This is a genomic window from Butyrivibrio sp. (genome assembly GCF_015056685.1).
Lineage (GTDB): Bacteria > Bacillota > Clostridia > Lachnospirales > Lachnospiraceae > Butyrivibrio.
In genome coordinates, this window is the sequence record NZ_SVFW01000005.1 from 1 (window position 1) to 57,671 (window position 57,671).

Annotated in this window: 46 protein-coding genes (1 of these 46 running past the window's edge); 9 read left to right on the forward strand and 37 right to left on the reverse strand. The window is 40.5% G+C overall.

Annotation, left to right across the window (positions count from 1 at the left end; genetic code table 11):
* The first annotated feature begins 265 nt into the window (after positions 1 to 265).
* Positions 266 to 1,564: an IS4 family transposase gene (locus E7303_RS02645; RefSeq protein WP_292143712.1), complete on the forward strand. Its 1,299-nt coding sequence runs from the start codon at positions 266 to 268 to the stop codon at positions 1,562 to 1,564.
* Positions 1,565 to 3,313: 1,749 nt separating this feature from the next.
* Here the strand turns inward: E7303_RS02645 and E7303_RS02650 are convergent.
* The 5 genes from E7303_RS02650 to E7303_RS02670 all read right to left on the reverse strand — a co-directional run bounded on the left by E7303_RS02650 (position 3,314) and on the right by E7303_RS02670 (position 9,311).
* Complete coding sequence (locus tag E7303_RS02650) at positions 3,314 to 3,679, reverse strand: DUF1667 domain-containing protein (RefSeq protein WP_292143713.1); 366 nt, start codon at positions 3,677 to 3,679, stop codon at positions 3,314 to 3,316.
* Between the two features lie 48 nt (positions 3,680 to 3,727).
* Positions 3,728 to 4,996: an NAD(P)/FAD-dependent oxidoreductase gene (locus E7303_RS02655; RefSeq protein WP_292143714.1), complete on the reverse strand. Its 1,269-nt coding sequence runs from the start codon at positions 4,994 to 4,996 to the stop codon at positions 3,728 to 3,730.
* Positions 4,993 to 6,441, reverse strand: coding sequence for an NAD(P)/FAD-dependent oxidoreductase (locus tag E7303_RS02660; RefSeq protein ID WP_292143715.1), 1,449 nt, complete (start codon positions 6,439 to 6,441; stop codon positions 4,993 to 4,995). The genes E7303_RS02655 and E7303_RS02660 overlap by 4 nt, the downstream gene beginning before the upstream one ends.
* Positions 6,442 to 6,458: 17 nt before the next feature.
* Positions 6,459 to 7,958, reverse strand: a complete 1,500-nt coding sequence (glpK, locus tag E7303_RS02665; protein WP_292143716.1) for a glycerol kinase GlpK — start codon at positions 7,956 to 7,958, stop codon at positions 6,459 to 6,461.
* Positions 7,959 to 8,132: 174 nt separating this feature from the next.
* Positions 8,133 to 9,311 (reverse strand): hypothetical protein, encoded by a 1,179-nt coding sequence (locus E7303_RS02670; RefSeq protein ID WP_292143717.1) that lies wholly within the window; start codon positions 9,309 to 9,311, stop codon positions 8,133 to 8,135.
* A gap of 142 nt (positions 9,312 to 9,453) precedes the next feature.
* On the opposite strand from E7303_RS02670, the gene E7303_RS02675 reads away from it, so the two are divergent.
* The gene (locus E7303_RS02675; protein ID WP_022774861.1) at positions 9,454 to 9,624 is read left to right on the forward strand and encodes a hypothetical protein; all 171 of its coding nucleotides are present in this window, start codon (positions 9,454 to 9,456) and stop codon (positions 9,622 to 9,624) included.
* Between the two features lie 25 nt (positions 9,625 to 9,649).
* Here the strand turns inward: E7303_RS02675 and E7303_RS02680 are convergent, their stop codons facing one another.
* The 8 genes from E7303_RS02680 to E7303_RS02715 all read right to left on the reverse strand — a co-directional run bounded on the left by E7303_RS02680 (position 9,650) and on the right by E7303_RS02715 (position 19,843).
* On the reverse strand, positions 9,650 to 11,077 hold the full coding sequence (locus E7303_RS02680) for an alpha-L-fucosidase (protein ID WP_292143718.1): 1,428 nt from the start codon (positions 11,075 to 11,077) through the stop codon (positions 9,650 to 9,652).
* Positions 11,074 to 12,306 (reverse strand): pectin acetylesterase-family hydrolase, encoded by a 1,233-nt coding sequence (locus E7303_RS02685; RefSeq protein WP_292143719.1) that lies wholly within the window; start codon positions 12,304 to 12,306, stop codon positions 11,074 to 11,076. Before E7303_RS02685 ends, E7303_RS02680 begins: the two co-directional genes overlap by 4 nt.
* 66 nt (positions 12,307 to 12,372) lie before the next feature.
* Entirely contained in the window at positions 12,373 to 13,038 is a 666-nt protein-coding gene (locus tag E7303_RS02690) for a DUF6320 domain-containing protein (protein ID WP_292143720.1), read from the reverse strand.
* The gene (locus E7303_RS02695) at positions 13,038 to 14,309 is read right to left on the reverse strand and encodes a hypothetical protein (RefSeq protein WP_292143721.1); all 1,272 of its coding nucleotides are present in this window, start codon (positions 14,307 to 14,309) and stop codon (positions 13,038 to 13,040) included. The genes E7303_RS02690 and E7303_RS02695 overlap by 1 nt, the downstream gene beginning before the upstream one ends.
* Positions 14,310 to 14,335: 26 nt before the next feature.
* Complete coding sequence (locus tag E7303_RS02700; protein WP_330601605.1) at positions 14,336 to 16,990, reverse strand: right-handed parallel beta-helix repeat-containing protein; 2,655 nt, start codon at positions 16,988 to 16,990, stop codon at positions 14,336 to 14,338.
* Between the two features lie 528 nt (positions 16,991 to 17,518).
* Positions 17,519 to 18,664, reverse strand: coding sequence for a GGDEF domain-containing protein (locus E7303_RS02705; protein WP_292143722.1), 1,146 nt, complete (start codon positions 18,662 to 18,664; stop codon positions 17,519 to 17,521).
* A 105-nt stretch (positions 18,665 to 18,769) separates the two neighbouring features.
* Complete coding sequence (locus E7303_RS02710) at positions 18,770 to 19,042, reverse strand: hypothetical protein (RefSeq protein WP_292143723.1); 273 nt, start codon at positions 19,040 to 19,042, stop codon at positions 18,770 to 18,772.
* Positions 19,043 to 19,144: 102 nt separating this feature from the next.
* Positions 19,145 to 19,843 carry a YggS family pyridoxal phosphate-dependent enzyme gene (locus E7303_RS02715; protein ID WP_292143724.1) on the reverse strand — a complete coding sequence of 233 codons (699 nt, stop codon included), beginning with the start codon at positions 19,841 to 19,843 and terminating at the stop codon, positions 19,145 to 19,147.
* 125 nt (positions 19,844 to 19,968) lie between these two features.
* Here E7303_RS02715 and E7303_RS02720 point away from each other — a divergent pair, with 125 nt between their 5' ends.
* The gene (locus tag E7303_RS02720; protein WP_292143725.1) at positions 19,969 to 20,850 is read left to right on the forward strand and encodes a PilZ domain-containing protein; all 882 of its coding nucleotides are present in this window, start codon (positions 19,969 to 19,971) and stop codon (positions 20,848 to 20,850) included.
* Between the two features lie 63 nt (positions 20,851 to 20,913).
* Here E7303_RS02720 and rho read toward each other — a convergent pair whose 3' ends face one another.
* From rho to E7303_RS02745, 5 genes are all read right to left on the reverse strand, one after another.
* On the reverse strand, positions 20,914 to 22,428 hold the full coding sequence (gene rho / locus E7303_RS02725) for a transcription termination factor Rho (protein WP_292143726.1): 1,515 nt from the start codon (positions 22,426 to 22,428) through the stop codon (positions 20,914 to 20,916).
* A 259-nt stretch (positions 22,429 to 22,687) separates the two neighbouring features.
* The gene (gene hflC / locus E7303_RS02730) at positions 22,688 to 23,569 is read right to left on the reverse strand and encodes a protease modulator HflC (protein WP_292143727.1); all 882 of its coding nucleotides are present in this window, start codon (positions 23,567 to 23,569) and stop codon (positions 22,688 to 22,690) included.
* A 14-nt stretch (positions 23,570 to 23,583) separates the two neighbouring features.
* Positions 23,584 to 24,516 (reverse strand): FtsH protease activity modulator HflK, encoded by a 933-nt coding sequence (gene hflK / locus E7303_RS02735; RefSeq protein ID WP_292143728.1) that lies wholly within the window; start codon positions 24,514 to 24,516, stop codon positions 23,584 to 23,586.
* Positions 24,517 to 24,617: 101 nt separating this feature from the next.
* Positions 24,618 to 25,967: an NCS2 family permease gene (locus E7303_RS02740; RefSeq protein WP_330601606.1), complete on the reverse strand. Its 1,350-nt coding sequence runs from the start codon at positions 25,965 to 25,967 to the stop codon at positions 24,618 to 24,620.
* 56 nt (positions 25,968 to 26,023) lie between these two features.
* A complete protein-coding gene (locus tag E7303_RS02745; RefSeq protein ID WP_292143729.1) occupies positions 26,024 to 26,656 on the reverse strand; it encodes a CPBP family intramembrane glutamic endopeptidase in 633 nt (210 codons plus the stop codon).
* 156 nt (positions 26,657 to 26,812) lie between these two features.
* Here E7303_RS02745 and E7303_RS02750 point away from each other — a divergent pair, with 156 nt between their 5' ends.
* Positions 26,813 to 28,831 carry an ABC-F family ATP-binding cassette domain-containing protein gene (locus E7303_RS02750; protein ID WP_292143730.1) on the forward strand — a complete coding sequence of 673 codons (2,019 nt, stop codon included), beginning with the start codon at positions 26,813 to 26,815 and terminating at the stop codon, positions 28,829 to 28,831.
* Between the two features lie 45 nt (positions 28,832 to 28,876).
* Here the strand turns inward: E7303_RS02750 and E7303_RS02755 are convergent, their stop codons facing one another.
* From E7303_RS02755 to E7303_RS02795, 9 genes are all read right to left on the reverse strand, one after another.
* The gene (locus E7303_RS02755; protein ID WP_292143731.1) at positions 28,877 to 29,428 is read right to left on the reverse strand and encodes a flavin reductase family protein; all 552 of its coding nucleotides are present in this window, start codon (positions 29,426 to 29,428) and stop codon (positions 28,877 to 28,879) included.
* 22 nt (positions 29,429 to 29,450) lie between these two features.
* Positions 29,451 to 29,729, reverse strand: coding sequence for a hypothetical protein (locus tag E7303_RS02760; protein WP_292143732.1), 279 nt, complete (start codon positions 29,727 to 29,729; stop codon positions 29,451 to 29,453).
* Between the two features lie 152 nt (positions 29,730 to 29,881).
* On the reverse strand, positions 29,882 to 31,087 hold the full coding sequence (locus tag E7303_RS02765; protein ID WP_292143733.1) for an NADP-dependent isocitrate dehydrogenase: 1,206 nt from the start codon (positions 31,085 to 31,087) through the stop codon (positions 29,882 to 29,884).
* Positions 31,088 to 31,116: 29 nt separating this feature from the next.
* A complete protein-coding gene (locus tag E7303_RS02770) occupies positions 31,117 to 31,800 on the reverse strand; it encodes a GntR family transcriptional regulator (protein WP_022774889.1) in 684 nt (227 codons plus the stop codon).
* 14 nt (positions 31,801 to 31,814) lie between these two features.
* Positions 31,815 to 33,248, reverse strand: coding sequence for a 2-isopropylmalate synthase (locus E7303_RS02775; RefSeq protein ID WP_292143734.1), 1,434 nt, complete (start codon positions 33,246 to 33,248; stop codon positions 31,815 to 31,817).
* A 114-nt stretch (positions 33,249 to 33,362) separates the two neighbouring features.
* A complete protein-coding gene (locus tag E7303_RS02780; RefSeq protein ID WP_292143735.1) occupies positions 33,363 to 35,303 on the reverse strand; it encodes an EAL domain-containing protein in 1,941 nt (646 codons plus the stop codon).
* Positions 35,304 to 35,414: 111 nt separating this feature from the next.
* Positions 35,415 to 36,251 carry a carbohydrate ABC transporter permease gene (locus E7303_RS02785; RefSeq protein ID WP_022774893.1) on the reverse strand — a complete coding sequence of 279 codons (837 nt, stop codon included), beginning with the start codon at positions 36,249 to 36,251 and terminating at the stop codon, positions 35,415 to 35,417.
* Positions 36,252 to 36,268: 17 nt separating this feature from the next.
* Entirely contained in the window at positions 36,269 to 37,192 is a 924-nt protein-coding gene (locus E7303_RS02790; RefSeq protein ID WP_292143736.1) for a carbohydrate ABC transporter permease, read from the reverse strand.
* A 79-nt stretch (positions 37,193 to 37,271) separates the two neighbouring features.
* Positions 37,272 to 38,645: an ABC transporter substrate-binding protein gene (locus tag E7303_RS02795; protein ID WP_292143737.1), complete on the reverse strand. Its 1,374-nt coding sequence runs from the start codon at positions 38,643 to 38,645 to the stop codon at positions 37,272 to 37,274.
* 178 nt (positions 38,646 to 38,823) lie between these two features.
* On the opposite strand from E7303_RS02795, the gene E7303_RS02800 reads away from it, so the two are divergent.
* Together E7303_RS02800 and E7303_RS02805 are read left to right on the forward strand one after the other, a co-directional pair.
* Positions 38,824 to 40,554, forward strand: a complete 1,731-nt coding sequence (locus E7303_RS02800) for a sensor histidine kinase (RefSeq protein ID WP_292143738.1) — start codon at positions 38,824 to 38,826, stop codon at positions 40,552 to 40,554.
* 19 nt (positions 40,555 to 40,573) lie between these two features.
* On the forward strand, positions 40,574 to 41,866 hold the full coding sequence (locus E7303_RS02805) for a response regulator (protein ID WP_292143739.1): 1,293 nt from the start codon (positions 40,574 to 40,576) through the stop codon (positions 41,864 to 41,866).
* Between the two features lie 53 nt (positions 41,867 to 41,919).
* Here the strand turns inward: E7303_RS02805 and E7303_RS02810 are convergent, their stop codons facing one another.
* Positions 41,920 to 44,010: an elongation factor G gene (locus E7303_RS02810; RefSeq protein ID WP_292143740.1), complete on the reverse strand. Its 2,091-nt coding sequence runs from the start codon at positions 44,008 to 44,010 to the stop codon at positions 41,920 to 41,922.
* 292 nt (positions 44,011 to 44,302) lie between these two features.
* Between E7303_RS02810 and E7303_RS02815 the strand changes: the two genes are divergently transcribed.
* Both E7303_RS02815 and aroA read left to right on the forward strand, forming a co-directional pair.
* On the forward strand, positions 44,303 to 45,400 hold the full coding sequence (locus tag E7303_RS02815) for a prephenate dehydrogenase (protein ID WP_103870347.1): 1,098 nt from the start codon (positions 44,303 to 44,305) through the stop codon (positions 45,398 to 45,400).
* A gap of 17 nt (positions 45,401 to 45,417) precedes the next feature.
* Positions 45,418 to 46,749, forward strand: a complete 1,332-nt coding sequence (gene aroA, locus E7303_RS02820) for a 3-phosphoshikimate 1-carboxyvinyltransferase (RefSeq protein ID WP_292143741.1) — start codon at positions 45,418 to 45,420, stop codon at positions 46,747 to 46,749.
* A gap of 31 nt (positions 46,750 to 46,780) precedes the next feature.
* Here the strand turns inward: aroA and E7303_RS02825 are convergent, their stop codons facing one another.
* The 6 genes from E7303_RS02825 to E7303_RS02850 all read right to left on the reverse strand — a co-directional run bounded on the left by E7303_RS02825 (position 46,781) and on the right by E7303_RS02850 (position 52,715).
* Entirely contained in the window at positions 46,781 to 47,770 is a 990-nt protein-coding gene (locus tag E7303_RS02825) for a helix-turn-helix transcriptional regulator (RefSeq protein ID WP_292143742.1), read from the reverse strand.
* A 22-nt stretch (positions 47,771 to 47,792) separates the two neighbouring features.
* A complete protein-coding gene (locus E7303_RS02830) occupies positions 47,793 to 50,570 on the reverse strand; it encodes an FAD-dependent oxidoreductase (RefSeq protein ID WP_292143809.1) in 2,778 nt (925 codons plus the stop codon).
* Between the two features lie 226 nt (positions 50,571 to 50,796).
* Positions 50,797 to 51,144 (reverse strand): DUF1622 domain-containing protein, encoded by a 348-nt coding sequence (locus E7303_RS02835; protein WP_292143743.1) that lies wholly within the window; start codon positions 51,142 to 51,144, stop codon positions 50,797 to 50,799.
* 138 nt (positions 51,145 to 51,282) lie between these two features.
* Complete coding sequence (locus tag E7303_RS02840; RefSeq protein WP_292143744.1) at positions 51,283 to 51,849, reverse strand: chromate transporter; 567 nt, start codon at positions 51,847 to 51,849, stop codon at positions 51,283 to 51,285.
* A complete protein-coding gene (locus tag E7303_RS02845; protein WP_330601608.1) occupies positions 51,846 to 52,403 on the reverse strand; it encodes a chromate transporter in 558 nt (185 codons plus the stop codon). Before E7303_RS02845 ends, E7303_RS02840 begins: the two co-directional genes overlap by 4 nt.
* A gap of 63 nt (positions 52,404 to 52,466) precedes the next feature.
* The gene (locus E7303_RS02850; protein ID WP_022774913.1) at positions 52,467 to 52,715 is read right to left on the reverse strand and encodes a GlsB/YeaQ/YmgE family stress response membrane protein; all 249 of its coding nucleotides are present in this window, start codon (positions 52,713 to 52,715) and stop codon (positions 52,467 to 52,469) included.
* A 222-nt stretch (positions 52,716 to 52,937) separates the two neighbouring features.
* Between E7303_RS02850 and trxA the strand changes: the two genes are divergently transcribed.
* Positions 52,938 to 53,255, forward strand: coding sequence for a thioredoxin (trxA, locus tag E7303_RS02855; protein WP_292143746.1), 318 nt, complete (start codon positions 52,938 to 52,940; stop codon positions 53,253 to 53,255).
* 67 nt (positions 53,256 to 53,322) lie between these two features.
* Here trxA and E7303_RS02860 read toward each other — a convergent pair whose 3' ends face one another.
* From E7303_RS02860 to E7303_RS02870, 3 genes are all read right to left on the reverse strand, one after another.
* Positions 53,323 to 55,707 carry a hypothetical protein gene (locus E7303_RS02860; protein WP_292143747.1) on the reverse strand — a complete coding sequence of 795 codons (2,385 nt, stop codon included), beginning with the start codon at positions 55,705 to 55,707 and terminating at the stop codon, positions 53,323 to 53,325.
* An 84-nt stretch (positions 55,708 to 55,791) separates the two neighbouring features.
* Positions 55,792 to 57,045, reverse strand: a complete 1,254-nt coding sequence (locus E7303_RS02865; RefSeq protein WP_292143748.1) for a sensor histidine kinase — start codon at positions 57,043 to 57,045, stop codon at positions 55,792 to 55,794.
* On the reverse strand, positions 57,042 to 57,671 hold the 3' portion of the coding sequence (locus E7303_RS02870; protein WP_292143749.1) for a response regulator transcription factor. It continues 66 nt past the right edge of the window; only the last 630 of its 696 coding nucleotides appear in the window; its start codon lies beyond the right edge, outside the window; it ends in the stop codon at positions 57,042 to 57,044. Before E7303_RS02870 ends, E7303_RS02865 begins: the two co-directional genes overlap by 4 nt.

The window sequence follows — 57,671 nt, forward strand, 5'->3', positions numbered from 1 at the left end:
GGATATATTTTGCTTGGATTTATCATGTTTATAATAATATACTGTTATCAAGATTTCTACTATCTAAATGACATTGGGACGGTTCCAATGTCATTTAGATAAGGAATTCACATCCCAATATTAAATTTTCAACTACATATTTTGCAGAAATCAGAGGTGAAATATCCTCTGATTTTTTTGCATTTTTCTACAAAAAATGCTTGACAAGTCAGCCAAAAAATGTTGCCGCGCCTTGATTATAAGACATTTTTACGGAGGTGCTGACATGTGCATTGTTTCTACTGATCAAGTAAAAGATATCCTGCTTTCTTCCATTAGTTCACTGCTTGATCAACGAGATTTATTTCTTGTAAATCCTAGTTCGGACTTTACACGAACTAAGAAGATTACCTTTGAACAAGCGATGCTTTTTCCGCTTGTCGCTGCTTCTGGAGATATTTCTTCTGAATTGCTTGATTATTTCGGTGAAGACAAACTTCCTTCGGCATCTTCTATGATACAGCGAAGAAATCAAATTAAGCCGGAAGCCTTCATTGAATTGTTTAAAAGATTCTCAATCAAAGAGCTACTTAACAAGCATTTTTATGGTTATCAGCTTGTTTCATGCGATGGATCTAGAATCAATCTCCCTTATAATTCTTTAGATGATTATAGCTTTATTAATTGCATAAAGGACAGAAAAGGAATTAATCAGGTTCATTTGAACGCTCTATATGATGTTCTGAATGATGTTTTTATCGATGCTGAGATTCAGTCAGTTCATACCCTTAACGAAAAAAGAGCTTTTTGTGACTTACTTGATAAATATGCAGGATCCGACAGCAAACGCATATACATTGCAGATAGAGGGTATGTATCATATAACGTTCTTGCTCACCTGATTCATAATCAGCAACTGTTTCTTATCAGGATGTCAGATGCCTTTGCCGATGGCATTTGTGCTGATGACAAATGGATTTCTAATGAATATGCAGATATAGAAATAACTATCAACATAGGGCGTCGTAATTCTAAGTTCTTTCGTACTCTTGAGAATTATCACTACGTGGCTACAAATAGAACCTATGATTATATTGCACCAAACAGCAGTGACACTGATACTCTCAAGCTACGTATACTCAAGTTTCCTATATCTGAAAACTCATATGAATACATAGTTACCAACCTACCAAAGCGTACATTTTCTTTAAAAAAAATAAAGGAACTATATCACCTACGCTGGAATGAGGAAACAGCTTTCCGTTTTCTCAAATACGCTGGAAACTTGGTACATATACATTCACTAAAAAAGATGTTTCTTATTCAGGAAATATATGCAAAGTTGACTCTGTATAATTTCTCTTCATATGTAGCAGCTACGACAGAAGATATAAAAAAACAAACAGCTAAATATACGTATGTAAAAAATCATACTCAAGTGCAAAAAATCTGTCTAAAGTTTTTGAGGGGGACAATTAAAGATGTAAAAAGAATAATATCAAAATACTTAGTACCTGTCAGACCGGGCCGAAGTTTCGAGAGAAAACTTCGGCGACAGTCCGCAGATACATTAGCTTACCGATAAATCACTAAAACAGAATACCCTGAATAGTAGGCGGCCCCTGATGACCGCCTGTTTGCCTTTTTCAAAAATATAAAATTTTGACCGTAAACCCGAGAACTGGATATATTTTGTTTGGATTTATCATCCTTACTATAATAATTTATCTTTCAGGTTTTGGCTATCTAAATGACATTGGGACGGTTCTTTTGACTTATTAAAAGCAAGTCACTCAACCATCCATTTAACTTCTTAGAAAAGTATAGGTTGTAGCTGCGTACGCCACCATTGACTGAGCCTGAGGAAAACGCCGTCTATACCTCGCCGACGGTGAGGATGATGGGAACAGTAGATCTTATCTCACCGTCGGATTCAGCATTGTAGCGTTTCCCTCAGAACCCGTCAATGGCAAGCACCTACGGTGTGGCTGGGTACAAGCGCCTCAGGCTCTGACTCCGAGAACAGTAGGGGGTGGCTACTTTCAATAATGTGTAGGGCTATATTCTCATTTTACTGTGACAATTTATTATGATACGCCCTGCTATTACAGAATTCATGACCTAATCAGTGAATTTCATAAGTCTAGGTCATGTTTTTTGTCATGATATCGCCCCGCGATTACAGAATCCATGACCTAATCAACGGATTTTCATAAATCTAGGTCATGTTTTTTATCATGGAATCGCTCTGCTATTACAGAATCCATGACCTAATCAGTGGATTTCATAAGTCTAGGTCATGTTTTTTGTCATGATATCGCACCGCGATTACAGAATCCATGACCTAATCAACAGATTTCATAAGCCTAGGTCATGTTTAGATAGCTCGTCCACCCGGCTTTGGGCATATAGCATGATATCGAGCTTGCAGCCACCCCTCATCATAGCTTTTATCGCAGGCATTTGGGCATATACGGCGATTATCCGTCCGCAGCCACCATTTTAACGGGTGGCTCGAGTCTTGAAATCGGCCTATATGCCCAGTTGACCTTCATGAGGGGTGGCTGGCCTCGCAAAAAGTTGCTATAAGGACAAATTAGTAAAAATCTTAGGTGGCTGGAAGCTCTAAAAAGCGCTATATGCCCAAAGCAATTTCTATTGGTTGCCGATTCAAATTGGATAAATGTGAGATTAACTGAGATGTGGGATAAAACCTGGAATTCTATTGAAGTTATCCTACATTTTCAGCCTTTGAGCACTGCGCTTGAATGAAAAGTAGGATAAGCGCGATAAAAACCACCGAATTATCCCACAAATCAGCAGAATTGTTAACAAAAATGATAAGAATAGTGGGATAAAAAGCGCTAAAATCAAGCAGTTATCCTACATCCTCTCCTACATCAGTTCCTATCTCCAGATTGTCACAGTGAAATGAGCATATAGCCCTACACATTATTGAAAGTAGCCGCCCCTACTGTTCTCGGAGTCAGAGCCTGAGGCAATAGTCCCTAGCCACACCGAAGGTGCTTGCCATTGACGGGTTCTGAGGGAAACGCTACAATGCTGAATCCGACGGTGCGAGAAAATCTACTGTTCCCATCATCCTCACCGTCGGCTCGCTGACCAGGGCGTTTTCCTCAGGTTCAGTCAATGGTGGCGTACGGAGCCAAGCATTTACCAATTTCTTAAGCTTATACATAGAATAACAGGGGGCAATGTCTGCCCCCTGTCTACTCCCTAGCTTCTACCTTACTTACGCATATACAAAAAGAGAGGATTCTGATGTTTGCAATTAGCATACATCAGAATCCTCTCCCTAATCTACAGCCTTATATCAAACCGCTGCTATTTCTCTTGTTGCAATAACATCAACACCAGTTCCTGCAACGTTTTTCACAAGTACATCTCCAATATGCGCAGGTGCACTAACAACGGCCGCATCTATATCCTTCATGACTTCAAATATCTTGTCCTTTGGAATATCGCTTGCAGTTTTTACTGATACTCTCGCTTTATCTCCACCGGTTATTCTGATGGTGCTTGTAACAATCCTGGTGGGATTAACAACTTCTTTTCTTGCATATATATCGCCCTTTGGGCAGGTATTGCCGGCAACTTCCAAAACCTCTCCGTTTTCCATAGATACAGTCAGCTGGCAGCCCATAGGACATCCTATACAGGTAAGTTCTCTTTTTTCCATTTCCAATACCTCTATTTCCCTGTTCTAATTAAATAAGCTCTTATATGCTTACTCGTTCTCAATCTTAACCGTTATCTTCTTAAGTCCGCTATGTTCCTGAATCTGACTCTTTCTCAAAATGATCTGTTCCATTTCACCGGGAGCCATGATCCTCTTCTGGTTATGCATGATGCGTTCATCATCAAAGTAAACACTGACAAAAGAGTTCTTGTAAACATCACCGACTCTGAATCTTACTGTCAAAAGATCATCCATACGTTCAGGGTTGATTGAACTTGGAACTGTATATCTCGCGCCCTCTGTCGCAGTGATCTCAATTGTCTCTGCACCACTTTCATCCTTGCAGCCATCATTTATGTACTTAACAGCGTTCTGGCCTGCTCTTTTTGCTTCTTCTGAAACATAGTCAACAAGGTCATGAACGTGAAGAACATTGCCGCAGGCAAATACGCCTGGGATGTTGGTCTCAAGTGATTCATTTACGACAGGACCTGACGTAACAGGGCTCATCTTTACTCCTGCTGCTCTTGAAAGCTCATTCTCAGGGATAAGTCCGCAGGATAAAAGAAGTGTATCGCAAGTGTATCTCTCTTCTGTACCCTTGATTGGCTTTCTATCCGGGCCAACCTCTGCGATAGTTACGGCTGTCACATGGTCTTTTCCCTCGATGTCAACTACAGTATGTGAGAGCTTAAGAGGAATTCCATAGTCATCAAGACACTGAACTATATTTCTCTTAAGTCCGCCTGAGTAAGGCATAAGCTCAGCTACAACCTTTACCTTTGCACCTTCAAGTGTCATTCGGCGAGCCATGATAAGTCCGATGTCGCCTGATCCAAGGATAACAACCTCTCTTCCTGGCATATATCCTTCAATATTTACAAGTCTCTGAGCTGTTCCTGCAGAAAAGATACCTGCCGGTCTGTAACCCGGAATATTGAGGGCACCTCTTGGCCTTTCTCTGCATCCCATGGCAAGGATAACTGCCTTGGCTGCTATTTGGAAGCACCCGTCATCTTTATTTATTGCAGTTACAACCTTATCTGCTGAAATATCCATAACCATGGTATTAAGCTTATACTCAATACCAAGATCCAAAGCCTTTTTGATAAATCTATAAGCATACTCAGGGCCTGTGAGCTCTTCCTTGAAAGTATGAAGGCCAAAACCATTGTGGATGCACTGATTTAAGATTCCACCAAGTTCATGGTCTCTCTCAAGGATAAGTATGCTGTCATTCCCTGCCTCTTTTGCTGCTACTGCGGCTGCAAGTCCTGCAGGACCGCCGCCTACAATTACTATGTCTACTGTCTTCATGATAAACTTGCCTCCCCTTTTGTTCTTTCAAGGACAATGTACGATTTGCCACCACTCTTGGTTATCTTCTCGTAAGGGAGTCCCAATTCTCTATTGATTATTTCCATTGTTCTTGGGCTGCAGAAGCCTGCCTGACATCTTCCCATTCCTGCTCTTGTTCTGCGCTTTACTCCATCAAGTGAGCGTGCGCCGAGAGGTCTGTGGATAGCCTCAAGGATTTCTCCTTCTGTTATGGATTCGCATCTGCATACGATTGTTCCATAAGCAGGGTTCTTTTTGATGAGTTCATTCATCTCTTCAACAGAAAGTCCCTCTGTCTTTGTGATTCCTTTTCTTGTTCCAATCCAGTTCTCTTTTTCAGTTAAAGAGAGCTTTTCTTTTACCATTTCTCCAACCATCTTTCCAATAGCAGGAGAAGCTGAAAGTCCAGGAGACTCGATACCTGCAACATCGATAAAGCCAGGTGCATCCTTAACTTCCTCGATCACAAACTCATGTCTTTCAAGATGAGCACGAAGTCCTGCAAAAGAAGTAATGACATTCCTCATAGGGAGATTCTTTACATTTTCACTTGCCTTTGAAACAACTTCTTCAAGTCCCTGTGCTGTTGTATTGTTGCCCTCTTTGTTCTCAAGGTCGATTGCTGTAGGGCCAACAAGGAGATTGCCGTGAACAGTAGGTGTAACGAGTACTCCCTTACCATATTTAGTAGGCTGAGGGAAAATAGTGTGTGACACATATCCTCCAACCTGCTTATCAAGAAGGCAGTAATCTCCGCGTCTCTCAATAATATGCATCTTGTCGCTGCTGACCATGTTGTGGATCTCATCAGCGTGAACACCTGCGGCATTTATAACCATACGGGTCACATATTCACCATTGTTTGTTCTTAAATGCCAAAGGCCATCCTCGCCTTTTTTGATATCTTCAACTTCAGTGTTGAATCTAAACTCAACTCCGTTTACATTGGCATTTTCAGCCATAGCGATCGTAAGCTCAAATGGGCAGATGATTCCGCCTGTAGGAGCAAACAAAGCGCCCTCTACATTATCTGAAAGATTAGGCTCCATCTCTAAAGCTTCTTCTTTTGAAAGGATCTTAAGACCCTTAACTCCATTTTTCACACCTCTCTCATAGAGAGTCTTAAGGCCATCAAGTTCCTCCTTGTGAACGCACACAACCATGGAACCGTTTCTCTTAAATGGGATATCAAGATCCTTTGAAAGCTGATCCATCATCTCATTTCCTTCAACGTTGAGCTTGGCCATAAGAGAGCCTTCTTCAGCGTCAAATCCGGCATGAACTATGGCAGAATTAGCCTTTGATGTGCCTTCGCAGACATCTTCGCATTTTTCAAGCACACATACGTTAGCCTTGTATTTTGATACTTCTCTGGCAATGGCGCTTCCTGAAACCCCTGCGCCTATTATTAGACAATCGTACATATTTACCATCTCCTAAATTAGTTTTTTGCCCAACCGCGTGTTGAAGCAACAGCCTGTTTCCAGCCCGCAAGCTCTTTTTCTCTCTCTTCCTTATCCATTGAGCTTTTGAACTCTTTGTCTACAGACCAGTTATTTATAACATCCTCTTTATTTTTCCAGTATCCAACTGCAAGACCTGCAAGATACGCTGCTCCCATAGCTGTAGTTTCAACGCAGCTTGGCCTTACAACATCTGTATCTATAATGTCTGACTGGAACTGAAGCAGGAAATTGTTCTTGGAAGCTCCGCCGTCAACTCGAAGACTTGTGAGCTTATTTCCTGTATCAAGCTCCATGGCTGCAAGTACATCTGCAGTCTGGAAAGCCAAAGACTCAACTGTCGCCCTTATAATGTGGTACTTATTTACGCCTCGTGTAAGTCCTACGATCGCGCCTCTTGCGTAAGGGTCCCAGTATGGAGCACCAAGTCCTGTAAATGCAGGAACCACGTAGCATCCGTTTGTATCTTTAACTCTTGTTGCAAAATATTCTGAATCCGGTGCAGAATCAATTGCTCTGAGCTCGTCCCTAAGCCACTGGATTGCTGCTCCTGCAACATAGACTGAACCTTCCAACGCATATGTGACTTTTCCATCGATGCCCCATGCAATTGTTGTCAAAAGATCATTCTTGGAATAAACAGGCTTATCTCCTGTATTCATGAGCATAAAGCAGCCGGTTCCATAAGTGTTTTTGGCATCGCCCTTGTTGAAACATGTCTGTCCAAAAAGCGCCGCCTGCTGGTCACCTGCAGCTCCTGCGATCCTTATAGGTCCTCCAAAGAACTCAGAATCTGTTTCGCCATAGATGCAGCTTGAAGGCTTAACCTCAGGAAGCATGCTCATAGGAATATCAAGAATCTCACAAAGCTCCTTATCCCATTCCAATGTATTGATGTTAAAAAGAAGTGTTCTTGAAGCGTTAGAATAATCGGTTACATGAACCTTACCCTTTGTAAGCTTGTAAATAAGCCAGGAATCAACTGTTCCAAAACAAAGCTCGCCATTCTCTGCTCGCTGTCTTGCTCCATCGACGTTATCCAGAATCCATCTGATCTTGGTTCCTGAAAAATAAGGATCGAACTTAAGACCTGTCTTGCACTGAAATTCCTCCACGATTCCCGGTCTTTCAGCTTTCATTTTTTCTGCAAAATCAGCAGTTCTGCGGCACTGCCATACAATGGCGTGTGTGATGGGCTGTCCTGTCTTTCTGTCCCAAACGATAACAGTCTCACGCTGATTTGTTATTCCGATTGATGCTATATCTTCAAATTTGGCGTCAATCTTATTCATTGCCTCTCTTGCTACAGACAACTGTGTCTGCCAAATTTCGCTGGCATCATGCTCAACCCAGCCTGGCTCCGGAAAGAACTGTGTGAATTCCTTTTGAGCACAGGAACAGATCTCTCCCTTTTGATTAAAAAGGATACATCTGTTACTTGTTGTTCCAGAGTCCAAAGCCATTACATATTTAGCCATTTATTACTCCTACCCTTCCCCAAAAAATCTTAAATCATGCTATTATGATAAGTCCATATTGTGCTATTTGCAATACATTCACAATATTCTAGCTCTATTTTTGTAGCATTTTAACAAAAAGATATATTGGTTTTTGTTGGAAACCAATATATCTTTTTTAGTTTTCTTGTGCTATCAATCTGCTTCGATTGCTTCGTAAGCAGTATAGTAAGTTTCTATCCTGTCAAATTTGTAATAGGCATCGCCCTTTATTGTGGCAAGGCTCCCCGGATTTATACAGACTTCATCAATGTTGTGTGGAATAAGCCAGATACAGTCCACAAGCTCATCTCCGTCAAAGAAAAGAATGTAGGCATCAACTTTTACCTTTATGTCTGAAGTATTTTCGGCCGCTAAAATAACCGAGTTGCCATCCACCTTCGTGTAGACGAGAACCTGATCAGTCATGTCCTTTTCGTAGGGAGTTCTTTTGGTAATGGTAAATTCATACATTGATGGGATCATGCCATTTAAGTCGCTCTTATCAAAACGCCCCTCAATCACGAACTTGGCCTCATCAGGCACCACTTCCGATGTTCTCTCAGAAACTGCCAGCTCATTTCCCTCGCTGTCTCTTGCTGTGAACATGCACTCATATCTGAATGTTTCTCCTGTCTTATTCTGGAGCACAATAACAGGATTACAGTTGTGATCGTCCTCTCTGAAATACTGGGCAACTATGATCGTCCCAAGAGGAAGTCCGCCATAAGATGGCATATCATCATCAGAAGCCCCCACGAATCCGCTTACAGGTTTTGTATCATAGTCTTTTTCTATATCTTCAAATTTCTCAAAGATGTTTTGAGGATAGTCTCTGTAATCAAGGGATTCCTCTTTTTCCTCTGAAGTACCTGCACTGCTTGCAGCTGTCCCGCTTACATATCCAGGTTTATCCTGAACAACACCGTCACTTACGTAGTAGAGGTCTTCACTTTCTTTTTCAGTCCCTTCGGTTTCATTTTGGGCTGTTTCTATGTGTTCAACATCAAGATTCAGGTTCTTTTCCCCTTTGAGAAAAGACATATCGAATCCCATGTTGGAATAATTCTCATATATTATCTGTTTCCAAAAAGGCATCCCCATCCCTTTATCAAAAGGTAACGAAATACCGTAGCAATTAAGATACATGATAATTGGAACCAAAACTCCTACAACAGACATGCAAAGAGCTCTGACTATATTTATTGATTTTTTCTGTAAATAGCAATAAATACTCAGACAAAGTGCAATTATTGATGGAAATATTCCGACTAAAGCAAAAGATGACAGAAGACCAAGTACAGATAATAAAATTGTAATTACAAGCAATTGCATGAAATTACCCCTCATTTTATGTGCATATTACACAAAAGTTATTCTCAAATAAATGTCAATACTTGTATCTATATTTTTTTATACTACAATATATTGTAGTTAGAAAGTGTATGAATTTTCGTTTTTTGAGGAGGGTGTGATTATGAATAGTGTTGCTACTTTGGAGGCTTCAGACCAGCTGATAATACGCAGCATTCTTCGTTCTATGGCCAATGAGCACTGGTCAGTTGCCGAAGCACTGGATGAGTATGATATTCCCGAGGATCTTCGTGATGAATATGAAGCTCAGATAGAAGCCTGCTTTGTTGATTGAAGCAAGCTTCTACCCGGATCATCCGTTATAACATTTCAATCTTAAATACGACTGGCATATCGCTCTTGTAATCTGTTTTTAAGTGAAGACCATCGTCTTTTCTTTCAAAAGTTACAGGGCTGTCATTTGCCAGCACTTTGATGCCTCTGATTATACCTGAAAAGCCGGTAGAACTGGCGGCATCTTTTTGTGTACCAAGGCTCTTTACTATGTATTCACCGTTATCAGCGCATTTAAGAACATGTACATAGATATTGCCATGTGCCACTGTGAATCTGATATCTTCAGGCGTATAGTTTATCTTCTGCTTATCGGTAAACTGTCCGCCGGCCATCTTGGTTGGTCCTTCTTCTGCTACTCTGTATGGTTTTGAATTATAGATAGCTTCGCCGTTTTCTGAGAGCCACTTACCTATTCCAAGTAATGTCTTTTTATCTTCATCAGAAATTGTACCATCAGGCTTTGGTCCAACATTTAAGAGCATGTTTCCGTTCTTGGCCACTGCGTCGATAAGGTTGCATACTATTTCCTCAGAATCCTTGTACTCATTGTCGATTGTATAGCACCATGAGTGTCTTCCTATCGCCGTATCAGTCTGCCAGATAAATGGCTGTGCCAAAGCCATCTGTCCCCTCTCCACATCAGGAACCGCAACTCCAAACGGGAATGCATCGTGCTTGTAGTTGATGACACCAACCTTTCCGATCTTCTCCATTTCGTTGTAGTAGTAAGCTGCCATCTCTCTAAGGTATGGCTTTAAACATGCCTCCTGGATCCACCAGTCAAAATAAAGAACTTCAGGATGATAGTTATCAATGATCTCTTTTGTCCTTAAAAGCCAGTCCTCCATAAACTCTTTTGTTGGAGTAGGCTCAGCATAGAGGTCGTAATGATCCTCAGGCTCTTTCATTGCAGGCCAGTAGAGGCTGTCCTTTGTAATAGAATCATTTATATCACTCTCAAAATCTCTGCCATGGCTCATAAAGAACCAGTGCTCGATTCTGTGTGAAGAAGCGCCAAGTCTCATGCCCTTTTTCTCAACGCTCTTTTTAAGCTCTCCAAGATAATCAATCTTTGGTCCCATCTCATAGGCATTCCATTTTGATATCTTGCTCTTGTACATCTGAAATCCGTCGTGGTGCTCTGCTACAGGAACTACATATTTTGCTCCCGCCTTTTGAAAAAGATCTGCCCATTCATCGGCATTAAATTTCTCAGCCTTGAACATAGGAATAAAATCTTTGTATCCAAAGTCCTTTTGAGGGCCGTAGGTTTTAACATGATGTTCAAACTCTCTTGTGCCCTGAATATACATATTTCTTGAATACCATTCATTGGCATATGCAGGAACGGAATATATTCCAAAATGGATGAATATTCCAAATCGTGCATCTGAGTACCACTGCGGCACTCTGTAATTTGATAGTGAATCCCAATCTGCTGTGTAAGTCATTTCTTTCTAGTCCTTGCTTTCCCCTTTTTATTTTTCTCTTTATCTTCTCGTAAAAGATTCATTCCAACATCATAAACCTTACCTTCAACGGCATCAATAAGCCAGTTGGCCATAGATATGCCATTTTGGGTAAATGCGGTGAAATGGAGCTCTCTCACACTGGTGTGAACTGTTCCTCCCATGGTAATAAGCGGTAATTTCCAATCATTTATGAAAATGCCAAAAGATGGAGTTATACTCTTTAGCTCTTTTACCATCTGAATAAGCTGGTGATAATACTCATCCTGCACTTCAGAATCCGTCTCATACTTTTTGCGGATAATATCGTTGTAATAAGCACTTAAGAGATAATCTCTGGTGGAACTTGAATATAAAAATTTAAACCTGTCCCCATACTTGGCATAAAGAGCCTTATACCAGTCAAGGGTTATGTTATCACTAACTATCGGCTTCCAAAGACTTTCCTTTGTCATCCAGATATTTTTAGCTGTCTTTCTCCAGTTTTTGTAAAGGAGCTGTCCGCTGTCAGAAAATACTGTGATATTCCTGGCGTTTGGATAATAGTCATCAACGATCTCTCCAGCCAGGGCAGGAACCGCGAAGGCACCAGCTGAATTACCGGCTATCAAAAGCTTTGAAGGCGATGGAAAGAGCTTTTTAGCCACTTTCATACTCTCGCGGAAATTTACGTATCCATGGAAATGAAGAACTTCATCCTTACCTTCCTCTGACTTATATGGATAATCGTTGTTTCCTATATGGAAATCTCCTGTGGCATAAGTTATTACCACAAAGCTCCAGTCCTTAAAAGGATTTTTATCTGATGCTATGTCGGTTATACCAACGTTTATATTCATAAGCTGGGTAAAAGGTCTTAAATTATTCCAATAGTAGTTTGGAAGTCCTGCCGCAACTTTGCCCCCTGTAACAGGTCTTGCTGCAGTGTACTCATTCCATGCCACTCCGCCTCCTGATAAAAAGACGCACAGCTTATCCGGATCAGCTTTTTTAACATAGATATAGTACTCAGAACCATCTCCCGAAAGCCCCCTGTCCAGAGAGACTCTATACCAGGTCATATCCTTGGGATCATCCGGAAGTTCATCCGCCAGTTTGTTTCGGTCCTCCATTACCTTTCCAATGGAGTTCTCCACGAAATCTCCCACCCTGCTTGCAAAGACGATTCCTCGTTTGAAGTTGTTTTTGTTAAGTCTGTTCTTTAAACTCATGAAACACCTATTACACTTTGTGATGATACTTTGTGATGATATACGGATTGCTCCGCTTCGCTCTCATCACATGTTAAACATTTTTTCTGAAGCATTCTTAAGGTCACCGAACCTGAAGATGATAACTCCTGCAAAGAGGATCAGGTATATCATCACGCTGGTGACTGCAGGCCACGGAACCTTATTCATGCCATTTTTGATAAATAAAATCTGAAGAAGCACCATCACAAGATCAAGTACCAGGTAAAGAATGTACTCATCAAGCCTTAGCTTTAACACAAGGGCTGTAATAATTGTTGCAATGGCGAGCCCTATTAGGGTCAGCGGTATCATCCACGCAAAACTCCACCCGTGAAATCCTGTATGAATATCCACGTAAATATCTACCACTATCGCCACTATCACTTCCCAGGTTATTACCTTTATCAGGTTATTTCTAAGATACATGGTGGTTATTATCGTGATCCATCCTGCCAGAATTCCCAGCATAACGGGACTGATAAATGAGAACTTATTCTCGGTCATGATATTGATGGTTGCAAAAACTATTTCAGAAGCCACAAAAAGAAACGTGCATACCTTCAAAAACGTGATATTACTGATTTTTTTTCTTCTTATTGTTGGAAAAGAAGGACTTGCTTCACCTTCTACATTTTTAAGTTTCCCCTGGCATAAGGGGCAACAGCTCTTATTTCCTCGTATGTTAACTTTACACTTTGGGCATATCTGCATCAGTCACTTACCTCCTCATCATAGTCATTTGACCCAAGCTCAACTTCTATTCCCTGTTCTGACAGGCATCTGAAGAAATTAAGCATTACTCTGTGGGTCTTATATGGTGAGGCTTCACCAAAGGTCATCTTATCACCAAAGGAGCAGACTGTTACCTGCTGGGAGGATGCGGTCATAAAGGCGCTGAATCTGTCTATATATTCCTCAACCTCTTTAGGCATCTTAATTCTTCCAATGTTTGACATGGAAGTTGTTACACCCTTTTTGGCTGCAGCATCAAATCTTCCGATCGTGAAATCCTTTATAGGAAGTGGAACCACTTTTACGGCCAGGTTGTGCTCAAGAGCAGAATAAGAATTCATTGTCTTTTCAATATTCTCAGCTGAAAGCTTTTCCTTAAAAGCTTTGTCAACAGGCTCTATTATCGTATTTAGATTGCCATCATAATTGGCTGGATCATAATCGATATTGATAACGCCAAAGAAATTCCTGGCTGTTCCGCTGTGATAGAACTGTCTTAAATTTACAGGAACACTTACCACAACATGCCTTTTCTTTTGACCACGGTTCATGCTGAGTATCGCAGCCTTAATGTAGATCGCAACGCACAAAACACCAACTGTTGTGTTATGCTTATGCGCAAGCTCCAGAAATTTGCTGCTTGATACTGTTCCCTCAAGAAGATGCGGAAGCAGGTTTTCATCAAGCTCGCCGCTTACCTGATACGCCTTAACAGATGACATCTCCTTAAGCTGCTTGAGACCTTTTTGCTTGCTATAATTGTCAGTGAATGCATCAACATTCTTTTCCTCAACAGAAAACTCATCAACAGGCTTGATGTCCTCACTAAGTGAGTGTTTCAGCTGAAGATAGCGGATAATAAGAGTCTTAAAGAACATAAAGGCTCCTGTTCCATCCGCAAGAACGTGGAACATTTCAAGATTTATTCTTTTATCAAAATAGTTAACTCTGTATAAAAGATTTTTATGCCCCGGAATATAAAGCGGCATGCAGGCCGGTGTGTGCTCAAGCTCAACAACAGGCCTTAGATCACTATCCTCAAGGTAATACCAAAAAATTCCCCTGTGAAGGACACAGTTAAAAAACGGAAATTCATCGATAGTCTCATCAAGAGCTATCTGAAGCATGTCCTTTTCAACTTTTTCTTTTAACTCGCATGTAAGTCTGAATACCCTGGTATTTGCTCCTCTCGCCGTAGAAGGAACAATCTTAGCGGCATTATCCAGTTTGTACCAATTTTTTCTCTCCATCAAAAATTTTAATCCTTATCTATAGTTTATAAATGCTCAATTCTTTCGGTCACTATATCCATAGATGCTCTGCTTATCCTATAGATAACATCCTCCAGTGAAATGAACTTTTTCCCTCTTATAAATTTGAGATATTTGGGTTTAAATCTCATCTTTATGCCCTTTGGCTCTATTCCGCTGTTGACCTTCTCTTCAATGGTACTGCAGGTATCAACAGGGTCGTGCGCCAGGCTCTTATTCAAAATGCAAAGAAGCGTTCCCGCTGTCCTCACAAGTCCCTCAGCATTGGGGTCATCACTTACGTCAATTGATTGCAGCGCTCCCACAGACCACTTCTTTAAACTATGATATATTCCGTACTCGCAATCAAGCTCTACAAGCTTTTCATTGGTGGAATCATAGAGCCACACTTCGTTTCCCTTAACGAACATGTCGCTGACTATAAATAGCTCGCCCTCAAACGGGAACTTTATTCCCACATTTGAGCACCCGGTCAAAAGAACATTCGCATTAACTTCTGCAACATAGTCACCAAGGTCAGTCTCAAAGCCCGTGGTATCTGCAACCATCTCAGGCTCTGACTCATACCTGATGTCTTCTTCCTCTTTTTCTTTCTTTTCTTCTATTCTCGCATTCTCATCATGCTTTATCTTATAGGAATAGAACAAAGGAGTCTGAACTGTAAACCTGTCACTGCCACATTCCTCGAAAGGCCCTGCAACAGGGAAGCGCCCTCTTTTTCTGCCAAAATAGTCTGTATCAAACAGGATAGAGCTTCCGTCAGGATTCTCAAATCTCTCCTCCGGTTCAAAGGCAAGCCCTAAAGAATCGGAATTAACAGGAACTGTAAAGTTCCTTGGCAGATACTCATAAAGATTGGTGTGAAGAGTATACCGCCCCTCTTCTTCATCCACATACAGGCTTATTTTGTGACCCTGATCCATATGAGCAGAGGTCTCAAAATCACAGCTTCTTGCCCCGTTAAAATATGCGTTACCTCCAAAATAAACCGGCAAATGATCATAGTACAGATCATTTGAGCCTAAAGTCTTTTTTGCATTTTTGCCAAATCTTCCAAAGTACTCAGAAGGACTTGGATATGTGTTGTAAGGAATGGTTCCGCATATAAAGTTGTTGCGATCTATGGTATCAGCTTCTTTTGAAACACAGTAGTCCAAAAGGTCCTGTCTTATAGGCTTTTGAACAAAAATGTTGTTATAAAATCTCGCATCACCGTGAAGTATTGTCATAAAGCCTGCAATCTTCGTAGAATGCGGCACATGATATGGGGTATATCTGTTTGTGGCAAACTTTTTCCCGCCATTGTCTGTTCCATTTCCAACATAGGTAAAAGAGCCGGCTATAAGGTTGTGCACAAAGGCTATTCCCTGAGCGCTGATCCTTGCGGCAATATCAGACAAAAGCAGGTTGTGATCAACAATCGTCGGCCCATGGGAAACTTCGATAAAGATATCTTCTCCAAGGGCGAGCCCGCTTTCTATGATAGTTCCTTTTGGCGGAACATTATCGTGAAGGAAGTTCTGGGTAACCCTTGTTCCCTGTGCCTCCCAGTCAAGCCATATTCCTCTTGTACAGTGGTCAATATGGTTCCTTCTGATCTGCGTATCTATTGCAGCGTGGAACTTGATACCGCCAATCTCCGCGCCTTCAAGGTTATGCTTATTGTTTATATGATGGATATGGTTGTCCTCGATGATTGAGAAAGCACATCCCATGTGGCCTACAATTCCTGCCTGGCCACAGTCGTGTATATCGCATCTTCTGACAATGTGAGATCCAACCGTTTCTTTGTCCCAGCCATCATTGACCGCCTGGCACACCGCATCTCTCTGGGTCTGCGTGCCATCTTTTAACCAATAGGAAGTCCACTTGTTGTTATTGCCCTGCTGATAATACTTTCCAAGGCTTATACCAACGCATTTTGACTCAGCTATCTCACATTCTTCTATGATCCATCCCTTTGACCAGTTAGGCCCTATCATTCCTTCCTGCATGGCTGTAGGCGGTGCCCACTGAGTCGCAGCATTTCTGATCATAAAACCACTTACTGTAATATAATTCAGGCCCTTTTTCTCCGGGAAAAAGCACGCCCTTCTGACAGAAATCTCTACTTCCTCCTGATTCGGGTCTTTTCCCTGGAAATTGGCATAGATAACTGTATTATTATCTTCCTGGGCTGTAAACCAGACATACTCTGAAAAATCAGGGTCCCAGGAACGCTTATCCTTATTGGGATGCATACAAAAAGACAGATCAAATACTTCAGTCATTGATCTTCCGTTAAGATATAATTCACCTGTGTGGGGATTTTTATCTGAAGTCTTGAACCAGTCTCCTGCAACTTCAGAAATATATGGATTGTAATCTCCGAAAAAGCTGTTTGGAATCCTGATCCTCCAAACATTTTCAAAGGCCTCAAAACCCTTTAGTTCCTCGGAGCCTGTGATCACAGCTTCGCCCCTGGATGTACTCTTATAGACGATTCTCTCGTTTTCGGTGCCTGAGTTTTTTGGTCTTACCCACTCTCTGTATATACCGGGAGCCACCAGGACAGTGTCACCAGCCTTTGCTATATCAGCTGCTTCCTGAATAGTCTTAAAAGGATGATTAACGCTTCCGTCACCGCTCCTAAGCACATTGCCCGCTACGTATATCTGCATATTCCCCCTCCTTAGCTAAATACATCCGTATCATATTCTCACGGATCACACTACAAGTGCGTGTTTCTGCTGAAAATAGGTACACATAAACATCTAATAATAGTATATCACTTATTTTGTATGGTATACTTACAAGAAATAAGAAAACAAGGGGAATCAGTATGGGACGAATGAAATTCATCTACGCCATCTCAATAATTGCAGCTTTTCTATTAGCCGGACTACTCATCAACCTAATAACCTCACTTTTTTAAACCTACTTTTATTGTAAACAGACGCAAAAATATTATTCTTTATATGTGTAGTAAACCTTAAATCTAGAAGTGCCCATACCTTTGGATAGAGCGATTTAGTATGAGCAATAGAGACAGTTAAGATAAAATAAAAGCCCTGTTTTCTGTTCTGAATAAGCATGAAAGAAAACAGGGCGCATTATTTTATATTTACTGTGTCTTTGCGAATACTCCGAGATCTATCCGAAGGTATGGGCACTTGTGGATTTTATGCCACTCGCAAGAAAGAATTTTTTTAGTTGATTCTCTTTTGCTTATAAAGATCTGAATCCGCTCTTGCGATGAATGACTGGAGCGATATTGGTGACTCGAAGTCATACTGGGCGATTCCTACGCTTACTGACAGGTCATAGTTGGTACTATATTTTTCAGTAATGCGCTTTACATTATTCTTTATCTGATCTGCAAGCCATGTAGCTTCTGCCCTGTAGGACATCTCTGCAATTACCACGAACTCATCTCCGCCATACCTTGATACAAAGAACCTGCTCCTTGGTCCCTGGCATGCTTCCTTGATGGCGTCTGCAACTCTGATAAGAGCATTGTCTCCTTCAAGATGTCCATATGCTTCATTTACAGTTCTGAAATGATCAATATCTATAAGAAGTATAAAGAGAGACATTCCAGGCTCTTCTTCTCTCATCTTCCTTGTAAGATATCTGAACATCTGATTCTTGTTATTTAGCTGAGTAAGCGGATCCAAAGAGATCAGACTCTCTGTCTGAGTAATATATGCATAAAAAACTGCTGCTACAATTCCGTAGCACAAGAATGGTATTCTCCAGTATGTTGCCTGCAAGATACCAAGTATGATCGGCATACATGGAAATATGCCTATCATAAAGTACATGCCCCTATCGGCATATCTGTCCTTGTCCAAAGCTCTGTAAAAAGCCTTAGCTGAAGCTGCAAGAAGATATCCGAAAGGAACTATTATAAGCACCAGATAGAGGTTTCCACCCACAAGGGCATTATTCTCATCCACATAAAATACCAATCCTGTTCTATAGGCTGAAATACATAAAATCGCAGAAACCCAGACAGGAATACTTATAATAAGCCTTGCAATGTCCTTCTCTACCATCTTTCCCTTTTGTAGAGTTTCAGACAAAATGAACCAAAGATACGCATCAACACTTATAAGCAAATATGTAAATATGTTGGATAAATAAAGGAAAGGCTTTGAGTTGCTGATAACTCCGCTATCAACAAGTGCCCAGAATATCTCTGCTATAAAATAAAGCATTGTAACAAAGACGATATCGCCAAGATAAACTGTTGAAAGGTCTTTATTAACACCTCTGACTATTTTAAAAAGAATTATTCCAAGTAAGAAAAAACAAGCCAAATAGGCCTCAATGTAGTAAAATTCGTACCCCAAAGTAAAACCTCCGCCACACTTGTGCAATTGAATGAATTTTATCACGATTCTTTTTGCTTGTGACCAAAATTCATTCGATTTTATATATTGTTTATAATTTGGGGTTCACGCTCCTCCGGCAATAGCCTTAAGCGCATCAAATTCAGACTCGTAAACGCCTCCCATGGCCTCAAGATCTTCCCAGGAGTACCATGCTCCGCTAAGCTGAACACCTTTGATAGAGATATCGGTAGCAATGACCATGAATGGCTTATGATTAACAACAATATATGCTGTTCTGTTAAGCCCGAAAGGAGTAACAAAAATATGCCCCGTTTCGATCAGATGATTAATCTGATCTATTGTGTAATTCTTATTTAATGGAGTCGTTTTTAGCATATATCTCGCCCTCAAAAATCGAATTGCTCCCTCAAAAAGAAAGAGTCAAATAGTATAAAAACATTATACTATCTGGCTCTTTTAGTGTAAATTCGTTTATATTTATTTAATATTTGAATAATCTCTTTCTCCAAAAATGCCGGTTCCCACACGTACAAATGTTGCGCCTTCCTCGATAGCGACCTGGTAATCTCCCGTCATTCCCATGGATAAAGTGTCCATTTTAACGCCCTGAATATTTGCTGCATTTATCTTATCTTTCAGCTCTCTAAGGCCTTTGAAATAGACTCTGTTGCTCTCCGGATCATCGGTATAAGGGGCAATGGTCATAAGCCCTCTTATCTTTAGATGTTCAAGACTGCTGATAGTCTTAACAAAGCCCATCACCTCATCCGGTGCAAGTCCAAACTTTGTTTCCTCACCGGCCATATTAACCTCTATAAGCACATCTGCCACAATACCTGCTTTTGCAAACTGCTTTTCTATCTCAAGAGCCAGCTTTTCATTGTCCACAGAATGGATCATCTTAACTATCCCCGGCAGATATTTAACCTTATTGGCCTGAAGGTGACCAATCATATGCCAGTCCACATCCTCTGTGATCACTTCGTGCTTATCCCTGATCTCCTGGACCTTATTCTCACCAAAAACCCTTATTCCGCAGTCCATGGCCTGTCTGATATCGCTTACAGGCTTTGTCTTACTGACTGCAATGAGAGTAACTTCACTTCTGTCTCTCCCGGCTTTTTCGCATGCCTCACAGATTTTTTTCTCTACAAATTCAAGATTATCCTTGATCATGATCATATCCCCATTTAGTAATCAAACGTTTTTCCGCTTTATTTTTTCTGGGGCTTATTATATCATAATTCTAGGGGATACGAATACATATACTATATGAAAACGTAACATGAGGGGTTACCAAAATGAATGTCAATGACATTGCAAATGGTTCTGAAATCAAAATCTATGCAGCGATCGGCGGTCATAGTATTGTCCTTATGACAGAGGCAATATTCGGAGTATCCGCTGGTCTCCTTGTAAAGCCAATGGAGTACTTTGGCAAATACATGCAGTTCCTTGAACCATCGCAGGTCCAGGTTCTCAACAAGCGCGATGGCCGCATCTACAGGTTCATGTCCACAACTATCACTCCCGTAAAAACAAGATATGGATATTTTCATCTTATAAGAGCATCTTCAAAGCTCGAGCCTGAGAACTCCAGAAAAGCTGAAAGGTTCTACATTGAAAAGCTCGGCCTTATGTCCATAAATGGAAATAATCTAGATTTAAAGAACTGTCTCGTTCATGACATTTCGCTCAGAGGCCTGTCCCTTGTTCTTGATAAAAACACCAGCCTAAAGCCCGGAGATCACTTAAATGTCATGTTCAGACACGGTGCCACACTTCATAACTATGAGATCAGCACTGTGGTAGTCAGGAACTTTGAAATTCAGGGCAAAAAAGCTGTAGGCTGCAGCATATCCAACTTAAATGTTGATCTTATTGGTCTTCTATCCGAAAAGAGGAATGAGAAATACAGCGCATCAGCAGAGTTGCCGGAGATCAATCTTAATCCTGAGATATCACAGGCTCAGCAGATCCAGGAAGTTGAAGAAGACCTTGCAAAAGATATATCACCATCAGAGAAAAAATCTCTCAATATTACTTCAAACGGAACCAATCCTCTTGATCCGGCAAACCTGGAGCACATTACAGATAAATCTCTTCGTCAGAAGAAAAAGGAAGAAAAGATGGCCCAGCAGGCAAGGGATATTGAAAATCTCCTCGATCTGCGTGATATCTGAACTTATTAGGAAATATCATCATAAAGAAAAGCCCATGGTCGCGTGACATGGGCTTTATATTTTTTAATAACGGATTTGCTTTTCAACCATGCGAACAAATTCTACATTGTTCCTTGTCTTTGAGAAGAGGTTGATACACTGGTCAACTGCATCGTCGGCCTTCATACCATTGAATCCCTTTCTCAGGCTGTTGATAGCTGCAAGCTCCTCTTTTGAAAGAAGAAGGTCTTCTCTTCTTGTGCTTGACTTCGGAATATTGATAGCAGGGAAGATTCTCTTTTCCTGAAGCTTTCTGTCGAGAACCATTTCCATGTTACCTGTTCCCTTGAATTCCTCGTAGATAACATCATCCATCTTGGAACCTGTCTCTATAAGAGCTGTTGCAAGGATTGTAAGGCTTCCGCCCTCTCTCATATTTCTGGCAGCACCAAAGAACTTTTTAGGCATATGAAGAGCTGCCGGATCAAGACCACCTGAAAGAGTTCTTCCTGATGGTGGAACTACGATGTTATAAGCTCTTGTAAGACGAGTGATGGAATCAAGGAGGATAACAACATCCTTGCCGTGCTCAACAAGACGCTTTGCTCTCTCCATAACCATTTCTGCAACTCTCTTATGATGCTCAGGAAGCTCGTCAAATGTTGAATAGATAACTTCTACATTTGAACCCTCAATTGATTCCTTAATATCTGTAACTTCCTCAGGACGCTCATCAATAAGAAGGATAAGAAGGTGCATATCAGGACTGTTCTTTAAGACTGATTTTGCAACATCTTTAAGGAGTGTTGTCTTACCAGCCTTAGGAGGTGATACGATCATACCTCTCTGTCCCTTACCGATTGGGCATATAAGGTCCATAATTCTCATAGCAACAGAAGAACCTGGCTGTTCAAGCTTAATTCTTGAATTAGGGAAAATAGGTGTCATGTTCTCAAAGTTCCATCTTCCCATAGCAACTTCAGGCTTGTATCCATTTACTGAATCAAGAACTGCAAGTGCTGCAAACTTATCAGATTCTTTTTTCTCTCTGCATCTGCCCTTAAGGATGTCTCCGGTTTTCAGATTAAACTTCCTGATTACGCTTGGTGCAACATATACGTCATTCTCACCGGGCAGATAGTTCTCACATCTGATAAAGCCATAGCCATCCTGCATAACTTCAAGGATTCCATCTGCAGGATCACCATCTGCAACAGGAGCCTCGGCAGGTGCTGCTGATGTTTCTTCCTTCTTTGGCTCAGCTTTAGAACTTTCAGTCTGCTCGTCTCTTTTTATTGTCTTAACCACAATGTTTTTCTTATGAACTCCGCCTTTTTCATGGTTCTGACTCTTCTCAGCAGGAGCCTCAGACTTTTCTGACTTTTCTGTTTTTTCAGTCTTCTCTGCTTTTGCAGACTTTGTAGCCTTTGCTGGCTTTTCTTCCTTGTGTTCAGGCTTCTTACCTGATTCTTTTTCATCCATCTCGCACATAAGATCAATGATCTCTGACTTTTTCATGGATGACGCACCTTTAATACCTCTGGTCTTTGCAATTTCCCTTAGATCACTAAGTTTTAAAGTTTCGTATTTTTCTCTCAAATTAACTCCATTCCGTGCACAAAGCACTAATCAAACAATACCTATATCCTATAACCAACAATTGTTAACGTGGGATCTTCGAACGATGTACGTCGAATAGACGAATTATGTCCAATAAGAAATAACTTAATACTGTAAGCTATCGTTACGTCACAAATACATTACAACATACTAAAAAGAAAATCAACTAGTTTTTTTGATTTTTTATCATTTAAAAAAGCTCCCTGTACAAAAATGTACAGAGAGCTAAAAAAATTATTTAATTAAAATTTCCGTAAAGGATCTTTGCAAGTTCTGAGTTTTTATCAAGTACCAGTGTCTTGTCTCCTGTAAGTGATCCCTTAAGAGCATCAAGACCTCTGATATAGCTATAGAACTCAGCTTTATCCTCTGTGTCATAGGCTTTAGAGAGGGTCTCCATATATGCTGCCTCTCCTTCTGCCTCAAGAACCGCTGCATCTTTTTCAGCCTGAGCCTTTATGATGGCAACCTGCTTATCAGTTTCATTCTGGATTTTCTGGGCTTCAGCATTACCCTGAGCTGTGTAAGAAGCTGCTATATTGTTTCTCTCAGAGATCATTCTATCATATACAGCCTGCTTGTTATCATCAGGAAGGTCCAAGGCCTTAATCTGAGCCTGAACAATTGAAATTCCATAACCGGCCATATCAGAATTGGCTTCTGATGTAATGAGCTGTGTAAGCATCTCACCTCTTGCCTCAATAACCTCATCCTGTGTCATGGATGAAATTGCATTCTTTGTTGCGTTATATACAGAAGCCTCAATTCGTTCCTCTGCTCTTGCCTCAATAGCATTAAGTGTCTGAACAAACTTAAGAGGTTCTGCAACCTTCCACAGTACATATGTGTCTGTTATCATTGACTTTTTGTCCTTTGTGATAACATCTGACTGAGGAATATCATATAAAATAACCTTTGCTGAAATTGACTGGGTGCTGTCAATAAAAGGTGTCTTGAAATGAAGACCGGGATCCTGCGCTATAGCGATGATCTTTCCAAATCTTCTTACTGTAACATATTCATTCTGATGTACTACGTATGTTGATGATCCCACAAGAACCGCTGCAAGGAGAACAACAACAATGATCACATAACCTAAAATACCTTTTTTCTCGTTCATTGTCTCAATCCTCCTTAACCATTAAAACTGTCTAGCGGAAGCATCTGCTGAGTATTTCCATCTGTGATGATAACCTTCAGATCAGGAAGAAGTTCTTCCATTGTCTCGTAGAAAAGTCTTTTCTTTGTAATGTATGGCTGAAGCTTATACTGTTCATACATCTCATTGAATCTGGCAACCTGACCTTCAGCTTCTGCTATTCTTGCCTGCTTGGCAGCTTCTGCGTCCTGAAGAATCTTATCAGCTGCTGCTTCTGCCTTAGGAAGCTCCTCGCTCTGATACTTTTTAGCATTGTTTACAGCTGTCTCTTTTCCCTGCTTAGCTGTTTCAACAGACTTAAATGCCTGAACGATCTCCTCTGTCGGAGGCTCAGCGTCCTGAACAGAGATATTAACAACAGTCATACCAATATTCTTTTCAGCAAGCTCTGTTGTAAGTCTCTCTTTTACCTCTGCCTGGATCTGTCCCTTTGCAGTTGTGATAACGTCATCTACAGGATAGTTAACAACAGTATTTCTTATGCTTGCAAGCGCCATGTTCTTCATGATCATCTCAGGATCTTCGCTGTTGTAATATGCAGCTACAGGGTCGCTTACTTTATATTCCAAATAGAAATCGATATCTACAAAATTGAAATCTGAAGTTATCATAATGCCTTCATCATCAACAGTTATGTTCTGTCCATCCTTAAGAACATATCCGATACCAATACCATGAGTAGTCATATCTACCAAGTGTACCTGCTGAATATAAGGAATCTTAAAATACAAACCGGCAGTATCAACACGCACAACCTTACCAAACATAGTAAGGATTGCCTGCTCCTGCTCTTTTACAGAGTAGAAACTGCCATTTACTATTGTCAGCGCAAAAAGAGCCACGATTACTATGAGGACCACTTTAAGGCTGATCTTCTTTTTTACAAAGCCATTTTTATTTTTTCCCATTAATACTTTTCTCCAAATCCTCAAAAACACAACTAATGAAAAACGGCTGGCATACACGCAAGCACGCCAGCCATTTTTCATATATTCAATATTTCATTTAATTACTGGAAGTTTGCTACAAGGGCTACGATTCTAAGTGCAAAGAGAACGAATACTACCCACATGATTGGGCTGATATCTTTTGCTTTCTTAGTAACAACCTTAAGAATAACCCATGCAAGAACTGCAAACATGATACCTGTAGCGATTGAGTATGCAAGAGGCATCATAACTACTGCAAGGTAAGCACCTACTGAATCAGCGATGTCGCCATCAAACTTAACCTTTGCGATTGACATAAGCATAAGCATACCAACATAGATAAGTGCTGGAGCTGTTGCAAATGAAGGAATAGCAAGGAACAGTGGGCTAAGAACGATTGAAACAAGGAACATTACACCAGTTGTAAAAGCTGTAAGACCAGTTCTACCACCTGCTGCTACACCTGCACTTGACTCAACGAAACTTGTTACTGTTGATGTACCAAGTAATGCACCACATGTTGTACCTACAGCGTCAGCCATGAATACCTGACCAACTCTTGGAAGGTTACCATCCTTATCAAGAAGTCCTGCCTTATCAGCAACACCTACTACTGTTCCAACTGTGTCGAAAAGATCAACATAGAGGAAGCTGAATGTGATAGCACAGAACTGAATAAGGTGTGTTGCAGCCCAACCAAAGTTAAGCTTAAATGCTGTCTCAGAAATAGCGCCAAGCTGAAGTCCCTGTGAGAAATCTGGGAAGAGATTAGCTGCTGTGTAAACACCGGCTGCCTGAAGAATCATACCGATGATCCATGTAACAATGATTCCGATAAGAACACCGCCTGTTACATTGTAGTGTACAAGTGCTGCGATAATGATGAGTCCTACAAGTGCAAGAACCATATCAAGATCAGAAAAGCTTCCAAGTCCTACTACTGTTGCATCATTAGCAACAATAATGTGTGCATTCTGCATACCGATGAATGCTACGAAAAGACCGATACCTGCTGAAATACCAAACTTAAGATTCTGTGGGATGCTGTTGATGATCTGCTCACGGAATTTAAAGAATGAAAGAGCAATGAAGATAATACCTTCACAGAATACTGCTGTAAGAGCAATTGTGAAAGGATTCTCCTCTCCGGCAAGTTCACCAAGACATACTGTATATGCAAAGTAAGCATTAAGTCCAAGTCCTGCTGAAAGACCGATTGGGTAATTGGCAAAGAAAGCCATTACAAATGTTGCAATTGCAGAAGCAAGCGCAGTTGCAACGAATACGCCGTTTGCATTCATTACTGTGCCCAAAATGTTAGGGTTTACGGCAAGAATATATGCCATAGTAAGGAATGTAGTTAAGCCGGCAAGCACCTCCCTCTTTACGGTAGTGCCATGCTCATTGAGTTTGAAACACTTCTCCAACATACTTTTTTCCTCTCCTTTGAAAAACATTTATAAATTTGTTTATTAAACACCGGACATTATCTTTTTAAGATTCTGCCAACAGTGTAAAGAACCTCATATATATTGTCGTAAAACTCGAATAATACGTGAGCCATTACAGATATATAAATGTTCTTAGTAGCGATATATGCAATTGTAACCGGAAGAGCCATGATAGCCCATTCCAAAATCCCCAAAGGTCCATGAGCTCTTGTAAGAGCACAAAGGACTAAACTAAGTACAGCAAAAATGATAGTCTGCTTTTTATTATCAAATCTGATAAGAGCCTTTCTAAAGAAAAGTTCCTCTGCCACAGGCTTGATAACGATCATCATAAGCGCGTAAAAGAAGGTTGGAACCAGATCATTGTGAACTATTATACTTACAGCGCCTTCATCAATATGGAAAGAAAACTGTGAAGATATCAGCATTCTAAGTTTTCCTGCAAGTAAAAGACCTATAAAGGTAATTGCAACCGGAACCCAGAATCCTAATACTCTGCCAAAGTTCTTATAAAGTTTTCTGAAGGAAAACTGTTTGTATATAAAATAAAAGTATGTAAGTAATCCAAAATAGAATGCAAAGAATAAATGAAAAGCCTGCTTGGGCCAGATTATTGTAGCAACTACAAAAACAATTTCCCATGCAAGAGGTATATATATTCGTTTCAAGGCAAACTCCTTTAAACAATCAAAAAAATCAATTCATATTATATATATAGCTCATTGCAAGGTCAATCATATTTATCCAATAATTGTAAGTTTTGTAAGTTTTTACTTATCATGCTAAAATGTTTTGGCATAGCATTTTAACATGGAGTAAGAACAATGATTTTATCAGTACATAATTTGTGTAAGTCCTTTGACGGAAAAGATATTTTAAATGGTGCGTCTTTTCATATAGAGAATAATGAAAAAGCTGCTATTGTAGGAATAAACGGTGCAGGCAAGACCACACTTATCAAAATGATAATCGGTCAGCTCTCTCCCGACGATGGCGAAGTTACTTTTTCCAAAGATACAACCTGGGGTTACCTTGCTCAGAACCAGAACATAACCTCTGATAATACTATTCTCGATGAGCTTACAGAGGTAAAAAGAGACATCATAAACCTTGAGCAGGAAATCAGAGATGCTGAAGAGGCAATGAAGCACACTACAGGTGATGACCTTACAAAGCTCATGGAAAAGTATACTCAGATGCATGAGAAATTCCAGAGAGAATCAGGTTATGCCTGGAAAAGTGAAGTTCTCGGTGTTGCCAAGGGCCTTGGCTTTATTCAGGAAGAGTTCGATAAAAAGATATCTACTCTCTCCGGTGGTCAGAAAACAAGAGTCGCTCTTGGAAAACTTCTTTTACAAAAGCCTGACCTCATCATCCTGGATGAGCCTACCAACCACCTTGATATGAATTCTATCAGATGGCTTGAGAACTATCTCTTAAACTACAAGGGTGCAGTACTTATCGTCTCCCACGACAGATACTTCCTCGATAAGATCGCAGGTAAGATCATCGAAGTTGAAAATACAAAAGTTAGTTCTTTTACCGGCAACTACAGCACCTACGCAGTAAAGAAAGAACAGGTGCGCGCCGCTGAGCTTGCAGCATATGTCAAACAGCAGCAGGAAATCAAGCATCAGGAAGAAGTCATCACCAAATTAAAGAGCTTCAACAGAGAAAAATCCATCAAGCGTGCGGAAAGCCGCGAAAAGATGCTTGATAAGATTGAGGTACTTGATAAGCCAACTACTATCGATGACAAAATGAAGATCTCACTTAAGCCGTCCAGCGAAAGTGCCAAGGACGTTCTTACAGTTACAGGTATTTCCAAGTCATTTGGCAGTGAACAGCTCTTTTCCAACATCAGCTTTGAGATCAAAAAGGGTGAGCATGTGGCTATCATCGGAGACAACGGAACCGGTAAGACAACCATGCTTAAAATGATAAACGGCATAGAATCCCTTGATTCAGGAAAAATAGAGCTTGGTGTAAAAGTTAAAATTGGCTACTACGATCAGGAACATCACGTTCTTCATGATGAAAAGACTCTATTCGAAGAGATATCAGATGCTTATCCTACTTTGAATAATACAGAAATACGCAACACTCTCGCTGCTTTTCTTTTTACAGGAGACGACGTATTTAAGAGGATCGGCGATCTGTCAGGTGGTGAAAAGGGCAGAGTTTCTCTAGCAAAGCTCATGCTTTCTGACGCAAACTTCCTTATCCTCGATGAGCCTACAAACCACCTTGATATAACAAGTAAGGAAATTCTTGAAAGCGCGATATCAGGCTATGAAGGAACTGTCCTCTATGTAAGCCACGACAGATATTTTATCAATAAAACAGCCACAAGGATTCTTGACCTTACACATGGCCAGGTAGTCAATTACATAGGTAACTATGATTATTACATGGAGCATGCGGATGAACAGAATTCCAGACTCTTTGGAGAAACTTCTTCCAATGACGGAAGCAGCCTTGGATCCGGAAGCTTTAAATATTCTGCTTCCCAGCCAGATGGTGTTTCTTCAAACGCAGCAGCTTCTGCATCTTCATTAAATGGCACCTCTACTGCTTCAACTCAGAGTTCTTCAAATGGCGCTATGGACTGGAAAGCCCAGAAAGAAGCTCAGGCTCAAAAGCGTAAACAGGAAGCTGCACTCAAAAAATGTGAGGAAGAAATTGCCAAGTTAGAAGCCCGCGATGGTGAAATAAACGAACTTCTCGCTGATCCATCAGTCGGAACAGACCTTGCCAAACTCAGAAAACTCTCAGACGAGCAGACTGAAATTCAGGATAAACTTGCTGCTCTCTATGATGAATGGGAAACATTATCAGAATGAGAAAAATAGCACTGATCCCCTATAGGAAATCAGTGCTATATTTTTTTATTTAAGCTGCGCCCCGTCTTTGAATGCGTTTCCAACTTTTTCACCAATGCCATAATAAGCATTTGCAAATGGATCAAAGCTGATTGGTTTTACCTTTTTAACATCAACAGCTCCATCAGTAACTACGCTCTCATCTGCAGAAACATTTACAATCTCTCCGATAAGGATGCCATCATTAAAGCTCTTTACCTTGCACTCAAGAGCAACAGGTAGTTCATCTATAAGAGGCGCATCAACAAAATCACTCTTGGTTGCATGGAATCCAGCCTTATCAAACTTATCAGGAACCTTTCTTCCTGATTCAATTCCAACATAATCACAGGCAATCACCTGATCTTCAGTAGCAAGGCTCACTGTGAAAGCGCCTCTTTTAGCCAGATTGTCAGTAGTCTTATGTTCAGACAGACTGATCGTAATTTCCTTAAAATCTGTCGTGATGCCCCAAGCTGCATTCATGGCATTAGGTACACCATTCTCATCATAAGTCGCAATGATAAGAACCGGCTGCGGATACATAAGTGGTTTTGCGCCAAAATTTACTCTGCTCATTTGATTCCTCCTTTGATATACCTCACATTAAAAGTGTTTTTAACATTTCCATTGCTTTTTCATAGGATTCTTTCATCTTCTGCGGGCTATTTACACTCATGCCCTTCTCTCTTGCTTTATTAGCCAAGCCTTCGTCGTCACTTATGAATAATGTATCCTCTTCACCCGCTGATATTATGCTTTCAGCCTCATCGAAAGTTACCCTTTTTACAGTAGCGTTATGCCTTTCCTTAAGCATAGAAACCTGTTTTGCAAGGATCTCATCTTCTTCGCCCATCAGACATATGATTATATTCTTCATAGCTCGCGTTTCTTTCTTATACTTAGTTCTGCGTATATCTAGTTATATTTAATATAGCATATCAAATTAGGAAGAAATTTACTATGTTATAAAAAAGCTTTCGCACCAAATAATCAGTGCGAAAGCCTCTCTATTATCATGATATTCAATTATCAGTTCTTCTCAAATTCCTCTGCAATTGCATCAAGGAATTCTTCGCTGCCGAGTTTTACTGGATTTGGAAGTGATGTGATAAGTGCAAGGTCTCCTGTCATGCGGCCGGACTCGATAACTGAAAGAGTTGCTCTTTCCATCTTGTCAGCCCAATCGCAAAGAGCTTTGATTCCATCAAGCTCTCCTCTCTTTCTGAGAGCACCTGTCCAGGCAAAGATTGTTGCTACAGGGTTTGTAGATGTAGGCTCGCCCTTGAGGTACTTGTAGTAGTGGCGCTGCACTGTTCCATGAGCTGCCTCATACTCATAAACACCGGTTGGAGATACAAGAACTGAAGTCATCATGGCAAGTGAACCGAATGCTGATGAAACCATATCGCTCATTACATCGCCATCATAGTTCTTGCAGGCCCAGATAAATCCGCCCTTTGACTTCATAACACGGGCTACAGCATCATCTATAAGTGTATAGAAGTATGTTATTCCTGCCTTTTCAAATTCAGCTTTGAACTCATTCTCATAGACTTCATCGAAGATCTCTCTGAACCTTCTGTCGTAGGTCTTACTGATAGTATCCTTTGTTCCAAGCCAGAGTTCCTTCTTCTCAGAAAGTGCATATTTAAAGCATGCTCTTGCAAAGCTCATGATTGATGAATCCTTATTATGGATTCCCTGAATGATACCAGGCTCGTCAAACTCATGAATTGTTTCTCTTACTTCTTTCCCGTCAGCTCCTGTGAATACAAGCTCAGCCTTTCCAGGGCCTGGAACTCTTATCTCAACATTCTTATAAACATCGCCATATGCGTGACGGGCAAGTGTAATTGGTTCTACCCAGCTTCTTACGTTGGGCTCGATGCCCTTTACCATTATAGGTGTACGGAAAACTGTTCCATCAAGGATTGCCCTGATCGTTCCGTTAGGACTCTTCCACATTTTCTTAAGGTTATATTCCTTAACACGCTCGTTGTTAGGAGTAATGGTAGCGCATTTAACAGCAACTCCATATTTCAGAGTGGCATTGGCACTGTTAACTGTTACCTGATCATCAGTTTCATCTCTGTGCTTAAGGCCAAGATCGTAATACTCACTTTTTAGGTCAATATATGGCAAGATCAGCTTATCTTTGATCATCTGCCATAAAACTCTTGTCATCTCATCCCCATCCATCTCAACGATAGGAGTTGTCATTACAATTTTGCTCATATCCCATTTCTCCTTCAAGTCATTATTATTTACTGCTCGTAAAGCTCCAAAAGTCCCTTATCAAGCATATTTTCATAGGCATTGATCATATGCTGATTAGCAAGTTCTTCAGCCTTATCAGGGTTATTCTCTTTAATGGCTTCCATAATAAATTTATGCTCGACGTTTGAAACAGCGCCTCTGCTGCTTGAAAGAGTCTGCTGTCTTACTCTCCAAACGTACTGATGGTAGTCTTTTAAAAGATGCTCAAGCATCTTGGAATTACATGACTCATATAAAATATTGTGGAATCTGTTATCAAGCTCAGCCATCTGCTCCATGTGGCCTCTGGCAGCATGAAACTCTGCGAGATAGATATTCTCTTCCATCTCTTCAAGCTGCTCTTTTGTGATATTCTCACATGCCCATCTGGCGCATAACCCCTCAAGTTTGGATCTTATCATATAGATATCCTGGATATCCTTTACCTTGATGCCTGTGACATAAGCTCCTCTGTTAGGGATGATCTGAATAAGGCCTTCCAACTCAAGCTGTCTGAAAGCCTCTCTCACAGGTGTCCTGCTTACTCCAAGTTCCTGGCCAATCGCAACTTCTTTAAGTTCCTCATGGTCTTTGTATTTGCCATTTAGTATGTCTTCTCTTATGCGGTGAAAAACACGTCCTCTAAGAGAATACTTGTCTGTCACTTCCTGTTTTAAGTCTTGATTTTCCATGTTTCTCCTTTAGTTTATACAGCCCCTACTATCTCTCCCTCTTTTACTACGATACCTAGTTCTTTTGAAACTTTATCTATCTCACGAACAAGCTCGCTATCAGTCATAACCGTAACTCGTCCGTTTGCATACTCGTTATCAACCCACTCTTTTATCTTGGTTACAAGCGGTGATGTCTTTGAGAGGGCATGCTCCTGTTTTAATTTGTAATGAATATTGATCCAATGAGCAATTCCTGCAAGTCCTGAAGTATTGGAAACAGCGCTTACAGGAGGTCTCTTCAAGAATTTCTCTGTATCAAAGATATTATAGATCTCTTCATTCTTGAGAAGTCCGTCAGCATGAATACCTGCCCTTGTAACGTTAAAGTTCTTACCAACAAATGGTGTATTGGCAGGAACAGTAAATCCAATCTCTTTCTCATAGTACTCAGCAAGATCAGTAATTACTGTAGTATTCATACCATCCAAAGTGCCCTTAAGCTGGGCATATTCAAATACCATGGCCTCCAGTGGTGTGTTACCTGTTCTCTCACCAATTCCAAACAGTGAAGTATTAACAGATGAACAGCCATAAAGCCATGCAGTTGTAGAGTTTGTAACTGCTTTATAAAAATCGTTATGTCCGTGCCATTCGATGAGTTCGCTTGGAACACTGGCGTTTGTGTTGATCGCGTAGATGATTCCCTGAACGCTTCTGGGAATAACGGCACCTGAGAAGTTTACTCCATATCCCATAGTATCGCAAGCACGAATTTTAACCGGTATGCCGTATTCTTCTTTAAGCTTCATAAGTTCAATACAAAATGGAACAACAAAACCGTAAATATCTGCACGGGTAATGTCTTCCAAATGGCATCTCGGGCTTATCCCGGCTTCAAGGCAGGAACGGATGATACTAAGATAATGCTCAAGAGCCTGTTTTCTGGTCATTTTAAGTTTAAGGAAAATATGGTAGTCAGAACATGAAACAAGGATACCTGTTTCTTTCATACCAATTTCTTTTACAAGCTTAAAATCCTCTTCGCTTGCCCTTATCCAGCTGGTTACCTCTGGGTATCTGTAGCCCCTTTCCATACATTTAAGAGCTGCATCTCTATCGCTCTTACTATATAAAAAGAACTCACTCTGTCTGATAAGTCCGTTTGGTCCGCCCAGTTCATGGAGCATATCATATATCTTCACAATCTGTTCGGTAGTATATGGTGCTCTGGACTGCTGACCATCTCTGAAAGTTGTATCAGTTATCCATATTTCTTTTGGCATGTTATGGGGAACAATCCTGTCATTGAAAGGAATCTTAGGAATCTCCTCGTAAGGAAACATGTTTCTGAAGACGTTTGGTTTTTTTACATCGTCAAGAATATAAATATGCTCTTCGATCTTGAGCAGATTATTCTTGTCATTCATTGTTACAGGTCTATTTTGGAACGCTGATGTATCACTCATAAAAATAACCTCACCTTCTTGCAATGTATCTCTCGTATAATTGTATACAATCATACTATCCTTTATACATTGCTGTCAAGGTGAGGATTTAACGGCATTTGCCATTTATTATCATTAAAAGCCTGATTTTCTTGTAAAGTACTTTTTTATTTCCTCTATAGGAGTAGGCTTTGCATATAAATACCCCTGAATAAAATCAAACCCATGGTCCACGCTGTACTGATTCTGTGACTCGTCCTCTACGCCTTCGATCAGGGTAATGAATCCGTTTTTCTTAAATACTTCTATCATATAGCTTAAAATATCATTCATTCTGGTATCATCAAGCGACTTATACAAAAGTGTCTTATCAAACTTGATAGTCTTAAACGGACAATTCATAACTCTTTCAAGTGAAGAATAGCCTGTTCCAAAATCATCCAGATAAAACTGAATTCCTTCACTTGTAAGATTCTCCATATTCTTTTTGGCTGTTTCATAATCATCAAACATAGCTGTTTCAGTAACTTCAAGTCTGATTTTTGCAGGTTCAATATCATATCTGTCTATTATCTCCAGAAAATCGGCATTCAGATTCTCCATCGATAATTCTTTTGACGAACAATTGATTGATATAGAGTCAAAATCATAGTATTCCATAAACTGACTGATAGATTTGCAAACTTTATTGAGAATTATACAGGTCAGCATATGTATAGCGCCACTCATCTCAGCAATCGGAATAAAAACATCCGGAGATACTATCCTATCTCCCACTTTAAGTCTCATCAGAGCTTCCGCAGACCGGAATGTACCTGTTTCAACGCTATAAATAGGCTGGGCATAAACAATTACCCTTTCATCATCCATATCTTCATGAAGACGTATATCCCTGATGGTGGTTGAAATATCATAGAATTGGTTGAAGTTATCATAATCGGCAGGTTTGGTTATGTAGAACTGACTGTTATTCTGATTAACATATTTTCTGCTGACAAACTCAAAGAATTGCCTTACTTTGAGCACTGTTTCAAACTCATCGTTAATTTCACCTGCAATCAAAGTATAATTAAATGGAACATCAAGCTCCACTCTTGCTTTATCCATTACTCCACGTATTTTCTGTATTGCACTTATGGCTTTTTTCTCATCTTCTTCCTGAAGAACATTTACAAATTTGCAGTCAGCCACCATATACATTCTAAGTTTGGGGCTAATTGCTTCAATATTTCTGCATACTTTAATCCCATAGTAATAAGCATCAGAATCAGCGCTCACAAAGCTCTCTACATCAGGCGTCTTAAGAATTACATAAGCAATATAGACTTTCTTTTTTTGCATGTTACTCTCTAAATAAGCCTCTAGAGCATGTACATTCTGGCTCCCTGATATTTCATCAAATGGAGTATTGTGAAACATTAGAAATCCCAACATAAATATAGGTGCATAAGTAATAGCGGAAAAAATAGAAAAACCTCTGGCAACATAGATCATCTGAAGGATCAAAACAATCAGATCAATAGGCGCAAAAAGACAGACTGCATGCCATGTCACCCTGCTTATATCTCTCCTGTTAAACATACTTGCGACAAGGCAAACGAAAGCACAAACGATTCCTGCACTCGTGTAAAGTCTGGTAAAGTGTCTTATATCTATGCCATCGATCATAAGTGTATATAGACCATATGACGCAATTTCAACAATGATTGCAACTATGTACACAGCTGAGTAAAAAACATACATGTACATAAATTCTTTTTTCTGGCTTCTCCTGACAATAGACATCATATTGACATATGCGAAGATAAAGAAAAGAATGCCATTATACACAATAAGAAAGGCTAAAAGCTGTATGATAAAAAGATTTCTGTGATAATATTTCCCGGGATTATTAGCTACTATGACAATCGAAATCTGGATGCATTCCGCAATTATAGAAAGAATATTTCCGTAAAAGATAAAATTACAGATATAAGTCCTCTTGGGCTTGATATAAAGCATAACAAAAAGAAGGAGCACTGACATAAAGAGCCCTGCCACTTCACCTATACAATTATATTCAACAAAAAATCCCATATCCATGCATTTATATTAGCACAAATGTAGTTTCTAAAGATTAAATTAGTATAAAAAAAATATACCTCATCCAAAACTTTTTGAATGAGATATATCTTTTAAATAAAACTATCAGCCCTTTACTGAACCTGTAGTGATTCCGGCAACAAAGTATTTCTGAAGCGAAATGAACACAATAAATACAGGTATAAGCGAAAGAACTGAAGCTGCCATGATTAGTCCATACTCAGCTGAGTACTGTGAAATAAACATTTTCAGTCCGATCTGAAGTGTTTTCTTGGACTCAGTTGTCAAATAAATGAGAGGTCCAAGGAAGTCATTCCAGGTATTAACAAAAGTAAAAATGATAAGTGTTGAAAGTGCAGGCTTTGAAAGAGGAAGCATGATCTTGGCGTATATTCCATACTCTGTCATTCCATCAATTCTTGCTGCTTCGCAAAGAGAATCAGGGATTCCCTCATAGAACTGTCTCATCATAAATACTCCAAATGCAGAAAAGGCCTGAAGTATGATAATTGCAAGGTGGGTATCCGCAAGTCCAAGGCTTCTCATGAACATGAACTGAGGAACCATATATACCTGCCAAGGTACAGCAATTGTAGCTACATATGCAAGGAACAGCACGTTGCGGCCCTTGAACTCAAGTTTTGCAAAAGCATATGCTGCAAAGCTTGAGGTAAGAAGCTGAAGGAAAGTAACTATTAGCGTCAGCTTTGCTGTGTTAAGCGTAAACTTTGCAAGAGGTATCTTTGTCCAGATATCAAGATAGTTCTGCCATCTTGGCTCCTTTGGAATCCACTCAAAAGGTATTACAAAAACGTCTTTGTTAAACTTAAGCGATGCTGATAACATCCATACGAAAGGCACTAACATTAAAAGTGCCAGGAGGATTAGCAGCACATAGACAATTGTCTGTCCGATAATTCTGTTTCTTCTTTTGCTTTTCACTTTTTCTATCCTCCCGATCAGTCATTAGCATAGTTCTTTTCACCCTTAAACTGGATAAGGGTAACAACGAGAACTATTGCAAAAAGAACCAGTGCTGATGCCGATGCTTTTCCAAGCTTCCAGTTTCTGAAAGCCTCTTCGTAGATATAGTAAACAAGTACCATTGCGCTCTTATTTACTACACCGTTAGAACCACCAGCCAACATGTATACGATGTCATAAACCTTAAAGCAGTTGATCGTCAGCATGATAGTTACAAAGAATGTAGTTGGTTTAAGCTGAGGAACAGTGATATGTCTGAATTTCTGCCAGGCGTTGGCTCCGTCAAGGGAAGCTGCCTCATAGAGGTCCTCACTGATACCCTGTAATCCGGCAAGATAGATTACCATATAATATCCCATGTTTTTCCATACGGAGAACATGATAATTGTCACCATTACAGTACTTGAAGATGCTGCCCATTTTAAAGGCTCAACATGAAGTACATTCATAAGGAACTGGTTAACAATTCCACCTTTTGCTGGTGTAAAGAGCATATTCCATACTGCTGCTACTGCAACCAGTGATGCTACATAAGGGAAGAATGTTACTGTCCTAAAGAAATTTCTTCCTTTAATTTTCTGATTTAATAAGATTGCAAGTCCAAGCGCTATCACAAGAGTGATGGGCACTGTAAACACGCTGTAAACGATTGTATTTTTTAATGATGCAAGGAATCTGTCATCCTTAAAGATCTCTACGAAATTCGAAAGACCTATGAATTTCATCTCATTGCTTCCATCCCACTCAGCAAATGACATGAGAAGTGCAAGTACTATTGGTCCCAATGTAAATATTGCAAACCCAAGAAAGTTCGGAGCGATAAAGGAATATGCTACAAGATTCCTTCTGCGCTGTCTTTTTTTCATATTTTTTTCCATAGCGGATAGCTGTGCTGCCATGTCTTTTTCCTCTTAAAAAGGCACTTGAACTCAAGCTGCCTTGAAATTCAAGTGCCGGTTATTTTTATCTAGCTAATAATTACTTTCCGATGATTGCAGAAACGCCTTCGTTCATAGCTGCGATAGCGTCATCAACGCTTACTTCTTCGTTCATGATAAGATCATGCTGTTCGTTAAGAACTGTCTCAATCTCAGATGACTTGTCATTTGCAGGCATCTCAAGATATGTGTGGCTTGGTACAAGAGCTTCCTTTGAAGCTTCATCTGTTGGGAAGCCATCCATTGAAGCGATAAGATCAACGATCTTGTCGTTTGTCATAGCTGGGATATTACCTGTTGAAGCCATAACTTCTGCACCCTTTTCACCACTTACGAACTTAACAAATTCCCAAGCCATATCCTTGTTAGGAGCTGATGTAGGAATTGCAAGAGCTGTGATTGTTGAAAGAGTTGAACCAGGCTCTACACCTTCTGCATGAGGATACTTAACCATACCCCAGTTAGTGCAATCTGTGTACTCACCATCTTTGATCTTCTGGATAAGTGTTGCGATGAACCATGTACCCATGTTCATTGTTGCTACGTTACCCTGAGCAAATGCTGCTGAGTAGTGAAGTCCCTGTGTCTTAAGTGTTGCATAATCCATGCAGACACCATCTTTCTGCTGTGCAAGAACCATCTCGTAGTAAGGCTTTGTGAAATCATAGTTGCCATCAACAATTGTGTTCTTTCCATCAAGAATACCATCAAGCTGGATTGTAGATCTCCATGTGTGGTAGTGAGCACCATAAACCTCAGCACCTGGAGTTGTGTCTGTTACGCTTCTTGCAAGCTTGTCATACTCTTCCCAAGTCATATCGTTTGTAGGATATGCAACGCCTGCTTTATCAAAGATATCCTTGTTGTAGTAAAGAACCCAGATATCTGAACGGAAAGGAAGTTCATAAAGACTTCCGTCGATTGTAACCTGATCTGTAACGCCGTTGTAAAGTGAAAGATCAACACCATCCTTTGAGATAAGGTCTCCTAATGGTTCAAGAACGCCCTTGTTAACAAGTGATACGTAACCTGGAACATCCTTAACTGTTACTACGTCAAAATCCGAACCAGACCCTGAAAGCTGTGTTCCAAGAACTGTGCTGTAATCTGTAGATCCAAGGTCTACCATCTCAACTGTTACATTTGGATGCTCAGCTGTGAAAGCATCAATAAGTGGCTGATAGTAAACTGTGCTTGATACATCCCAAAGTGCCCACTTAAGTGTTACAGGCTCATCAGATGTAGCCTCTGCTGTCTCTGTACTAGCTTCTGCAGCAGGTGCCTCTGTTGCTGCCGGTGTTTCTTCCTTTGCAGGTGCCTCAGCTTCAGGTGCCTGTGAAGCACTTCCGCATCCAACGATGCTTGCTGCGATCATTGAAACTGCAAGTAAAGAACTGATAATTCTCTTTTTCATTTTTTGCCTCCCTTTAAATAATTGCTACCCCATTGGCAGTTTTTTGTTTCTATAGAAATTGTAGCAAAGCCTCTTATTTCCAAGAATGTACATTCTTTAACACTTATTGGTAAAAAAATGCAATTTTTTTATATAAAATTGTATTTTCTTTATTTTTCCTCTGCTCTAATATATATCTATGCGTAAAAATAGTCATTCAATCAGATTAAAAATTGTCATATGGGCAGTGGGTCTGTCTCTTGTTCTTGCCTTATTTATAGCTACAACAAGTTACATTCTCTCCATGCGCTATTTAAAAGAAAATCAGCATCAATCAGCCCTGACCAACATCCATGTCCTTGGAAACAACATAGATTCCAACATCAATACAGTTATGACTTTTTCTAACTGGATATGCCTGGACAGCACTATCAATAACTACGTCCAGTCTGTAGCTGAGACCTATAACGAGGACAAGATTCTTGGCAGAAAGCTTTCCATGATGACCTGGAATCACTTAAACAATGAATTCAATATAGTCGGAGTCAGAAATTACGTTGACCGCGTAGTGATCTCCACTATTGATGGCAAAAATTTCCTGCAGGACATTGCAGGAGGCGGTGCATCAAGCAGCTCAAGCACACCTCAGATGATTATGGCTTCAAGTTTTTACGAGCCGCTAATTTCATCTCCATCCTTTAACTGGTATGGAATATGCACAAATCCAATGTCCAAAAGTGGCAACCCTCCTATTATTCCAATTATCAGAGCAATTTACAAGGCTGATTCCTCTGAAGTTCTGGGATGGGTCTATATGGACATCCCCGTTTCTGTGATAATAGATTCTCTGAAAAGCTTTGTCTTTGAAAATGATGATGCTCTGTATCTTACATTTACCGAAGGCGTGTCCTACCGCTATGATGGCAGGTCTTTTGTCAAAGACTCACTTCCGGCTGGTCTTGTAACCTACACTTTACCGGAAACCGGATGGAAGCTCTCATATCTGCCATCAGAAAGCGCCCTCAAAGCCCGAATGAAGCTGTATCTTGCACTGATCATACTTATATTTACGGTTATTCTTTTTGCAGGAATAATTCTTTCTCTTTCCCTGCACAGGATCATTACAAAGCCTGTATCCAAGCTAATCGACAGGCTTGATCAGATTGGACTGGGAGATTTTTCAAGGGATCCATCGATAGAATGGCCCAACGAACTTGGTGAGATTGGAATAGGAATCAACAGCCTCTCACAGAACGTCTCCGATCTTATGGAGAAAAGAATTTTAGATGAAAAGACAAAACACGACCTGGAATACCAGGTTCTGCAATCCCAGATAAATCCTCACTTTTTGTATAACACTTTAAATACAATAAAGTGGATGGCAACAATACAAGGGTCAGAAGGCATCGCAGACATGTCAACCGCCCTCTCCCGTCTTATGAAGAATATCGCAAAGGGAACTGAAAGCGTAATTTCTTTGAAGGATGAATTTGCCCTTTTAGATGACTATTTTACCATTATGAAATACAGGTATGGCGGGACCATTGAGCTGGAATATGAAACCGAGGATGAAGCTCTTTTGAAATGCAGAATAAACCGCTTCTCTCTCCAGCCAATCATTGAGAATTCCATATTCCACGGGATTGAGCCAAAGGGAAGCGCCGGAAAGATTGTAGTCCACACCTATAAAAATGACGATAAGCTTTTCATTGATGTCACTGATAACGGAGTCGGCATGACCAAAGAAACCATTGATGATGTCCTTAGCGGCAAGGCCAGGTCATCAAACGAGTTCTTTAGGCAGATTGGTGTCAGCAACGTAAATGAGAGAATCAAATATACCTTCGGTGAAGAATACGGAATGCATATAACAAGTGAAGTTGGCTCCTTTACAACGACCACACTTATTCTTCCACTTAAATACATGTAAAAGAAATCAGGAGTTTTTTATGTACCGAATACTAATAGTAGATGATGAACCCTTGGTGCAGATTGGTCTTAAGACCATGATTGCCAAGGACCATTCCGACAACTGTGAAATAATAGGAACTGCTTCAAACGGGCAGGAAGCCTGGGATATGATCTGCAGCGACACTCCGGACATTGTCATTGCAGATATAAGAATGCCTGTAATGACCGGCCTTGAGCTACTTGATAAGTGCCACAAAAAATATGGAAATACTCCTGCTTTTATCATTCTCACAGCCTACGAAGAATTTGAAATGGTTAGACAGGCTCTTGTATGCGAGGCTGTTGATTATCTTGTAAAAATAGAGCTGAATTCCGAAACTTTGACCTTCGCTCTAAATAAAGCTATTCAAAGAGTTGATGAATCAAATCCTGTAAGAAAGACTTCTATTCCAAGCGAAAGCTCTCTTGAGGACCTCAGGCAGAAGTTTTTGATAAAGCTGTTCAATCACCTTATCACCTCTGAAAGTGATCTTGCAAAAGAAACAAAAGCCCTTGACCTTAAGCTTGATTACAACAGGTATATTGTAGTGTATGGCGAGATAAAGACTCCATCTCCTTCGCTTACTGACTCATCAAGTGATGCTATTGGAATCTATTCATCAAGTATAGGTATGGCAAAAGAGATAATATCTCGTCACGCGCCTTGCCAGATAGTATCCATGGACCCCACGCACTTTGCTATCATTTTCCTTTTTAATGAGGAAAAGCCAATTGCTTCAATAATGGATCTGATCACTGAGGCACTTGAAAACGCCAGAACCATGATCACAAGCTACTTTAAGACAACACTTACCTTTGGTATAGGAAGCGCTGTGTCAACACCCCTTGACATAGCTGTTTCTTTTGACGAAGCAAAAACAGCCCAGTCCCAGTCTGATTCTGCCTCGCCAATAAGACTCTTTAGCCACATTGTTGGCAGCAACAGGCGCTCAGGAAAAGACAAACTTATTTTTACCATACAGCAGTACATAGATGGCAACTTAAACGGAAAGCTCCAGCTAAATGAAGTTGCTGAAGTTTTCGGACTATCTCCCGCCTACTTGTCAGTTCTTTTTAAGAAAACAACAGATACCGGTTTCTCCGAATATGTTTACACAAAAAAAATTGATAAGGCAAAAGAAATGCTCTTATCCGGTGACATGAAGATCTACGAAGTTGCGGATGCTTTAGGGTTTGAATCGGCATACTATTTTTCCAAGGTCTTTAAAAAAGTTGATGGCCACTCGCCAAGGGAATATATCCAAAACAAAAGTGAAGGCCAGTCCTTCTGATTAAAAAATGAGGATGAAGAAAAGCTCTTCATCCTCATTTAAATTAATCCTTATTATTCTTCTGAGTTTGCTGCAGCAACCTTGTCTGCTCTGTCGGCAACTTCTTTTGCCTGAACATCTGATGGTGCCTGCTCATATCTGTTAAACTCATACTCATATTCACCGCTTCCGCCTGTCATTGAACGAAGCTGTGTGTTATATCCAAAGAGCTCCATCATTGGAACTTCTGCTTCAATAACCTGCTTGCCTGTAAGAGAAGGATTCATGCCGAGCACTCTTCCTCTTCTCTTATTGAGGTCTCCCATTACATCACCGGTATATGAATCCGGAACTGTAACCTTAAGAGAAACAATAGGCTCAAGAAGTACAGGAGAAGCTTCCATGAAGCCTTTCTTGAATGCGCCTGATGCAGCTACTTTAAATGCCATTTCTGAAGAGTCTACCGGATGATATGATCCATCATAAAGAATTGCCTTAACGCCCACTACAGGATAAGCTGCAAGAGGTCCTCTCAATACTGACTCAGCAAGTCCCTTTTCAACTGCCGGGAAGTAGTTCTTTGGAACTGCACCACCAACAACTTCCTGCTCAAATACATATGGAGTAGTTGGATCTCCTGAAGGCTCAAAGCGCATCTTTACGTGTCCATACTGGCCATGACCACCTGTCTGCTTCTTATATTTGTACTCAACATCAGATTTCTTTCTGATTGTCTCTCTAAATGCAACCTTTGGCTTTGTAAGGTCGATTGCAACCTTATATACGTTCTGAAGCTTACTCTGGATAACTTCAAGATGCATATCGCCGATACCATAAAGAAGAGTCTGACGGTTTTCTGCATCATTGACTACTCTAAGTGTCTGATCCTCAGCAGCAAGCTTAGCAAGAGACTGAGAAATCTTATCAATATCTGCCTTATTCTGAGCGTGATATCTCATAGCTGTATATGGAGTTGAGATATCCATCTTGGCATACTGAATAGGATTAGCCTTTGTTGAAAGGGTATCTCCTGTTGCAATCTCAAGCTTCTGGAGTGCGCCAAGATCTCCTGCGTGAAGCTCAGGAACTTCAGTTGTCTTATTGCCCTGAAGTATATAGAGCTTACCAATCTTAACTTCAACATCCTTGCCTGCTACATACATAAGATCATCAGGCTTAATAACACCTGAACGAACCTTGATAAGTGAGTACTTACCAATAAATGGATCGATCATTGTCTTAAATACAAAGGCTGTCTTTGGCTTTGAGAAATCGAAATCTGCTTCGAAGATCTCGTTAGTATTTGTATTGATACCAGCCATCTTGCGGTTCTCAGGACTTGGCATATACTTAACGATATCATCAAGAAGAGTGTAAATGCCCTGACAGAGAGTACTTGAACCCATCTCAATAGGAACAATGCTTCCGTCACATACATTACCTCTAACAGCTGCTCTGATCTCAGCTTCTGAGAATGTATCACCATTAAAGTATCTCTCCATGAACTCTTCTGAAGTCTCAGCAACAGATTCAAGAAGTGTATCTCTAAAGAGCTTAAGGTTAGCCTGGTTGTATTCCGGAACCGGACACTCTACAACCTCTTTTCCTTCCCATCTAAAGCCCTTTTCCTGAATAACGTTTACATATCCAACAAACTTTTCATTCTCACGGATTGGCAGGTTGAATGGAGCCATTTTCTTCCCGTATTTATCAGTAAGATCCTGAACTACCTGTCTATAAGAAACATCATCGATATCCATGTCAGCTACAAAGAACATACGTGGAATCTTGTACTTTTCGCACATTTCCCATGCTTTCTCTGTTCCAACTTCGATACCAGCCTTACCTGAAACAACGATGATTGCTGCATCAGCAACACTGATAGCTTCCTCAACTTCACCTACAAAATCAAAGAATCCCGGAGTATCCAGAATATTGATCTTGTGACCATCCCACTCGAGAGGGATAGTTGAAGTACTGATTGAGAAGTGACGCTTCTGTTCTTCCTTATCGAAATCACTTAAAGTGTTTCCATCTTCTACCTTCCCCATCCTTGATGTAAGTCCGGCAAGATATCCCATAGCCTCTGCTAAAGTTGTTTTGCCAGCGCCACCATGTCCAAGCAGTACTACGTTTCTAATCTTGTCAGTTGTGTAAACGTTCATATCTTGTCCTCCAGTCGCATTATTTTGAGGAAATCCCAAAGCCTATTAACACTATTTATTTGTAGATGTGAAAAAAAATTGAATTCCCCCAAAAGATTTATAAGGATATTTTACTAAAAATAATGAATCATAACAAGTATTTGTGTTATTTTTGCACAAATATCTCATTATAATGTGGATCTTATATCTTCCAGGCAAAAAACGGTAAGAATCATGCATGAATAGTATTGTTTTTCGCACGTTAAAGTGATATAGTGAATTGAAAGACGCTTTCTTCGGGGGAATTTAACTAATGTCATTTAATAAATTTGGATTTTTAGGACTTGGCCTTATTGGTGGTTCTATTGCAAGAGCTATCAAAAAAAGCCATCCTGATTCTTTTATAGTAGCTTACACACCACATAAAGAAACCGTAGATAAGGCACATGACGAAGGCATTGTAGACAAGCCTGTATATGAGATTGGAAAAGATTTTTCTGAATGCGATATCATCTTCTTATGTGCTCCGGTAGAAATAAACAACGATAATCTTGAAAAACTTGTTCCATTTTTAAATGAGAATACATTACTCACAGATATTGGCAGTGTTAAGACCGGTATCCACGAGAAAGTAAAAGAGCTTGGCCTTGAAAAGCAGTTTATCGGCGGTCATCCAATGGCCGGTACAGAACGCATTGGTTTTGGCAATTCCAAGGCATCTCTTTTTGAAAATGCCTACTATATTCTCACAAAAACAGAAAACACAAACGAAGAAAAATTAAAGCATTACTATGAACTGGTAAAAGAAATAGGTGCCATTCCTCTGGTGATTCCTTACATGCAGCATGATTACATCACAGCAGCCATAAGCCACGTTCCACATGTAGTCTCTGCAAGCCTTGTGAATCTTGTCAGAAACAATGACTCTGAGGATCAGCTGATGAAACTCATCGCCGCAGGTGGATTTAAGGATATTACAAGAATATCCTCCTCTTCTCCTGTTATGTGGCAACAGATCTGCACTACAAACTCATATAACATTTCAGATCTGCTTTCAAAGTACATTGATTCACTAATCGATATCAAACTAGCCATCGATGAGCACGACAACGATAAGCTCTTTGACTTTTTCAGCTCAGCCAGAGAATACAGGGAGTCCTTCATAGAGACCAGCAGCGGTCCTATTATGCAGACCTTTACAATTCACGTTGATATCGCTGATAAACCCGGTAATCTCGCAAGGGTGGCAACTCTTTTATCAGACAATGATATCAACATCAAAAATATTGGCATTGTCCATAACAGAGAGTATGAACGAGGAACTCTTCGTATAGAGCTGCATGATCAGAGCGGAAAAGATGCTGCATTAAAAATACTTAATGAAAACGGATATCCGATCAGAAACAGCTAATTCAAAGGAGAAGCAACATGATAGCGTTAGAAAAAGCAAAACACCCATTAAAAGGTGACGTTTTTGTTCCAGGCGACAAGTCCATATCTCACAGAAGTATCATGTTTGGCGCCCTTGCTAAAGGAACAACAGAGATTACGGGCTTTCTTAACAGTGCTGACTGCCTTTCAACCATCGACTGTTTCAGAAAACTTGGCATCCATATAGATCACACAATACGTCCTACGAACGGCGTTCCAACCATCACGGTGCACGGTAATGGTCTTCATGGGTTAAAAGCTCCATCAGAAACTTTGTACACAGGAAACAGCGGAACTACCACAAGACTCATGGCAGGCATTCTCGTGGCTCAGCCTTTTGATTCCAATATCACAGGTGATATGTCCATAGAAAAGCGCCCAATGAACCGCATTATAAAGCCTCTTTCTCAGATGGGAGCTGATATTTCATCTCTCATGGATAATGGCTGCGCTCCTCTCGTTATTAAAGGAGGTAAGCGCCTTAGAGGCATAACCTATAGAAATCCAATTGCTTCAGCTCAGGTAAAATCTGCTATTGTACTGGCAGGTCTTTATGCTGACGGCGACACTGTAGTTTATGAGCCTGCACTGTCACGAAATCACACCGAGACTATGCTCACAATGTTCGGAGCTGACATTCACAATGAACTTGCAAGAGATGGAAGTGCCGCAGCAATCCTGCATCCCGGCATGCCACTTCATGGCATTAAGATAAACGTCCCTGGAGACATCTCTTCTGCTGCTTATTTCATGGCTGCTGCTCTTATGGTTCCTGATTCTGAGCTTCTTATCAGAAACGTAGGTATCAACCAGACCAGAACCGGTATCATCACGGTACTCAGACAGATGGGAGCTGATATCACTCTTCTAAACGAAACCAATGACAGCGAACCAAGAGCTGACATACTTGTTAAATACAGCGAGCTCCACGGAAATGAAAATGGCATTTTTGAAATTGGCGGAAAAGACATACCGACTATGATAGATGAACTTCCTGTCGTTGCCGTTGTTGCTGCCACAGGTAACTTCGATACCATAATCAAAGACGCAGCAGAGCTCAAGGCAAAAGAATCCGACAGAATAGCTACTGTAGTTGATAACTTAAAGGCTATGGGATGCGACATAGAAGCAACAGATGACGGCATGATCATCCACGGAGGAAAGCCTCTCCACGGCGCTGACATCCATTCCCATGATGACCACAGACTTGCTATGTCATTTGCTGTAGCTTCCCTTGCTGCAACAGGAACTACAAGAATCCTCGATGATGGCTGTGTAGGAATCTCCTATCCATCATTTTTCAAAGATTTTCAGGCGATAGTTAACTAAGAAGACAGAGGGAAGAACCGTCCCTCTGTCTTCAAGAGTATTTCTCTGTTATCTTAAGAAGTTCCTGTCTGTATCTGTCTTTCACGTCTTCCGGAGAAGCTATGATAACCCCATCCGACAGGGCAAAGAGCCATCCAAAGAACTGATCGCTTATCGCAACATCAACGCTTGTCTCTGACCATCCCTCTTCATCTGACTTTCTGATACTTATGTCTTTGCCAAACCTGTCTATCAAAACTCCAACTAAGTCGTTTTTGAATTTCAGTTTTACTTTGGTTTCTGTTCCCCCGAACATTCCAAAATTCATCTTGGAATAAGAAGCCATATCAAAAGCTTTGAAATGCTCTTTTCCAAGTCTCCTGTCATCCATGATACGGATGTTTCTCATTTTATCAACACGGTAATGCTTTATCTTATCAGCCTCAGCATCAAATGCAATGAGGTAATAATTCTCATCATCCCAGGTAAGTGCCCATGGACTCACTTCATATAAGCCTTCTTTTCTCGGAACAAGTTCTTTATTCAGATTCCATTTAAGGTACTCAAATTGTATGCGTCTGTTAGTGGATATGGCAGTATGTATCTCATCTACAATGTAGTAGATACTCTCGTTCATGGTCTTTATTCTGCCCTGAACCTCCACCTGCCTTTTAAGCTGCATTGCCTCATATTCACTGACAAGACCTGTAAGCTTTTTGATAAGCTCATTGGATTTTTTCTCTGTAATGAATTTGGAAGACTGTATCGCATCCACCAAAAGCTTAAGCTCTGCTATTTCAAAGTGCTTGCTGCCAACATGGTAGTAATAATTTCTTCCAACCTGTTCCAGGATAACATCAATGCCCAGGGTACGGAGAGCCTCCATATCATCGTAGAGACTCTTCCTGTCCGCAGTTATCCCACACTCTTCTAACCGTTCCTTTATCTGAGGCATTGTTAGAAAATGCTCATCGTCAGTCATCTTGACCATTATTTTAGCGAGATAATACAGTTTTAATTTTTGATTGGTACCCTTTGGCATTTTGACTTACCCCTGAAGCTTATTAGTTTTTGTCACCAACAATCTTGTTGATAAGAATCTTTCCTGCTCTCTTTGCTGCATATGGTCCAACCTTTTTAAGCTTGTCCTCAGATCTGACCATAGTGCTTGCTGCAGGCATATCTCTTGTAAGATGGATAGCATCAAATTCACACTTTGTTGTGCAAAGTCCGCATCCGATACAGCGGTTTTCATCTACAGTTGTAGCTCCGCAGCCAAGGCATCTGTTTGCTTCGGCCTTAACCTGATCTTCAGTAAATACAAGTCGAAGATCATCAAAGGTCTTACTTGCAACACCGGCTTTTTTACCTGGAATCTGTCTCTTGGCATCATCGAAGCCTTCAACCTTTATATCGTCCTTATCAAGCTCAATAAATTCTCTTCTGTCACGAGCAAGGTCAAGACGATTTCCTTTATGTACGAAACGGTTAATGGAAACGCTTCCTTCTCTACCACCGGCAATAGCATCTATAGCAAATCTTGCACCTGTGAATACATCACCGCCAACGAAGATATCGGGTTCTGCAGTCTGTCTTGTAAGCTTATCAGCAACTGCTGTGCCATTTCTGTTAAGTTCAACCTTTGTGCCCTCAAGAAGGCCGCCCCACTGAACGGACTGACCAATTGACAAAAGAAGATTCTCACAAGGAATCTCTATTGTCTCTTCCTCATTGTACTTAGGACTGAAGCGATGCTCTGAATCGAATACGCTCACGCATCTCTTAAAGATAACGGACTTAACATGACCATTTTCAGTAACAACTTCCTTTGGTCCCCATCCATTCTTAACTTCAATTCCTTCTTCTTTTGCTTCTGCAACTTCATCAGCTGCTGCAGGCATCTCTTTTTCACCCTCAAGGCAAAGCATTGTAACTTTAGATGCTCCTGCTCTTACAGCTGTTCTGGCTACGTCTATAGCAACATTTCCGCCGCCGATAACAACAGTGTCGCCATTTAACTTAATGGAATGATCCTGATTTATGTTTCTAAGGAAATCAACACCTGTCTGAACGCCCTCAGCATCCTCGCCAGGAACTCCGGCTTTTCTTCCGCCCTGCATACCAATAGCGATAAAGAATGCCTTGTAGCCTTCCTCACGGAGTTTCTGTATAGTAATGTCTTTTCCTACCTCAACTCCACACTTGAACTCAACACCCATCTGACGGATAACATCAATCTCAGCGTCGATGATGTCTTTTTCAAGACGATAGCTTGGAATACCATTCATGAGCATTCCGCCTGGTCTCTTCTCTTTTTCAAAAACTGTAACAGGATAGCCGTCTCTTCTAAGGAAGTAAGCAGCAGCAAGTCCTGCAGGGCCTCCTCCGATAACAGCAACCTTATAATCATCAGACCACATTCCGCCATCATGCTTCTCGCAAAGTGGAATGTACTTTTTGTCACTCTTAAGGTCTAAAGAAGCAATGAATTTCTTGATCTCATCAATAGCAAGAGGCTGATCGATAGTTCCTCTTGTGCAGGCATCCTCACAGCGTCTGTTACATACAGCACCGCAGATATATGGGAATGGGTTATCCTGCTTTATAAGTTTGAGAGCATCCTCATATCTGCCCTCTGCAGCCATCTTGATATAGCCCTGGACTGAAAGGTGTACTGGGCATGCTGTCTTACATGGAGCTGTACCTGTATTGTAGCAGTTAATCTTGGCATCATCTCTGTAGTTGTAGTTCCACTTTTCAGGGCCCCACTTCTTTGCATTAGGAAGCTCTGTCTTAGGATACTTAACTTCTGATCCGTCTTTTTTGCAAAGCTTCTGACCAAGCTTGGCAGCACCAACAGGACAAACCTCTACGCACTTACCGCAGGCAACGCACTTATCCTTTTCAACATGTGCTCTGTATGCAGATGCTGACATATTAGGTGTGTTAAAGAGCTGAGATGTTCTAAGAGCATTACATACTCCTGGAGCACAGTTACAGATAGCAACAATCTTGCCTTCACCGTCGATATTGGTGATCTGGTGAACATATCCATGTCTCTCTGCTCTCTCAAGGATCTCATAAACTTCTTCCTTGGAGATATAGTGACCGATTCCACGATCATCCATATACTCAGCCATGTCGCCCATACCTATGCAGTAATCACCACGGATCTCTCCGCTTCCCTCACCACGCATAGCCTGCTGCTTACGGCAAGAACACTCTGAAATACCGTATTTATCATACATGTCGATCCATCTTGAAAGATGCTCAACAGGAACTGACTGATTCTCAAGTGAAATAGCCTTCTCAACAGGAATAACATGCATTCCTATTCCGGCTCCTCCGGGTGGAACCATCTGTGTGATTCCGGCAAGCGGAAGCTGTGTCATAAGGTTAAAGAATGTAGCAAGCTGTGGGAATTCATCAGTAAGCTTTTCCTGCATCATCATAAACTCTGCTGAGCCCGGAACAAAGATAGGAAGCTCATACTGAAGATGCTTGTCAGGTGTCTTGGCACGATTCTGCTCGATGATACCGATCCATCTAAGACGCTCCACCATCTTCTTTGTATCTTCCACGCTCATATTGTTCATGGTTGCGAGTTCTTCAATAGAATATGGAACACGTGTCTTCTTAAAGTTCAAAAGAAACTTCACCTGTTCCTTATTAAGAATAAGATCAAGCATCCAATACTCCGGATCTCTGTTGTTGATCTTATTTGTGAGTTTTTTTACATAACGGTCAGTAATGAGCTTAGCAAGCTCAAGAACCAGTTTCTCTTTTTCCGGATCCTCTGCCTTATAATCAGGATCCTGCCAATAATCATTTTCATTGATCATTGGATCGCCGATTTTCCAATCAGCCATAGTCTTTACTTTAGCCATAAGATATCCCCTTCTACAATAAATTCAAATCTCCCTTCTAATATTGTACAATACGGGAAACTCTATGGCTATTCGAGATTTTCCATAAATATTCACGCTATTTTTTGTCTGAAATGCTCTTTGAAGCAAAAAAACTCCCTCAACCAGGGCGCCGCCCCGGTTGGAGGAGTTTTTAGACTGCTTAGTCGCTTTTCTTGGGTTCAAGGGCTTTTTCTTCGTTTTTGATTTCCCAGTGGATGAGGAAGGTCAGGGCTGCTCTTAGGGCTATGATAGCGCCTAGGATTCCGAGTTCTGCCCATTCTCTGACTACGACTGTTCGAAGGACCTCGCCGCCGAGTTTAAATTCCAGTGCAAGTGCAATGCCCTGTGCCAGTTGAAGTCTGATGGAATCATCTTTTTTAATCCAGAATACGAAGCTCTTTACAGCAGTGAAGACAAGGATACATATTCCGAACATTTCTAATACCAGCGTTGAAAACTCTACGATATACCTAAGGATGTTCTCTGAAACAAGATATACATTTTCCATAAACGCCCCTTTACTCCTTCTATTTACTCCCATAGTTCCCTATTTAATATCATTATAACATATTATTCATGTCGCTATTTCATGCAACAAAAAATGCTTACGCATTCAGCGTAAGCATTGGTAATAAGGATCAATTATTTAAAATACCAGCGAAGCTATGACTTCAACAACTCCGCATAGAACCATCACAAGGATGGGATTTAATTTCCATTTTCTCAAGGCAAAAATAGAAAGGACAAACAAAACAAAGGGTCTTACCGAAAAATTCCCATCTGTAAATTCAACACTTCCTGACTTAAATACAGTTGGAATCAAAATCATAAGGCCAGCTGCAAATATCATGGACACAACTGCAGGGCGAAGGGATAAAAGCGCATCCTTTAAGACCGGCAGTTCTTTGTATTTTGTATAAAGGAGCGCCAGAATAGTCACAAAGATGCATGAAGGTAATACAACTCCTAATGTTGCCACTATTGCTCCTGGTATTCCTGCTGTCTGATTACCTACGAAAGTTGCCGCATTTACAGCTATTGGTCCCGGTGTCATCTCTGCTATAGTTACAAGGTCTGCAAAATCACCTGCAGTTAGCCAACCATATTTTTCAACCACCTGCGAACTGATAAGTGGCATTGCTGCATAGCCGCCCCCAAAGCTAAATGCTCCCACCTGCAAGAAGGCAAAAAATAATTCTAAATATATACTCATACTCTTTCACCTCTTGCTTTTATAAGTGACCTTAAAATGCCTATTATGAGTGTTGCAACTATAATAAGTATCACATTCACCTTGAGATAGTAATTGAGAATAAATGCCGCAGCCATGATAACTATGAGGAACAGATCTTTCTTTTTTACAATTCCAAAGGCCATATCCCATACTACTGAAACAATAACGGCACTTACTCCTGACTTCATACCAAACAAAAGCGACTGTATATACGGATTGGTCTTAAAGGCCGCATAGAAAGCAGATACAACCGTAAGAATAACAAAAGGTGGGATTATTGCTCCTAAAACTGCAACCAGTATCCCCGGAAATCCACATATTTTATAGCCTATTACTATTGCCCCATTTACTGCAATAGGGCCCGGTGAAGACTGGGCGATGGCAACAAAGTCCAGCATTTCCTCTTCACTTATCCATTTCAGTTCATCTACAAATTTATTTTTAAGAAGGGTTATGATCACATAGCCGCCTCCAAAGGTAAATGCACTAAGATATAAGGTTGATAAAAAAAGGGTTTTTAACTTGTCTTTCAAAACAAGACCTCCAAACATCAAGAAAAAACTCCGAAAGAACTTTTCTTCCGGAGCTTTCCAAAATTACTTTAAAAGCTTTTTTCCAGCATAGATTACGATGCAGGAACCGATAACACCGACGATCAGGTTACCAATGATGCCGCTTCCATGGATACCAACAAGGCCAAGAACAAGATTTCCTACGAAGCCACCTACAACACCAAGAATGATGTTTCTTAAAAGGCTTCCTTCATTTTTCATAAATCTTCCTGCAATCCATCCTGCAATAGCACCAATAATAAGACCTGTGATAAGTCCCATTCCATTGATCATATCAATATCCCCTTTCAATTACTTATTTTCAAGACCTAGTATAACATATACTTCCAAATATACATATTTCTTTTTTGCCAAAAAAGCTCGAAATAATCGCATATTATGGCACTTTACCGACGTTTATTTTTCTTTAACAATTTAATTGTTGACAATCAAATTAAATTGTGCTAAATTTAATTTATCGAAAACAAATGATTGATTAAACGGAGGTAATACACTATGGAATATAAATTTACAACAGCAAATTTTGAAGAAGAAGTAATAAAGAGTGACATCCCTGTTCTCGTAGATTTCTACGCAGACTGGTGTGGTCCTTGCAAAATGATGATGCCAATCGTAGATAAGATGGCAGAGAAATATGATGGAAAGATCAAGGTTGGTAAGGTTAATTCCGACGAAGAAAACCAGCTTGCAGCTAAATATAACATAATGTCAATTCCAAGTTTCCTTTTGTTCAAAAACGGCGAGCTTGTAGATACACTTACCGGTGCTATGCCAGCAGATACTTTGGCTAGCAAACTTGATTCTTTATTATAATTTTTCCTCTAATTTAAAGCACTCCATCCTGCATTTTACAGGATGGAGTGTTTTAGTTTGTCATTCTTTAGCCTTTGTTAAAAAGAGCTTCCAACTCATCTTTATGTTCTTCAAGAACCTTCAGTACCCATTTACTCCAGTGTCTTGCATCAGTTTCAGAATCGCCAAAGACATAATCTTCCTGCCCATAATCTATAACATCAAATCCAGGAGTTGATTTACTTGCTCCCTTTGTTCTGTAGCTTACTGCATCAGCAAGTGTAAATGAAACATTTGTTGTATCGTCATAGTTTACCCAGCTACTGATGTCAGTTCCTGTAGCTTCTGTTGCATCTCCGTTAGTTGTCTGCTTTTCTGCTGCCTGTTTTGTGATCTTTACAGCTCCGTCAACGTATTCGCCATACATTGTATCAACAGTAAGGGCAAGCGATTCGCCAAGTACTTCAGATGGAACATGTCCACCATCCCACTGCCACTCAATAGTTGCATCAACTCCTGATGAAAGGAATGCAAGCTGCAGATTAAGTGAGTTAAACATTGAAATGTCACCTTCAGCTGCTCCGCAGACCATTCTTATCCAGGTAGGATCTGAGCCATCTGTGTCACCAATATAATTGAGCGGATTATAAAGCTCCACTATAACATTGCCGTACTTATCGCCGGAATATACTTCCTCAACATCACTCTGATAAGCTGCAAGCATTTCCTCGTATGTTGCATAGTTGGAGGAATCAGTTGTGCTGCCCGCTGACTGGGTTGTTCCTGCATCAGGAGTTCCTACATCCATTGTGTCTCCTGCTGAGTTAGCGGCAACATCTGAATTAGCAAAGCTTCTGTCTTCTGTACCACCTTCTGCATCTGCGGTCTCTCCGTTCATATCACCGCCAGGTGCGCCGGCTCCATTTGGCATGCCTTCTCCACCGGGACCTCCAGCCATGTCACCAGGGCCGCCAGCCATATTACCGGGTGCTCCACCAGGGCCACCCATTCCGCCCTTTGAGGAAGTGCTCTTAGCATATCTGCCTTCGATGAACGCCTTTGCCTTATCTTCGGAAGTCATAGCTGCAACTTCTTCATCAGAAAGGGCATTTCCGTCACTGTCAAACCATGTCCAGTCTTCAGCGTAATCAAGGTTATCAAGGTACCACTGAAGGTTAGATTCAAACTCAGCAAGATAGAAATCTACATAAGTACCGCCATATCCGTTGGTATCAGCATATTTCTGCTCATCATATTCAATGCTGAGAGCAATAGTATCATCTGTATCGCCATCTCCATTGATATCAAGCGCTACATCACTTTCATTTACTGACAGATTCTGGTCATTGATATATTCCATGTATTCTTCTGAAAGATATTTTGCCATCTGCTCCTGGAATGAAGTATTAAAGTCATAGTCCACATCCATGTAATACTCAAAAGCCATGGCCATATCTGCTTCATACAGTGAGGTAATCGGAGAATATGCTACAGCGCCCCATGCTCCGTCAGAAAGATCATAGGTTGTTCCATCTATCGTTACTGTTGTGTCATATGTTCCATCTTCATTTACATATACACCCACAGCACCAACAGCTACCTGGTAGTCATAAAAATCTGAACTGTCAGAAGTTGCGGCAAACATTGTAGCATGCGCTCCACCGCCGCTTCCTCCTGTAGATACCCAGTACTGTGTACTTCCCGGAAGATTTCCAAGAAGAATATTATATCTTACAAATCTGGCTGCTGCTTTCTGATCCACAAGGCAGGATGGTGCATCACCTGTGTAATACTCTTCACCATTTTCATCTGTGGCTGTATCATTTTTTCCTCTGTTACCACAGGAAACATTTATGTAGCCCTCTGAAGCATAACTTGTAGCAGCTGTGGTGTTAGTTGAAGAGCTATAACCTGCTGCACCTGTATTCAAAATAACCGGAGCTGTAGAAGCTGTATAAACCTGTCCATTAGAGCTTGTTACCTGTGCTTCGTAATCAATTACCAGCTGTCCGTGAACAGCATCAGTATAGTTTTGTGAAGTAATATCTGCAGCTCCATCGCCATCTGTATCGATTCCCTTGATATATGCTCCGGGAACACAAACTGAAACGCCTTCTTCGTCTTCAATTTCCGCATTGGCAACTGCAGTTACAATACTCATTACCCAGGCATCTGCATCAGCATCATAAGTCCAGGTGACTTCTTCATTATTTGCCAGATTAAGAGCTGCCTCTATCTGCTCTCTCTCTTCCTGTGAAGTAGCCTGCAATGAAGAAACCTTTGTTTCACTCTCTGGCTCCTTAGTATCAGCAGTACTTTCTGCTTGAGCTTCCTCTGATTCTGAGCTTGTCGCATTTTCACTGGTAGTAGCTTCACTGGTAGTTGAAGTAGTTGTATCAGTACTGCCACAGCCTACCACCTGTGCTGCAACAGCTGCTGTTGCAATAAGTGCAAGAATTTTCTTTCTATTCATTTTGACCTCCATATGTTTTCATCTGATGGTCATATGATAGATAATAAAGCTTTAAGAAAGCTTGAAGGATTTTTAAAAAAAGAATTATCTGGCAATTGGTATCCTGACAACAAAAGCTGTTATCCCATCCCTGCACTCAACTTCTATACTGCCATTATGGTTCATTACTATGGCCTTTGCTATTGCAAGACCAAGTCCGTAATGACCATTCAAATTCCGCGAACTGTCTGTTCTGTAAAAGCGTTCAAATATCCTTTCTCTGTCCTCTTTAGGGATTTCTTTTCCGGGATTGGAAACTTTAAAAACAGCATTTTTTTCATTTTGAGAAAGGCTGATCACTACATTTTTCTCTTTTGCCTCAGAAATCTCAGCATGAGATATAGCGTTATCGATAAGAGTAGAAATCAGCTTTCCGAGTTCGCCTGCATCTCCCATTACATGGATATCCATAGCTATATCACTTTCGATCAAAAGACCTTTCTCAAAAGCAACAGAATCAAAAGGAAGCATCCCGCCTGTTACAAGCTTAGACAAGTCCACATCTTCTCTGACTATACTTACATTTTCCGTTCTTGAAAGGTCAAGCAGCTCCTTTACAAGCTCTTTCATCCTCTTATTTTCAAATATTATATTGTCAAGCCATCTGTTTTTCCCTATTTCACGTTCTAATAGCTCTGCATTGGCACTTACTGTTGATATTGGAGTCTTTAGTTCATGACCTGCATCAGAAATAAAAAGCTTTTGTTTCTGATACATTTCGTCAATAGGCTGCATTATCTTGTCTGCAACTTTTAATGAAACAAAAAACAAAATGACAAGCGCTATAAAGCCAAAAATAATAGTATTTAAGATAAGTGCTTTCATACTGCTGGTGATAAGGGAATTATCCATCATAACTACATAGGTGTTTCCTTCAGTTTCCGTAACGCAGTAAATAAGTCTTCCTATAACACCACTTGTCTTTTTTGCGTCTATAAGAGATTTTGCAAGTGCCGTAAAGTCTTCATCACTCATAACAGGTTTTACGTCATTCATGATATCTATTACTTCACCGTCCTGCGAAAAACCAACAAGGTACATAACTGAAGAGTTTTCAATCATTCTCATCTCAGGTACCTTTCCATTATCCTCAGGAATACCCTTGGGACCATTCCCCTTAATGTAGTCACTGGTAAATACTTTAAGAATATTCTGACTGTTCCTATAGACAGCACTGTAAGTAGTAAAGTAAATGATTATCAGCGTGCCAAGCAGAATAAGACCTAAAGCCCCCATGATTGTCACAATTATCTTATTTCTTGATGACTTCAAAAGTTTACTCATGTTTTGTCTTATCATGACGTCTCCTTTTGGCGAAGTTCATAGCCTAGTCCTCTTACTGCCTTTATCTCCATTTTTGAATCAAGATACTGGATCTTTTTTCTGGTAAAAGAAATATATACTTCCACGTTATTGTACTCTGCCTCATTTTCATATCCCCAAATTTTTACTGCAAGCTGCTCTTTACTTATGATATTGCCCGCATTGGTCATAAATATCTCAATGATATGAAGCTCTTTTTCTGAGAGTCTGACATCCATTCCATTTTCAGTATTAATGAGCATGGATTTTCCCTGATCAAGTTTAAGGTCTCCGGCAGATAGCTTTCCTGTATCATCCGTGCTCTGTATATTGTTTCTTCTGAGCATAGCGCGTATTCTGGCCAGAAGCTCTTTTGTCTCAAAGGGCTTTGTAAGATAATCATCCGCACCACTGTCAAGCCCTTCTACCTTGTCATCTGTATCAGCCCTTGCAGTAAGCATGAGCACCGGCGTCTGTACACCTTCTTTTCTGATGTTTCTGGCAATTTCAAAACCATTCATACCAGGAAGCATAACATCAAGTATTATCAGGTCATAGATATTGCTCCTGGCAGCCTCTAACCCGCCAAACCCATCATAATACGCATCGACATCATACTTCTC

Coding starts and splice junctions, on each gene's coding strand:
- E7303_RS02645 (WP_292143712.1), top strand. CDS start 266: ATGTGCATTGTTTCTACTGATCAAGTAAAAGATATCCTGCTTTCTTCC.
- E7303_RS02650 (WP_292143713.1), bottom strand. CDS start 3,679: ATGGAAAAAAGAGAACTTACCTGTATAGGATGTCCTATGGGCTGCCAG.
- E7303_RS02655 (WP_292143714.1), bottom strand. CDS start 4,996: ATGAAGACAGTAGACATAGTAATTGTAGGCGGCGGTCCTGCAGGACTT.
- E7303_RS02660 (WP_292143715.1), bottom strand. CDS start 6,441: ATGTACGATTGTCTAATAATAGGCGCAGGGGTTTCAGGAAGCGCCATT.
- glpK (WP_292143716.1), bottom strand. CDS start 7,958: ATGGCTAAATATGTAATGGCTTTGGACTCTGGAACAACAAGTAACAGA.
- E7303_RS02670 (WP_292143717.1), bottom strand. CDS start 9,311: ATGCAATTGCTTGTAATTACAATTTTATTATCTGTACTTGGTCTTCTG.
- E7303_RS02675 (WP_022774861.1), top strand. CDS start 9,454: ATGAATAGTGTTGCTACTTTGGAGGCTTCAGACCAGCTGATAATACGC.
- E7303_RS02680 (WP_292143718.1), bottom strand. CDS start 11,077: ATGACTTACACAGCAGATTGGGATTCACTATCAAATTACAGAGTGCCG.
- E7303_RS02685 (WP_292143719.1), bottom strand. CDS start 12,306: ATGAGTTTAAAGAACAGACTTAACAAAAACAACTTCAAACGAGGAATC.
- E7303_RS02690 (WP_292143720.1), bottom strand. CDS start 13,038: ATGCAGATATGCCCAAAGTGTAAAGTTAACATACGAGGAAATAAGAGC.
- E7303_RS02695 (WP_292143721.1), bottom strand. CDS start 14,309: ATGGAGAGAAAAAATTGGTACAAACTGGATAATGCCGCTAAGATTGTT.
- E7303_RS02700 (WP_330601605.1), bottom strand. CDS start 16,990: ATGCAGATATACGTAGCGGGCAATGTGCTTAGGAGCGGTGACGGAAGC.
- E7303_RS02710 (WP_292143723.1), bottom strand. CDS start 19,042: ATGCTAAAAACGACTCCATTAAATAAGAATTACACAATAGATCAGATT.
- E7303_RS02715 (WP_292143724.1), bottom strand. CDS start 19,843: ATGATCAAGGATAATCTTGAATTTGTAGAGAAAAAAATCTGTGAGGCA.
- E7303_RS02720 (WP_292143725.1), top strand. CDS start 19,969: ATGAATGTCAATGACATTGCAAATGGTTCTGAAATCAAAATCTATGCA.
- hflC (WP_292143727.1), bottom strand. CDS start 23,569: ATGAACGAGAAAAAAGGTATTTTAGGTTATGTGATCATTGTTGTTGTT.
- hflK (WP_292143728.1), bottom strand. CDS start 24,516: ATGGGAAAAAATAAAAATGGCTTTGTAAAAAAGAAGATCAGCCTTAAA.
- E7303_RS02740 (WP_330601606.1), bottom strand. CDS start 25,967: ATGTTGGAGAAGTGTTTCAAACTCAATGAGCATGGCACTACCGTAAAG.
- E7303_RS02750 (WP_292143730.1), top strand. CDS start 26,813: ATGATTTTATCAGTACATAATTTGTGTAAGTCCTTTGACGGAAAAGAT.
- E7303_RS02755 (WP_292143731.1), bottom strand. CDS start 29,428: ATGAGCAGAGTAAATTTTGGCGCAAAACCACTTATGTATCCGCAGCCG.
- E7303_RS02760 (WP_292143732.1), bottom strand. CDS start 29,729: ATGAAGAATATAATCATATGTCTGATGGGCGAAGAAGATGAGATCCTT.
- E7303_RS02765 (WP_292143733.1), bottom strand. CDS start 31,087: ATGAGCAAAATTGTAATGACAACTCCTATCGTTGAGATGGATGGGGAT.
- E7303_RS02770 (WP_022774889.1), bottom strand. CDS start 31,800: ATGGAAAATCAAGACTTAAAACAGGAAGTGACAGACAAGTATTCTCTT.
- E7303_RS02775 (WP_292143734.1), bottom strand. CDS start 33,248: ATGAGTGATACATCAGCGTTCCAAAATAGACCTGTAACAATGAATGAC.
- E7303_RS02780 (WP_292143735.1), bottom strand. CDS start 35,303: ATGGGATTTTTTGTTGAATATAATTGTATAGGTGAAGTGGCAGGGCTC.
- E7303_RS02790 (WP_292143736.1), bottom strand. CDS start 37,192: ATGGCAGCACAGCTATCCGCTATGGAAAAAAATATGAAAAAAAGACAG.
- E7303_RS02795 (WP_292143737.1), bottom strand. CDS start 38,645: ATGAAAAAGAGAATTATCAGTTCTTTACTTGCAGTTTCAATGATCGCA.
- E7303_RS02800 (WP_292143738.1), top strand. CDS start 38,824: ATGCGTAAAAATAGTCATTCAATCAGATTAAAAATTGTCATATGGGCA.
- E7303_RS02805 (WP_292143739.1), top strand. CDS start 40,574: ATGTACCGAATACTAATAGTAGATGATGAACCCTTGGTGCAGATTGGT.
- E7303_RS02810 (WP_292143740.1), bottom strand. CDS start 44,010: ATGAACGTTTACACAACTGACAAGATTAGAAACGTAGTACTGCTTGGA.
- E7303_RS02815 (WP_103870347.1), top strand. CDS start 44,303: ATGTCATTTAATAAATTTGGATTTTTAGGACTTGGCCTTATTGGTGGT.
- aroA (WP_292143741.1), top strand. CDS start 45,418: ATGATAGCGTTAGAAAAAGCAAAACACCCATTAAAAGGTGACGTTTTT.
- E7303_RS02825 (WP_292143742.1), bottom strand. CDS start 47,770: ATGCCAAAGGGTACCAATCAAAAATTAAAACTGTATTATCTCGCTAAA.
- E7303_RS02830 (WP_292143809.1), bottom strand. CDS start 50,570: ATGATCAATGAAAATGATTATTGGCAGGATCCTGATTATAAGGCAGAG.
- E7303_RS02835 (WP_292143743.1), bottom strand. CDS start 51,144: ATGGAAAATGTATATCTTGTTTCAGAGAACATCCTTAGGTATATCGTA.
- E7303_RS02840 (WP_292143744.1), bottom strand. CDS start 51,849: ATGAGTATATATTTAGAATTATTTTTTGCCTTCTTGCAGGTGGGAGCA.
- E7303_RS02850 (WP_022774913.1), bottom strand. CDS start 52,715: ATGATCAATGGAATGGGACTTATCACAGGTCTTATTATTGGTGCTATT.
- trxA (WP_292143746.1), top strand. CDS start 52,938: ATGGAATATAAATTTACAACAGCAAATTTTGAAGAAGAAGTAATAAAG.
- E7303_RS02860 (WP_292143747.1), bottom strand. CDS start 55,707: ATGAATAGAAAGAAAATTCTTGCACTTATTGCAACAGCAGCTGTTGCA.
- E7303_RS02865 (WP_292143748.1), bottom strand. CDS start 57,045: ATGATAAGACAAAACATGAGTAAACTTTTGAAGTCATCAAGAAATAAG.